The following is a 57,102-nucleotide window of genomic DNA, read 5'->3' on the forward strand; positions in this document are numbered from 1 at the left end:
GACGGCGCGGCCCTTTCCGCACATGAAGGACAAGATATGTTCAATCAACACAAAGTGGAAATCGAATGGGGCGGCCGTCCGCTCATCCTGGAAACCGGCAAGATCGCTCGCCAGGCTGACGGCGCGGTGCTCGCCACCTACGGCGAGACCGTGGTTCTCGCCACCGTCGTTTCGATGAAGGAGCCGAAGCCCGGCCTCGATTTCTTCCCGCTCACCGTCAATTACCAGGAAAAGACCTATGCCGCCGGCAAAATTCCGGGCGGCTACTTCAAGCGCGAGGGCCGTCCGAGCGAGAAGGAAACGCTGGTTTCCCGTCTGATCGACCGCCCGATCCGCCCGCTGTTTGCTGACGGCTACAAGAACGACACCCAGATCGTCGTCACCGTCGTCCAGCACGATCTCGAGAACGATCCGGACATCCTGTCGATCGTCGCTACCTCGGCCGCGCTCACGCTGTCCGGCGTGCCCTTCATGGGCCCGATCGGCGGCGCCCGCGTCGGCTACATCAACGGCGAGTATGTGCTCAATCCGCATATTGACGAGATGGAGGAATCGAAGCTCGACCTCGTCGTCGCCGGCACCGCCGACGCCGTGCTGATGGTCGAATCCGAGGCCAAGGAGCTCAGCGAGGAGCTCATGCTCGGCGCCGTCGTGTTCGGTCACAAGAGCTTCCAGCCGGTGATCGACGCCATCATCAAGCTGGCCGAGGTCGCCGCCAAGGATCCGCGCGACTTCACCGCGCCGGACCATTCGCAGCTCGAAGGCGAGATGCTGAAGGTTGTCGGCGACGAGCTTCGCGACGCCTACAAGATCACCGAGAAGCAGTCCCGCTACGCGGCCGTCGACGCCGTCAAGGCGAAGGTCAAGGCCGCGTTCACGCCGGCCGAAGGCGAGGATCCGAAATACTCCTCCGAGCAGATCGCAAGCGTCTTCAAGGAGCTCCAGGCCAAGGTCGTACGCTGGAACATCCTGGACACCGGCTCGCGCATCGACGGCCGCGACCTGAAGACCGTGCGCAAGATCGTCGCCGAAGTCGGCGTCCTGCCGCGTACCCATGGTTCGGCGCTGTTCACCCGCGGCGAGACTCAGGCGCTGGTTGTCGCCACGCTCGGCACCGGTGAGGATGAGCAGTTCGTCGATTCGCTGACCGGCATGTACAAGGAGAAGTTCCTCCTCCACTACAACTTCCCGCCCTATTCGGTTGGCGAAACCGGCCGCATGGGCTCGCCGGGCCGCCGCGAGATCGGCCACGGCAAGCTTGCCTGGCGCGCGATCCACCCGATGCTGCCTTCGGCGGACCAGTTCCCGTACACGCTGCGCGTCGTCTCGGAGATCACCGAGTCGAACGGCTCGTCCTCGATGGCGACGGTCTGCGGCACCTCGCTGGCGCTGATGGATGCCGGCGTGCCGATCGCCAAGCCCGTGGCCGGCATCGCCATGGGCCTGATCAAGGAAGGCGAGCGCTTCGCGGTGCTCTCCGACATCCTTGGCGACGAGGATCATCTCGGCGACATGGACTTCAAGGTCGCCGGCACCGCCAACGGCGTCACCTCGCTGCAGATGGACATCAAGATCGATGGCATCACCGAGGAGATCATGGGCATCGCGCTCGGCCAAGCCAAGGAAGGCCGGCTGCACATCCTGGGCGAGATGGCGCATGCCATATCTTCCTCGCGCGCCGAGCTCGGCGAATTTGCGCCGCGCATCGAGGTCATGCACATCCCGACCGACAAGATCCGCGACGTCATCGGCTCCGGCGGCAAGGTCATCCGCGAGATCGTCGAGAAGACCGGCGCCAAGATCAACATCGAGGATGACGGCACGGTCAAGATCGCGTCGGCCAACGCCAAGGAGATCGAGGCGGCGAAGAAGTGGATCCACACCATCGTCGCCGAGCCGGAAGTCGGCGAGATCTACGAAGGTACCGTCGTTAAGACGGCCGACTTCGGCGCCTTCGTCAACTTCTTCGGCCCGCGCGACGGCCTCGTCCACATCTCGCAGCTCGCCAATGAGCGCGTCGCCAAGACCTCCGACGTCGTCAAGGAAGGCGACAAGGTTTGGGTCAAGCTGATGGGCTTCGACGAGCGCGGCAAGGTGCGCCTGTCGATGAAGGTCGTCGACCAGGCGACCGGCAAGGAAATCGTTCACGAAAAGAAGAAGCCGGAAGGCGAGGAAGACGCCGCCTGATTGGCCTGACCGCATGATTGAAACGGGCGCGCTGCAAGGTCGCGCCCGTTTCTATTTCAAGCGCCCTTCAAGGGTAGGTGAATGGCCGCTGAGCCGCTGAAGACGCTGTTCTATCCGTTCGAGGCCGAAGCGCTGCCTTGGCCGCGAAGCGATGCCCGCATCCTGTTTCTTGGCGCTGAGCCTGGTTTCCGTTTGCCCGGCGGCGTCGCTGCGGCGCTGCATCTCGTGCAAGGTTTTCGGCCGCATTTTCGTGCTCTGCAGGCAGCCGGCTATTCGGTCACGCCGCAGGCGGAAGGCTCGGCCTTCGATGCTGCCCTTGTGCTGGCCGGCCGGCATCGCGGCCAGAACGAGCTGCGCATCGCCGAAGCCATCGAGCGCGTCGCGCCCGGCGGGTTGATCGTCGTCGCCGGCGGCAAGGAAGACGGCATCGATAGCCTGCGCAAGCGCGTGGGCGCGCTGGCGCCGCTCGAAGCCCACCTGCCGAAGCATCACGGCGTCGCCTTCTGGTTCCGCCGGGCCGGCATGGATGCGGCCCGGGCGCTTCGCGCCGCCAATCCCGATCTGGTCGTCGAAGGCCGCTTCCGCACCGCGCCCGGCATGTTCTCCTTCGATCGGGTCGACGCAGGGTCGAAGCTTCTGCTGGACAGCCTGCCGCAGGAACTTGCGGGCAATGTAGCCGATTTCTGTGCCGGCTGGGGCTATCTGGCGGCCGGAGTGATGGAACGCTCGACAGGGCTTTCCGGTCTCGACCTCTACGAAGCGGATTTCGAGGCCCTGGAGGCGGCAAAGGTCAATATCCGCGCAACCGCAGTCGAGCCCCGCTTCTTCTGGACCGATCTGCTGACCGAAACGGTCGAGCGAGGTTACGACGCGATCGTCATGAACCCGCCCTTCCACAGCGGCAGGGCTGCCGACCCGGGCATCGGCGCTGGCATGATCCGTGCGGCGTCGAAGGCACTGAAACCAGGCGGACGCCTGTTCATGGTGGCGAACCGGCAGTTGCCCTACGAACAGGTGCTGGCGGGAGCCTTCTCCAGTCACGCCGAGGTCGCGCGCGATGGCATGTTCAAGGTGTTTTCGGCGCGGCGTTAAAAGCAATTCCAGGTAAAGCGTGAGACGGTTTTCCGTCCCCGTGATTGCTCCAGGAAAAGAACGCAGCGCCCTACTGCAGGCTGACGAGGCGTGCCGGCTCGCGCCTGGCATGAACAGGGCGCAACGCGCCGAGCTCGATCTCGAGCGGCGCGGGGCGGCCGAACAGATAACCCTGCACGACCTCGCAACCGGCGGCTCTCAGCAGCGTCGCCTGGTTCTCGGTCTCGACGCCTTCGGCGATGATGCCGACGCCGAGCGCCCGCGATAGCCCGACGATGGTCGAGACGACAGCGCCCGAGCTGGAATCGGTATCGATGCGGCTGACGAAGGAGCGGTCGATCTTCAGCTTGCCGAACGAGAAGTCGATCAGATAGCTCAGGTTGGAATAGCCGGTGCCGAAATCGTCGACGGCGACCGAGATGCCCATCTCGGCGAGTTGCCGCAGGATGACGGCCGCGCGGTCGCGGTCCTGCATCATCGCCGTTTCGGTGACTTCGAGTTCCAGCCGCGACGGCTTGATGCCGGTCGATGCCATGGTCTGGCGCACGATGCCGACGAAGTCCCTGGTCATGAACTGGACCGGCGAGATGTTGACGGCGACGAAACAATCCTCCGGCAGGTACTGGGCGTCGCTGCAAGCCTTGCGCAGCACCCATTCGCCGATCGGGTTGATCATGCCGGTTTCCTCGGCGATCGGAATGAATTCCATCGGCGGGATCATGCCGCGTTCCGGATGCTTCCACCGGATCAGCGCTTCATAGCCGACGACACGGCCGCCCTGCAGGTCGAATTGCGGCTGGTAGTGGAGGCTGAAGTCGCCGCGGTCGAAGGCGGTTTTCAGCTCCGATTCAATCCATTGCCGGTGGTCCGCAACGCGGCCCATGTCGGCGTGGAAGACCGACCAGTTGCCGATGCCGCTTGCGCGCGCATTCTGCAGCGCCAGGTTCGAACGGCGAAGGATGAGCACTGGATCGACGCCGTCCTTCGGCATCGCCACGATACCGACGGACATGCTGACCGACTGCAGATGCGTCTGGAGCTGGTAGGGCTCCATCATGCGGTTGATGAATGTTTCGAGGAACCGTTCGAGATATCCCCGGATCTCGCGGTCCGGCAAGAGTACGGCGAATTCGCCGGCGCCGAGCCGTCCGATCACCGCATCCTCCGGCATGCTCTCCTTCAGCCTTTTGGTGAAGGCGCGGATCAGCTCGTCGCCGTGACTGTAGCCGATGGCATCGTTGATCTGCTTGAAGCGGTCGATGTCGATATCGATCAAGTAGACCGGTTCGCCGGTCTCCAGCGTTTCCGCTGCCGCCGCCGCGACCTTTCCGACGATCGCCTGGCGCGTCAGCAGGCCGGTCATCTTGTCGAAATGGGTTTCCTTGAAGACGTATTCGGCCGATTCATCGATGCCTGCGAAGAAGGACATCGCGGCGCCGCCGGCGGAAAGGGCACAGAGCGCGGCGATGATAGCCGCCATCGTCCCGGCAGACATGCCGGCCAGGCCGTCGCCGAAGCCGAAGCGCAACCCCCAGAGTCCGAGGATAAAACTGCCCATGGCCGAGCTGGCGATGGTGATCAGCCGGAACAGCGGTGTTCGCTTCGGGTTGCTGACTGCAGACATGCAAGGTCCCTGAACTACAGGGCCGTTTAGCGGATACCTCCTTAAAATGGGTTTCCGCCAATGCCTCCAATTTTACTGGAAGGTGCTTTTTTCGTTAGCGAATTATTCGCGGGGGCCGTCGTTCTGCTTCAGTTCCTCTAGCGTCGGCATGGAGACAATGTGATAGCCGGAATCGACATAGTGGATCTCGCCTGTGACTCCCGAAGATAGATCGGACAGCAGGTAGAGCGCCGAGCCGCCAACCTCGTCGATGGTGACGGTGCGCCGTAGCGGCGAATTGCGCTGCTGATAGGAGAACATGTGGCGTGCGTCGGATACGCCTGAGCCGGCGAGCGTCCGCACCGGTCCTGCCGAGATGCCGTTCACCCGAATGCCGCGCGGGCCGTAATCGTTGGCGAGATAGCGCACGCTCGCCTCCAGTCCGGCCTTGGCGACGCCCATGACATTGTAGTTCGGCATGACCCGCACCGACCCGGCATAGGTCAGCGTGATCATCGAGCCGCCATTGGTCATCAGCGCGGCGGCATTGCGGGCGATCTCGGTAAAGGAATAGCAGGAGATCACCATGGTGCGGACGAAGTTGTCGCGGCTGGTGTCGGCGTAGAGGCCCTTGAGCTCGTTCTTGTCGGAGAAGCCGATGGCGTGAACGACGAAATCCAGGCCGCCCCAGGCTTCGCGAAGCGTCTGGAAGGTTGCGGTGACCGAGGCGCTGTCCTCGACGTCGCAAGGCACGACCAGCGAGGCCCCGAGCTTCTCGGCCAGCGGCTTGACCCGCCGCCCGAAGGCGTCGCCCTGATAGGTGAAGGCGAGTTCCGCCCCGTGTTCGGACAGTTTCCTGGCGATGCCCCAGGCGATCGAATGATCGTTGGCGACCCCCATGACAAGCCCGCGCTTGCCCTTCATCAACCCTTCCATAAAAGGCAATCCTTATGCGGAATAGCGCTGGAAAATCAGCGTTGCGTTGGTGCCACCGAAACCGAAGGAATTGGACAGGACGGTGTCGATCTTGGCATTGTCGATGCGCTTGCGCACGATCGGCATGCCCTCGAATTCGGGATCGAGCTCCTCGATATGGGCGCTCTCGCCGATGAAGCCGCCCTGCATCATCAGGATCGAGTAGATCGATTCCTGGACGCCGGCGGCGCCGAGCGAATGGCCGGTCAGCGACTTGGTCGAGGTGATATACGGCATCTGGTCGCCGAACACCTCGCGGATGGCGCCCATTTCCTTGGAATCGCCGACCGGCGTCGACGTGCCGTGCGTGTTGATGTAGTCGACCGGCGTCGAGACGGTTGCAAGCGCTTGCCGCATGCAGCGCACGGCGCCTTCGCCGGACGGCGCCACCATGTCGTAGCCGTCGGAGGTCGCGCCGTAGCCGACGATCTCTGCATAGATCTTGGCGCCGCGTGCCTTGGCGTGCTCCAGCTCTTCCAGCACCAGAACGCCCGCGCCGCCGGCGATGACGAAGCCGTCGCGGTTGACATCATAGGCGCGCGAAGCGGCCGATGCTTTGTCGTTGAATTTCGACGACATGGCGCCCATGGCGTCGAACAGGTCCGACATCGTCCAGTCGAGATCCTCGTGGCCGCCGGCGAACATCATGTCCTGCTTGCCCCACTGGATCAGCTCACAGGCATTGCCGATGCAGTGCGCGGAGGTCGAGCAGGCGGACGAGATCGAGTAATTCACGCCGTGGATCTTGAACCAGGTGGCCAAGGTGGCCGAAGCGGTCGACGACATCGCCTTCGGCACCGCGAACGGACCGATCCGCTTCGGGCTGCTGTTCTTGAGCGTCGTTTCGGCGGCTTCCACGATGGTCCTGGTAGACGGTCCGCCGGAGCCCATCACGATGCCGGTCCGCTCATTGGTGATGTCGCTCTCGCCGAGCCCGGCGTCCGCGATCGCCTGATCCATGGCGACATGGTTCCAGGCAGCGCCTTGGCTCAGGAAACGCATTGCGCGGCGGTCGATCATCGCCGACGGGTCGAGCGTCGGCGCGCCCCATACCTGGCAGCGAAAACCGTGCTCGGCGAAGGAATTGGAAAAGCTGATGCCGGACTTGGCATCGTAAAGCGAGGCCTGCACCTCATTGGCGTTGTTGCCGATCGACGACACAATGCCGAGGCCTGTCACTACGACGCGTCTCATTCGCAACTCCTTCCGGCGTAGTTTGACGAAAAACCTAATTGGTTTCCGCCTTCGATCATACGCAAAATAAAACCGCGGCGTCCTTGCGCATCCGCCGGACACGCCAGGGCCCGTGGCGATGGCGATCAGGCGGCGGACTGCTTGGACAGGCCCACCTTCAGATCCGTTGCCGCGTATATGGGTTCGCCATCCGCCTTGAGCCAGCCGTCGGCGATGCCGAGCACGAGGCGGCCACGCATCACGCGCTTGAAGTCGACGCCATATTCGACCTTCTTGACCGATGGCGTCACCATGCCCTTGAACTTCACCTCGCCGGTCGACAGCGCCATGCCTTTGCCGGGTTCGCCGAGCCAGCCGAGATAGAAGCCGGTCAATTGCCACATGGCGTCGAGGCCGAGGCAACCCGGCATGATCGGATTGCCGATGAAATGGCAGGCGAAGAACCAAAGATCCGGCTTGATGTCGAACTCGGCACGGATGAAGCCCTTGTCGAAGGCGCCGCCGGTCTCGCTGATCTCGGTGATCCGGTCGAACATCAGCATCGGCGGGTAGGGCAGCTGGGCGTTTCCCGGTCCGAACAGCTCGCCGCGGGCGCAGGCAAGCAGTTCCTCGTAGTCGTAGCTGGACTTTTGACCCGCCATTAATTCCGTCCCCGTTCTCGTTCCGGGCGGCAGGGCGCCCATGTCGTTGGTTTCCTAACACACTCTGTTTGTGGCCGGAAACCGGCGTTTGCGCTTAACCCGTGCGCCTGCCTGGGTCAATGCGCGCTATTGATCGCATTTGGGCGACAGAATATATGTCGGGTGGTGTCCAGTTTTTGGCATTGACCTCTTTTTGCCATTCTGGACCGGTCTATGGGGCTTGCAAGCTTAGACGGGATAGATGGATTCGGGCTGCCGGAAGGAAAATGTCGCTGTGGACAAGCGGGTTCGCGAAGCCGGCCTGAGGCCGACGCGCCAGCGCATTGCGCTGGCCGACCTGCTTTTCGCCAAGGGCGACCGTCACCTTTCGGCCGAAGAATTGCATGAAGAGGCGATCGCCGCCGGTGTGCCGGTTTCGCTGGCCACCGTCTACAATGCCCTTCATCAATTCACCCAGGCCGGCATGCTGCGCATCCTCGCCGTCGAAGGGTCGAAGACGTATTTCGACACCAACACTTCCGATCACCACCACTTCTATGTCGAGGGCGAGAACCGGATCTTCGATATCGCCAGCGGCCCGGTGAGCGTCTCCAACCTGCCGGAGCCTCCGGAAGGCATGGAGATCGCCAACGTCGATATCGTGGTGAGGCTGCGCCCCAAGCGCCGCGACTGATCTGCCCGCGATGAGGCCTGTCGATCTGGCGATGCGGCTCGAAGACCATGATCGCGAAAAGTCGGAACCGGTTTTGCTACGCTGACCTACGGTTTGGATCAGATCATGGTCCAGATCAGTTCTTGACCTTTTCTCCCGGGTAGGCGCCCCAGACCTGCGACTGGGCGACCCAGCCGGTATGGCCGTCGAAGGTCATCTCGCACCACTGACCGTCGCACTTCTTGATCGAGCCCATCACGCCTGGCTCAAGGATGGCGACAACGCCGGCGTCCTTGTCGGGATCGTCGAGCAGATTGATTCGGCCGCCCTTGCCGCGCTGCCAGGGGGCGACGATCGCGGTGCGGCGGCCCGAAAGCAGCGACTGGTTGATCCAGCCTTCGGAGCCGTCGGCGTCACGCACGCGGCGCCAGGTGTCGAATTCCTGGATGATTTCCATCGGCAGTCCGGCCTTCATGTACATCCAGTCGACGGAATAGTTGGCGCCCGGACCGACGCGCGAGTTGACGCGTCCGGATTTCAGGCTGACGAAGCGCGGCAGCGGCAGGCCGCTCGGCCCCAGCGTCACGGTCTGCGCCGACGTGGCCGCGCCTTGCGCGGATGTCTGCGGCGCCCAAAGCAGAGTGCCGAGAACGGCTGCGCTGAAAGCCAGGCGGAGCGAGGCGAAACCAGACACGTTCATTCCTTTCGGCGCCGGTCCGTGGGAGGAGCGCCCCTTTTTCTTTGTCTTCGGCGGCACCGCTTGTTACAGGAGTGGGCTGATACCGCGACTGGCTTCAAGTTTCGCTTGTCTTGGTTAAAGAGGTCTCAACGAGATCGGTTTCGAGGAAGCTTCGGGGAAACAATGGCAGGTAAAAAACGGCCCCTCGTCGTCATCACGCGCAAGCTGCCCGATCCGGTGGAGACCCGCATGCGCGAACTGTTCGACGCGCGCCTCAACGTCGAGGACCGGCCGATGACCCAGCCTGAGCTGGTTGCGGCGGTCAAGGAAGCCGACGTGCTGGTCCCGACCATCACCGACCACATCGATGCCGCGCTGATCGCTCAGGCCGGCGAGAACCTCAAGCTGATCGCCAATTTCGGCAACGGCGTCGACAAGATTGACGTCTCGGCGGCGGCCAAGAAAGGCATCACCGTCACCAACACGCCGAACGTGCTCACCGAAGACACCGCCGACATGACCATGGCGCTGATGCTCGCCGTGCCGCGCAGGCTGGCCGAAGGCGCCAACGTGCTCACCGGCGAGAAGAAATGGGCCGGCTGGTCCCCGACCTGGATGCTCGGCCGCCGCATCTGGGGCAAGCGCCTGGGCATTGTCGGCATGGGCCGTATCGGCACGGCGGTCGCCAGGCGCGCCAAGGCGTTCGGCCTGTCCATCCACTACCACAACCGCCACCGCGTGCTGCCGGCGGTCGAGGACGAATTGGAAGCGACCTATTGGGAAAGCCTCGACCAGATGCTCGCCCGGATGGATATCATCTCGGTCAACTGCCCGTCGACGCCGGCGACCTTTCATCTGCTGTCGGCCCGGCGGCTGGCGCTGATGCAGCCGGCGGCCTACATCGTCAACACAGCGCGGGGCGACATCATCGACGAAGAGTCGATGATCAAACTCATCCAGGACGGCAAGATCGCCGGCGCCGGCCTCGACGTCTACGAGCACGAGCCGGCGCTGAACAGCAAGCTGTTGAAGCTCGCCCACAAGGGCAAGGTCGTTCTGTTGCCGCATATGGGCTCGGCGACGCTCGAAGGCCGCATCGACATGGGCGAGAAGGTGATCATCAACATTCGCGCCTTCTTCGACGGCCATCGCCCGCCGGACCGTGTGTTGCCGCTCAGGACCTGAAAAACCACGGGTTGTTCAGGCGGCGACGCTCACGGCGCCGTCGTCGTCGACTTTGACGGTGCTTCCGCGATAGGCGTCGAACACACCGCGTCCGAGCCGCACCGCCATAGGCGTTTCCCAGCCCATTTCGCGCGCGACGATCAGGCCGAGCAGAAGAATGGCGTCCGGCTCGTGCAGGATAAGGGCTGCCGGCCCGCGGCCGTTGTGGACCAGTTCCATCAGCACTGCCGAAGCCGACGAGGAGCCGATGGTGCCCGGCAGGAACAGCACCCGGCCGGAAATCACCTCGCCATGCTGCGGGTGGCGGACATCGGCGATGCGGCCTGTCTTCGGGTCGACGCCGCCCCAGAAGCTGATCGGCGCCGTCAGCACCAGCGCTTCGCCTTTACCGGCCTTGCCCCGTACCAATATCTCCGTGGCGGCGCTCATGCGGCGAGGTCCGTGAAGCGCGGCTTGCCGGCGACCGCGCTTTCGACGCAATCGGCGAGCGAGGCATAGAGCACCGCATAGCCGGTGTTGCCCGGAGCGTAATGCGCGAACTTGCCCGAATTGGTCATAAGCACGCCGCCGGCAAGTTCCGGCATGATCGGCGTCACCACCACGCATGTGTCGGCAACGATGACGACCCCGCTCGCTTCGAGCCTCTTCCGCCGGCCGTCCTGCTCCAGGAAGGCAAGCACATGACGGCCGGTGCAGGCATAGATCGGCACGGCGAGCCGTCTTCCGGCAATCAGCCGCTCCAGCATCTCGAACTCGGCAAAGGACAGATGCGGGCTGCCAATGGCGACCGCATCGATGGTTTTCGGCACCGCCGCCGTCGACAGGCCGGCGCGAGCCTTCGCCGCCATCTGCGGCGTGACGTGGATCACCGCCTCCGGTTCCGGCTCGGCCAGAATGGTTTCGACGTTCGGCGCCTCTGGCGTGACGCCTGCAATGTGGAACAGCCCGACCGCGCCGGAGGAAGCGGCAGCGGCGCCGAAGGCCTTTAGCGCGTCGTCGCCGGGATGATTGGCGATGCCGGCGACGACGCCGATCGTATCCCCGACCTCGCGGCCATAGAGGCTGCCCAGCACCGGCCAGGCGATCTCGGAAGCGAGGAAGGAAGGCAATAGGCCCGAGACGTCGAACACCAGCCGCGCCCGGCGGTTCTCGGCCCGGTGCAGGCCATAATCCGGTGCGCGGCCGGTGATGGCGCAGGCGATGTCGAGGAAATCGCCGTAACGGTTGGTGCGGGCGCCCAGCACCGAATTGCAGAACACCACCGCATTGGACTCGCCCCAGGCGACATCGCTGCCCTGTGCCGGCCTGTGCCCGGCCTGATAGGGCGCGCAGGTCCAGCTTTGTTCGCAGCCGAGCTTGCGATAGGCATCCATCATCCGCCGCGCCATGCCGCGCTGCGGCTCTTCCAGGCGGATGCGCGAGCAGCCCGTCAGGTCGAGCGCCCCGACATTGAGCGTCGAGCGCACGGCAACACTGGCGCCGCCTTCGACCAGCCGCTCGGCGAACAGCGTGCCGGAATCGCCATGATAGAGCGCGCCGTCGATATGCGCCGAACAGATCGGGATCAGCCCCGGCGCGCCGAGCAGGCGCGCGCTCTCGGCGACGATGCGCATCGCCATTCCCGCGCCGTCCTTACCGGCGGCGGTTGCCTGTTCCTCCGGGCTGAGCGCGAGGCTCAAGACAGCACCTTGCGCATGGTGATCGAGGTCGGCCTGTCGTAACCCGCATGCGCGGTGCGCCCGGTCTCGCGAAAGCCGAGCCGGGCGAAGGCCGCGTGGTTCGCCGTAAGCTCGATACGCGTCTGCAGCTCGAGGGCCTGCTTGCCGCGTCGGTGGGCAAGATCGTCGACGGCCTGCATCAGCCGTCCGCCTATGCCTTGCCCCTGGAGGCTGGGCTCGACGGCAAGCTTGCCGACATAGAAATCGTCTGCCCGCTCCAACGCAAAGACGCAGCCGACGATCCGGCCGTTCTCCATGGCCAGGAACGCCGTTTCTTGCCCCGCCTTGCTCTTGAGGTTTTCGGGTGTGAGATGATGCGCCGAGGATGGCGGGTCGATGACGCGGTCCATATAGGCGAAGGCGCGCCGGATCAGCGCCAGCAATTCGTCCCACTGCGCGAAGTCCGGCGGAAGCTCGCTGACGAGGAGAGTAACCGACTGATCCATGCGCTCAGACCGCCTTGTAGCGGACGGTGTCGAAACGTGCGGTCAGCCCGTCGTAAAGCAGCAGCCGGCCGACCAGCGGCTCGCCGATGCCGGCGATCAGCTTGATCGCCTCCATCGCCTCCAGCGTGCCGATGACGCCCGTCAGCGCGCCGACGATGCCGGCAACGGCGCAGGATGGCACCAGCCCTTCGGGCGGCGCTTCCGGAAAAAGGTCGCGGTAGCCTGGATTGCGCTGGCCATCGGCGCCCGTTTCAAATGGCTTCAGCACCGTCACCGAGCCGTCGAAGCGGCCAACGGCGGCAGTGACCAGGGGCTTCTTTTCCTGCGCGCAGGCATCGGCCAGAGCATAGCGTGTCTCGAAATTGTCGGAGCCGTCGACCACGATATCGTATTGGGCGACGAGGGCAGGGGCATTTTGCTCGGTCAGTCTGAGGCGATGCAGTTCCACCCTGACATTGGGGTTGATGCGCATGATCGCCGCTGAAGCGCTGTCGGTCTTCGCCATGCCGATCGTATCGCTGCCATGGATCACCTGCCGCTGCAGGTTGGACAAGGAGACATCATCGTCGTCGACGATGCCGAGCGTGCCGACGCCGGCCGCCGCGAGATATTCGAGCACAGGGGCCCCAAGCCCGCCGGCGCCGATCACCAGCACCCGCGCCCGCTTCAGCTTCTGCTGGCCGGGGCCGCCGATTTCGGGCAGCACGATGTGGCGGGCATAGCGCTCAAGCTCTTCGTCGGTGAGTGCAGCATTCGTCATGGCCGGACCATATAGCGGGCAGGAAACCTTGTCATGCACATGCAAGGCGAAGCCTTGTCCCGCAGGACAAATCGTCGTGCAAGGCGCTTTCAACTCTTCGACAGTTCAGCCGGTCGGGCCGACGCTGCCGTGATCGACCGTCAGGAATTGCGCCCGCCCGGCAAGGCTGGTAAACAGCGCCGCGTCGGTGCCGGTCATGAAGGCCTGGCAGTTGAGCTCTTCGAGGATGGAAAACAGCGCAGCGCGCCGGCCGCTGTCGAGATGCGCGGCGATCTCGTCGAGCAACAGGATCGGCGTCAGGCCCGACATCTCGCCGGTCAGCCGCGCATGCGACAGCACGATGCCGACAAGCAGCGCCTTCTGCTCGCCGGTCGAGCACAATTCGGCCGGCATCGACTTCGGCCGGTGACGGACCGTGAGGTCGGAGCGGTGCGGACCGTCGAGCGTGCGGCCGGCGGCGCGGTCGCGCTCGCGGCCATTGGCGAGTATGGCGCGGAATCGCTCCTCGACGTCGACTGCCGGTGTGACCGCGATTTCGCTTTCCAGTTCGCCGGCGAGGCTGATGTCGGCCTGCGGAAACGGGCCGCTGCCCGGCAGCTTGTCGATCATGGCCGCAAGCAGTCGCACCAGCTCGGCCCTGGCCGCCGCGATCGCCACCCCGGTTTCGGCCATCTGCATCTCGATCGCGTCGAACCAGCCGGTGTCGCGCGAGCCTTCCGTAAGCAAACGGTTACGGCCACGCATCGCCTTCTCGTAATCGAGCGCGCGCTGCCCGTGGCCGGGGTCGATCGCCAGCACCAGCCGGTCGAGGAAGCGGCGGCGGTCGGCGGCCGGCCCTGGAAACAGCCCGTCCATCGCCGGCGTCAGCCAGACGACCCGCAGCCATTCGAGCATATCCTCGGCCGATTTTGCCGGCGCGCCGTTGATGCGCACGCGCCTGCCGCCTTCCGCGGCACCATCGCCGCCGGCAATGCCGGTGCCGATTTCGACCTGACCTTCCGGTCCTTCGATGCGCGCATGCAAGGCAAAGCCGCCATCGCCGCCCTCGCGGGCGACATCGGCGTAAGGCGCGCGGCGCAGCCCGCGCCCCGGCGTCAGCAGCGAGACTGCTTCGAGCAGATTGGTCTTGCCGGCGCCATTGTCGCCGGACAGCACGACAGCGCCAGGGCCGAGATCAAGCGAAAGTCCCGCATAGTTGCGAAAATTTGTAAGTGTAAGCTTACTTATATAGCTCTGCTGCCGAAGCTGTTTGGCGTCCGAGGTCACGGCGACATGTGAGGCCTGCTAGAGCAATTCCAGGAAAAGTGCATAGCGGTTTTCCGTCCGGAATTGCGTCAACAAAAGAGACAAAGCCTAGACCCGCATCGGCATCAGCACGTAGAGCGCGGTCTCGTCGGCCATGTCGTGGATCAGCGTCGGAGACCCGGCATCCGCCAGCATGAACTTGGCTTCCGAACCGGTGAGCTGGGCGGCGACGTCGAGCAGATATTTGGCGTTGAAGCCGATCTCGATCGGGTCGGACGAGTATTCGGCCGCCAGCTCCTCGGTTGCGCTGCCGGAATCCGGATTGTTGACGGCGAGCGTGAGCTGGCCGTCATTGATCGACAGTTTCACGGCTCGGCCGCGCTCGGACGAAATGGTCGAGACGCGGTCGACGGCGGCGGCAAAGCTCTGGCGGTCGATAACCAGCTTCTTGTCATTGCCGGTCGGGATGACGCGCTGATAATCGGGGAAGGTGCCGTCGATCAGCTTCGAGGTCAGGATGACGCTGCCGATGGTGAAGCGGATCTTGGTATCCGACAGTTCCGTCGTCACCGCGATATCAGGGTCGTCGACCAGCTTCTGCAGCTCGCTCACCGTCTTGCGCGGGATGATGATGCCGGGCATGCCTTCGGAGCCTGCCGGCGCGTCGATCTCGGCGCGCGCCAGTCGGTGCCCGTCGGTCGCGACCGAGCGCAGCTTCAGCTTGCCGCCCGCCTCATGCGTGTGCAGGAAGATGCCGTTGAGATAGTAGCGCGTCTCTTCGGTCGAGATCGCGAACTGCGTCTTCTCGATCAGGCCCTTGAGCGCCACCGAATCGAGCCGGAAGATGTGCGAGAAGGAGCCGGCTGAAAGCTCCGGGAAATCGGACTGCGGCAAGCACTGCAGGCGGAAGCTGGAGCGCCCGGACGTGACGGTCATCGCGTTGCCGTCCTCGTCGGTCTTCAGCATCACCTCGGCGCCGTCGGCCAGCTTGCGCACGATGTCGTAGAGCAGATGCGCCGGAACCGTCGTCGCGCCGCCGCGCTCGACCTTGGCCGGCGTGGCTTCGGTCACTTCAAGGTCGAGGTCGGTGGCCTTCATTTCCAGGCTGGCGCCCTCGGCGCTGAGCAGCACATTCGACAGAATCGGGATGGTGTTGCGCCGCTCCACCACGCGATGGACGTGGTTGAGGGACTTCAGAAGATTGGATCGTTCCAGGATAACACGCATGACGAAACAGGCTCGCTTCAATGAATGAGCGGGTCACCGGGCAGCGGCGTCCCGCAAAAGCTCCGAAAAGCTCAGAATCTATGTAAGCTGACAGTAAAAACCCTGCAAACGCAAGCCCGCGGCACCGGTTCCAGCCGGTTGCGCGGGCTTTCTGGGGATAAAGCGGGCTAAGCGCTCAGGCCTGCTCGTTGATCAGCCTTCTGAGCAGTTCGAGTTCCTGTGCCAGCGTGTTGTCGGCGCCGGAAAGATCCTCGATCTTGCGCACGGCGTGCAGAACCGTCGTGTGATCGCGGCCGCCGAAACGGCGTCCGATCTCCGGCAGCGAGCGCGGCGTCATCACCTTGGAGAGATACATCGCTACCTGCCGCGGTTTGACGATGGTGCGCGTGCGACGGTTTGAGAGCAGTTCCGTCTTCGAAACGTTATAGTGGCGCGCCACGATGCGCTGGATGTCCTCGATACGCACCCGCTTCGGCTCGCCCGAGCGGTAGATATGGCCGAGGATCTCGTCGATGCGGTCGATAGTGATCTGCGGCTCGAAGGACTGGCGAAACAGAAGCTGGTTGAAGGCGCCTTCGAGCTCGCGCCCGCTGCCCGTCACCGTTCTGGCGACGTGATCGAGGATCTCATCCGAAATGTCGAGCGAGGTATCGTCGATCTTGGCAGTGGCAAGGCGCAGCTTCAGCATGCCGAGGCGCATGCCGAAATCCGGTGCCGACATTTCGAGCGCCACGCCGCCGTTGAGGCGCGAGCGCACCCGCGGCTCCAGCGACTCCAGTTCAGACGGCGGCCGGTCGGCGGCGACCACCACCTGCTTGGCGCTGTCGAGCAGCATGTTGATGAGATGGCAGAACTCGTGCTGGATCGACTTGCCCTGCAGGAACTGCATGTCGTCGATTATCAGCAGATCGATGTCGCGCAGCTGCTCCTTGAGCGTCAGCGCATTGTTGTCACGGATCGCGGTGGCGAAGCGCCACATGAAATATTCCGCCGTCAGGTAGACCACGCGCGATTTCGGATTGTGCCGCAGCGATTCCGCCGCGATCGCCTGCAACAGATGCGTCTTGCCCAGGCCGACGGTCGCATGGAGAAAGAGCGGGTTGAAGCGCACCGCGCTCGACTGCGATTCCGCCACCGCCTTGGCCGCCGCGAAAGCAACACGGTTCGAAGGGCCTTCGATGAACGAAGTGAAAGTGTAGCGCGGGTCGAGCGGCGACCCCAGCACATTGTGGCGGAACTCGGTCTCCACTGGCACGCCCTGGCGGGGCGCCGGCGCCCGTTCCACCCGACCGGCGCTCGCGGTGCCGGCGGCAAGCGCGGTCTGGGCCTGCTTGGTCATCTTGCGCGCCGGCGCGATCTCCGGCTCGACATTGTTGCGGCCCTGCCGCGTGGCGGTCCGCACGACGATCTCGATCTTGAGAAGGTCGGGATCCTCGTGCCTCCACAGTTCGGCGATAAGATCAAGGTAATGGCCGTTGATCCATGATCGCAGGAAGGCCGTCGGTACCGAGATGCGGACCATGCCGCGAGACGCCTCGGCAACCTTCATGCGGCCAAACCAGCTCGAATAGACCTCGGCTCCCAGACGCGCCTTCAATTGGGCCTTGACCCGCTCGAACTTCTGTTCAGCGTCGCTGGATGCCGCCATGTCGTCCCCTCCGACGATAGTTGCTGGGAATGGGAGTTCGCCCGCAATCTCCCCTTCGATGCCGCTCTGCATGATCAAGTTCCTTGTCTCTCGTACCCTTTTCCGCCGGGAGTGCGCCTCCTGCACCCTGGGTCCGGCGACGTTTTTCGCTGCGCCTCTATCGCCGCCGCCGGCGATATCGTTGCAACGTTGCGCAAGGGACCTCTGCCGGCTCTCGCAAGCCGGCTTGATCATGCCAAGACAATACAACACCGCCCGGCGAAAATGCCGGCCCAACGTCGACTGCCATGTACAATTACGCCAGTCCCCTACCCGCACCGAAGAGACAAACCAAGCCGCACGCGGAATTGCTCCGCGTCATGAATTCCGCCATTTTTTGCTGGCCGATTCAGGCTGGGTTAAGGGCAGGTGCCCGTCCCTTCGATGGATGGACATTACCGAAATCGCTGTGGATAGGGCAAGGCCACGTCTAACGGATTTTTAACGAATCTGGTTACCGGAGACGTGTTCAAAGCAGGTGCCACTGCGGCCCATTTTCATAAAGCCATTGTGATTCAAACCCTTTTCCGTGGAATGTGAAAAAGGCCACACCTTCGGAAATTTTCTGAAATAATTCTCTTGACAGCTACTTGTCCCCCGCCGCTCCTCCGCGAGTTGAACAAGCTGTGGATGACCGTCTGTAAGCTTTTGAAAAATATATCGATTTTGTGGCAGGCTCATCTGTGGCCGTGCCCGCATCCAGCGGTCGTCGACATGAGCGATTATGTATATGCCGGCAAAACATTGGCTACTTTGAAATTCGGCCCAATCGTAGTTGTCCGACCGTTCTTTTTAAGTACTTGCCGGCAAACGAAAAAACCCGGCCTGTGCGGCCGGGTTCAAGGATAACGGTTCTAAAGGGAAGTCGGTCAGGCCGACAGCACCTTGACCCGCTGGGCCAGCCGCGAAACCTTGCGGGAAGCCGTGTTCTTGTGGAGGACACCCTTGGTTGCGGCGCGCATCAATTCCGGCTCCGCGGCCTTGAACGCTTCGAGCGCAGCAACCTTGTCGCCGGCGGCGAGCGCCTCTTCGACCTGGCGAACATAGGTGCGGACGCGCGACCGACGGTTCTTGTTGATCGCCGCGCGGCGGGCGATCTTGCGCGTTGCCTTTTTGGCCGAGGACGTATTGGCCATGATGCCTCTCTTCTGATCTGGTGGGCGCCAGCGGGTCGCAGGGCGCAAAAAACAAACGGGCAGCCACGGGCCGCCTCGGTTGGTGCGGCTTATAGTTCAGCTTTTCCGGCGCGTCAACGCCGCTTCGCGGTCTTTTTGGGGCTTGAAGCCGTACCGCGCTGAAACGGGTCCGCACGCCTAAAGCCGTTGTCTTGGTGCATGCCCGGCTTTCTGCCGAAATCGCGGCACGCATTAGGCCGACATGCCCTAGCTGTTGCTGAAATCCGGCTTCCGCTTCTCGACGAAGGCGGCCATACCCTCCTTTTGGTCATCGAGCGCAAACAGCGAGTGGAAAAGGCGGCGCTCGAAGCGCAGCCCCTCGGCAAGCGTCGTCTCGAAAGCGCGGTTGACGGCTTCCTTCGTCATCATCACCGACGGCAGGGAAAACTCGGCGATCTTCGCTGCCGCTTTCAGCGCCTCCTCGACCAGCTCGGCCGCCGGCACCACTCGCGACACCAGTCCGCAGCGCTCGGCCTCGGCAGCGTCCATCATCCGCCCGGTCAGGCACATGTCCATCGCCTTCGACTTGCCGACGAAGCGGGTCAATCGCTGCGATCCTCCCATGCCCGGCATGACGCCGAGCGTGATCTCGGGTTGGCCGAACTTTGCGTTGTCGGCTGCGATGATGAAATCGCACATCATGGCCAGCTCGCAGCCGCCGCCAAGCGCATAGCCGGCGACCGCGGCGATGATCGGCTTGCGCGCCCGGGTGAGCTCCTCCCACCCGACAAAGAAGTCTCCAGTATAGGCGTCGACAAAGGAGATCGCCTGCATTTCCTTGATGTCGGCGCCGGCCGCGAAGGCTTTTTCCGAACCCGTGAGCACCATTGCGCCGATGCCGGCATCGGCGCCGAACGCATTCACCGCCGCCACGATCTCGGCCAGCACCTGCGAATTCAGGGCATTGAGCGCCTTCGGCCGGTTCAGCGTGATCAGCCCGACCTTGCCGCGTGTCTCCACGAGAATGGTTTCATAGGCCATGGCATCGTCTCCTCGCTTCGATTGAGGAGACCGGTCTAGCTCACCGCTGACAGGTCCGGCAATAGAAGGTCGATCGGCCGCTCTGCACGATGCGTTCGATATGGCCGCTGCAGCCCGGTTTCGGACATGGCTCGTCTTCGCGGTCATAGACCGCGAAGGAATGCTGGAAATAGCCAAGCGACCCGTCTGCCTGGACATAGTCGCGCAGCGAGGAACCGCCGGCGGCGATCGCGTCGGCGATGACCGAGCGGATGGCCGCGGCAAGGCGTTCGCATTGCTCTTTCGCTCTCTTGCCGGAGCCGGCTATGGTGCCGGCTTCGCGCAGCGGCGACAGGCCGGCGCGCCACAGCGCTTCCGACACATATATGTTGCCGAGCCCGGCGATCAGCCGCTGGTCGAGCAACGCGGCCTTGAGCGGCGATCTGCGGCCTTCGAGCAGCGAGGCGAGCAGGGGACCGTCGAGCGCGTTGCCGGTCGGCTCGATGCCCAGCCCAGCCAGCATTGGATGCGTGTCCGGCGCGCCTTCGGCAAACAGCATGAAGCCGAAACGGCGCGGATCGTTGAAGATGACGCGGGACCGCTCGCCCTTCGGGGAGTCGACATCGAATACGACGTGGTCATGCGCCTCGCTCTTCGAGCGCTCGTGATGGAAGCTGCCGGGAATGCGGCCGTTGCCAGCGGTTTCGACGCGGAACGATCCCGACATGCCGAGATGGCAGATCAGCACCGGACCGTTTTCGATGTGCATCGTCAGATATTTGGCGCGCCTGCCAAGCGCCGTCACGGACTTGCCGGCAAGCCGCTCCGAGAACCGTTCGGGAAAGGGAAAGCGAAGGTCTGGCCGTCGCGCATCGACATTGACGAGCCGCGCCCCTTCCAGGACCGGCTGCAGCCCCCGCCGCACCGTTTCGACTTCAGGCAGTTCCGGCATGGCCGCCTATCGTCGCGAGGAAAGAGGTGCCGTGGCGGCCACGCGCAAGCCCGAGATGATCCGCGATGGTTTCGCCGATATCGGCGAAGGTCGGCCTGAGCCCGATGTCGCCGCCCTTCAGTCCCGGCCCTATCCCGATCACCGGAACGCGTTCGCGGGTATGATCGGTGCCGCGCCAGGTCGGATCGTTGCCGTGGTCGGCGGTGAGGATGAGAAGGTCACCCGACTTGATGCGCGACAGCGCTTCCGGCAGCCGGCGATCGAAGGCCTCGAGCGCTCCGGCATAGCCGGCCACATCGCGCCGATGGCCGAACTCGGTATCGAAATCGACGAAATTGGCAAAGACCAGATCGCCTTCGCCGGCGTCGTCCATGGCGGAGAGCGCCTTGTCGAACATCGCCATGTTGCCGCCCGCCTTGCGCACCTCCGCGATGCCGCGATGGGCGAAGATGTCGCCGATCTTGCCGACGGCGATGACCTTGCTGCCGCGCTCGGTCAGCCGGTCGAGCAAGGTCGGCTCCGGCGGCGGCACGGCATAGTCGCGGCGGTTGTGGGTGCGCTGGAAGGTGGCGCTTGTCTCGCCGACGAAGGGCCGCGCGATCACCCGCCCGATGTTGAGCGGATCGACCAGCCGGCGCACCGTCAGGCAAAGCTCGCAGAGCCGCTCCAGGCCGAAATGCGTCTCGTGCGCGGCGATTTGCAATACGGAGTCGACCGATGTGTAACAGATGGGCTTGCCGGTCCGGATGTGTTCCTCGCCGAAGCGCTCGATGATCTCGGTTCCTGGCGCATGGCAATCGCCGAGGATGCCCGGCACCTTGCCTTCGCGGATGATCGCGCCGGTCAGCTCGGCCGGGAAGGCGGGCACGGTGTCGGGAAAATAACCCCAGTCGAAACGCACGGGCAGGCCGGCAATCTCCCAATGGCCCGACGGCGTGTCCTTGCCGCTAGAGACCTCCTGGGCAGCGCCATGGAACGACGCGGCAAGCAGCGGCGCGTCGAGGTCGACCGTCAGCCCGGTTGCCGTCTTGGCCGCGCGGGCAAGCCCGAGCGATATCATGTTGGGGACGGCGAGCGGTCCGCGGCGCAGGCCTCCACGATCCGCGCGGCCCTCGGCGCAAGTCTGCGCGATGTGTCCGAATGTGTCGGCGCCGGCATCGCCGTAGCGTTCGGCATCGGCCGCTCCGCCGATGCCGAAAGAATCGAGAACGAATAGGAAAGCCCGCGCCATAGGGGTGCCATCGTGCCAATCTAACCAGCCAGACATAGAGTTCCGCAGCGGCGTTGGCAAATCGGATACCAGACCGCAACGGCTTGGTGCAAAGTGGTGCGGATCGAGCGAATGCGGCAAGGATGGGTATGGGCGCAAAATCGACGGCAAGCCAGGCATTGAGGACCTGCGCGGCGGCTCTCGCGGTGCTCTCCGCGGCCCCGCCGGCGCATGCCGACTGGCGCGACGACATCGGCACGTTTCGCATAGGAATCGTCGCCGAGCCTGGAGGCGGCAACACGGTACCTGGTCTGGCGCGCTTGACGGATGCCTATACGAACGCTCTCGGCATGAAGGTCGAGTTCGTGGTTGCTCGCGACTATGCGGCATTGATCGAGGCTCAGGCGAGCGGCCGCATACAGTATGCGGTCTATTCGGCGCTCGCCTATGCTACGGCTTCGGAGCGCTGCGGCTGTGTCGAGCCGCTGGTGGCGCCGGTCGATGCCGATGGAGCCGCCGGCGTCCGTTCCGTGCTGGTGACGCGCGACGGCAAAGTGCCGGGCCTCACAGCGATCGCCTCGCATCGGATCGCCATCGCGCCCGCCGACAATGTCGCCGGTTCTCTCCTGCCGCTGACCGGACTGGCCGGCGAAGGTGTGCAGATCGCGCAGGATTCACCTTTTCTGGCGCGCGCCTCGTCGGCCACCGCGGCCGAGGCGATGCTCGGCGACGGCGAAGCCGACGGCCTGTTCGGCTGGGAGCCTGTCGGCGCCGACGGCCAGCCTACCGACACGGGCGGCACCATCCTGCGGCTTGCGGCCGCCGGCGTCCCGAAGACGTCGCTTCGGGTGCTGTGGAGCTCGGCTCCGCTGCGATATGGGCCTCATGCGGTGCGCAGCGATCTCGACGCCGAAGCCAAGCGCCGGCTGGCCGTGTTTCTGACCAATCTCAAGTCGCTGACTCCGGACGTCTACGATCTTCTGGAGCCGACGCACTCCGGCGGCTTCGAACTGGCCGTATCAAAGGACTACGCAACGGCCCTGGCCATCGTGCGGCGGGAAACTCGCGGGGATTAGTCCGTCAGCAGTCGGTGCAAGGAACCGTAGGACCGCGGCGCGGCCTCAGATAGTACGTTTCGCCCATCGATATGTTGTTGAAGGCCGAGGTCAATCCAAGCGTCGACGAACTGTCGGCTGACCAGGTGATGATCGGCTTATAGCCGAGGTCGCTTTCCACCCGGACAAGGAAGGTGTTGCGGATATTCAGCGTTGGCGGAACGGTGGTGGGACTGGTCTTCGCCGCGTCGGCGCTATAGGTGGTGCCCACGAGCTTGCGCGACCAGGCCACCGTCGCCTTGGGCGATGCCTCGTCGGAGATCTGGATCCCGGTGATGATGATCGTCGGCGTGGAGCGGTTGTAGGGCTGCAGCGTCGAGGTGCCGATCTTCATGATCGCGTCGAGATCGGCTTTCGTGACGCTGGTCTGCTGCGTGACGAGATCCGCCACCATGCTGCCGATGCGGCTGACCTTCTTGCTGGTTTCGATGGCCTGCGAGGCTTCCATCGTGATGAAGTACATGATGAGCAGCACCGGCACGATGAACGCGAACTCGATTGCCGCGACGCCGCGGCGATCGAGGCAAAACCGTGCCGCCTTCGTCACGAAAGCCGAAATTCGCCGCTGTGCCCCCGCACGGTACATATCCTACCCCCACACCGCCGTAAGTCTCGGCCGGCCGCAATCTTGAAGCATGTCTCCCGAAGTGGACCCGGTTTCGGGAGACATGCCGAAAATCAAAAAGCCAAAGCAGGTCGCCTCACGCGACCTGCTTCAGTCGTCGAATGGTTCGTTCTGCCAGGTCACCGATGCGAAGTGCAGCGTCTTGCCGCCATTCAGATTGGCCATTTGTTTGGCCAGGAAATCGGTGATCACCGGCCATTTGTAGAAAACCCGCAGCATGTTCTTCGATTCCGCCAGCCCGGGCGACACCGTGAAAGTCGTCGAGCTCGTGCCGGTCAGCACGATTTCGCCGTTCTGGATTTTGAAGCCCGCCGCCGCGGCGTCGGCGAAGGTCGGATATTCGCGCAGGTCCACCAGAAGTGAAGCATCTGACCCCGACCCAGGGCAGTTCGTGGCGACCATGATCTCCAGCCTGTCGCAGATCAGCGTCTTGATCGAGGCGTCGGTGACGTTGGCCTTCTTGAGCTGGCCGGTTCGCAGCTGGCGCGCGATATCGTCGGTGGCGTTGGCCATCACTTCCTGGCCGGCGAACGAGATGCAGCTCTCCAGGATGGCGAAAACGAGCAAGGCGAACGGCATGGCCAGCATCGCGAATTCCAATGCCGTGCTGCCGCGCCTATCGCTCAAGAAACCGAGGCGTGCCTTTGCCTCGGCCTTGCCGTCCATGTCACCCTTGGGCGCCCTGCTCATGTTCCGTTCCTGCCGATCCTTGCAATGTCGGCTGCAACCTATCGACCACCCATTGAGGTCCGGTTTGGATCAGCGTTAAACTCGGTGGACTGCCCTTAACCCGCTGTTAACCTGCGGGCGCTTGCGTCCTTAAGCTCAGCGGGCTGCGTTCATTTCCGTTTCGGACGTTTTCTCAGCCTCGCTCTTGTACGAGCTTTCGCAATAGGGCGTGCAGGACATGGTCTGGACTTCGGCGCGTCGATAGATGCGCACCGAGGACGCGGCTTGTCGGACGACCGTCACCTGCTCATCTATGATCGGGCTGCCATCGGAATCGAGCACGACCAGATTGGTCACGCCGAAACCCTTGCCGGTGAGAACGACCGTCGAGGCATCCTGCACGGCGGCATCGGCGATTGCCGGATTGCCGACGACGATCGTATCGGCCGCGCGCGACAACTTGACGATCTTTGCTTGATTCATGGTGACCTCGATGCCGGCGCCGGCGCTGGCCGGCATGACGGATGCGGCGACAGCCAGCAGCGCGACGACTGAAAATGGCGATCTCGACGAGGTCATTGAAGCGCTCCGGAGGGGCAGACTGTTCAACGGAACATGAACGAAATTGGTGAACCGACGGTTAAGCGCCGCATGGCCGCGATAAGGATTGGCCGGCTCGGCGGTCATAAGCCGGAGAGCATACGCTGTTTTAGCGAAATCGCGGATGGGCCGGATCTCCGCGCTTTTCTTGCCCGCCACTCCGCCTCTGGAGGTTTAGGCCACGGTTAACCAAGCAACGGGATCGCCTCCGGAAAGGAATCGGTAAGGGTATTTATTAAGCCGATCGAAAGGGCTTCCCCCTAGATTTGGCACATCCGATCAACCGGCAAGAGAAGTTGACGGAAGTGCTGTAACACGTGGAGTAGGAGCTCTCGAATGTCTAACCTCATCGCACGTTTCGTAAAGGACGAATCCGGCGCGACCGCCATCGAATACGGTCTGATCGCCGCCCTCATCGCGCTCGCCATCATGGTCGGCGCCGGCCAGCTCGGCACTGCCCTGAACACCAAGTTCAAGGCAATTGCCAGCGCGGTCCAAAACTCCAACTAACAACAACCCGAGGACGACGAAGTCGCTCTCGACGAGAAGGGCCGCCTCGAGGCGGCCCTTGTTCGTTGCAGCATCTGGTTGCGCGCGAATTTGATCGTCGGCACTCACCGACCGTTAATGGCGTGTGGCTAGACTGGGCGTGTTACTTTTCTCACGGCATTGTGTTGTCTCATGCTTGAAGCTGTAATCTTCGTCGTCTTTCCATTCTGCATGCTGTTTGCGGCGATCTCCGACATGCTTTCGATGACGATCGCCAACCGCGTGCCGGTGCTGCTCGTGGCGACGTTCGCTCTGGTCGCTCCTTTGACCGGGATGGACTGGGCCATTTATGGCGGGCATTTCGCGGCAGGTGCCCTGGTGCTGGCCGCGACGTTCGGACTGTTCGCGCTCGGCGGCATGGGCGGCGGCGATGCCAAGCTGCTGGCCGCGACCGCCGTATGGATGGGGCTCAACATCAATCTCATCGGCTACTTGGTGACCTCGACATTGATCGGCGGCCTGCTGACGGTTGCCATTCTGGCCTACCGGAAATCGCCATTTGCGGTTTACACCGGCCACAACCGTTTTCTCCGCCATTTCGCCGACGAGACCGCAGGCATTCCCTATGGCGTCGCGCTTGGTCTTGGCGGGCTCCTCACCTTTCCGGATTCTTCGTTGATGGTCTGGGCGCTGGATAGGCTCACGACCTAAAGCATATCGCCATCTTCAGATGCGCTCGGTGCGCTTCGGAGTCTGGCTTTACGCCTACCAAACAGCTTGTTGCCTTCGGAAAATCAGTTTCTGTGACAAGGGTTCTCGCGGCACTTGGCCGCCTTTTTTGTTAACGGCAAGGCGGTTCGGTCCAATTTGAGTAAACGTTAAATTAATCACGATCGTAAGCATTGCATTAACCTTGTTTTGACGATTGCGGCTGCAAAGTCCGGCTTGGCGAGGTGGTTTGCCTTGAGGCGAAGGGTCCGGACGAATGCCAGCATCCCGACTGATTATTCTGAGCGTGGCCGTGGCCGCGGCGGGTGGCGCGGGTTATGTCGCGAAGAACATGGTAGTGGCGCCGCCGGCTCAAGTCGTCGTCAACGCTCCCAAGCAGCCGGCGATCGCGCTGCAGGACGTGCTGGCGCTTTCCGGCGATGTCGCAATGGGCAGCCAGCTCGGTGACAACATCAGGTGGGAGCAGTGGCCGGCGAGCGGCATCAACGCTAATTTCATCACCCGTGCGGCCGAACCGGACGCAGTCGAAAAGCTGAAGGGCTCGGTGGCGCGTGTAGCCATGTATGCCGGTGAGCCGTTGCGGCGCTCCAAGCTGGTCGGCGAGGGGCAGAGCTTCATGTCCTCGATCCTGCCGTCCGGCATGCGCGCGGTCGCGACCGCCATATCGGCCGATACGTCCGCCGGCGGCTTCATCCTGCCCAATGACTTCGTCGACGTTATCATGACCCGGCGGGCCGACGCCAGCAATGGCGGCAGCGGCTTCAATACCGAGACCATCCTGAAGAACATCCGTGTCCTGGCCATCGACCAGACCATCCAGGAGGACGAGGAAGGCAAGAAGACCAGGGTCGGCCAGACCGCGACGCTGGAGCTCACGCCGCAGCAGGCGGAGATCATCACGGTGGCGCAGCAGATGGCGGACCGCCTGACCCTGGCGCTGCGTTCGATCACCGACACGAATGAGAAGAACCTGGGCGAGGCCGACTACCTGGTGAACGGCAATGGCCGGCGCGGCACGGTGCGATTGATCAAGTCGGGCCAGGTTTCCGAAGTGGGAGCAAGGAAATGAGGCTAATCGGCAAACTGCCCGTCATCGCGGCGGCCGCAATCGGCCTGTTCCTGATCGGCACCAATGCGCCTGGGCTCGTCGAGGCAAAGGCCGCGAACAGGGCGGCGGGTGTGACGGCCTCGGTTGCCTCGCAGCGCGTCAAGCTCGGCCTCAATAAGTCGGTGGTGATCGACCTGCCGAGCGACGCTTACGACATACTCGTCGCCAATCCCGCGGTCGCCGACGCAGTGACGCGCACGGCGCGCCGCATCTATCTGTTCGGCAAGGCGGTCGGCGAAACCAACATCTTCGTCTTCGGTCCCAACGGCGAGCAGATCGCCAGTCTCGACCTGGCGGTCGAACGCGACGTGGCCGGGCTGGAAGACTATCTCAAGCGCTTCCTCCCGACGTCGCAGATCAAGGTCGAACTGCTGAACGACAACGTGATTCTCACGGGAAATGTCGATACACCGCTCGACGCCAAGCGCGCCGTCGACCTGGCCACCATCTTCGTCTCGGGCGGTGAAGCGACGACTGGCCAATATTCACAGACGGCCGCCGGCGGGTCCGCCAATGGCGGCGTCGACATCAACAATCCCGACCAGGAGCGCCGCGTCTCCAAGATCGTCAATCTGCTGCAGATCATCGGCGACGATCAGGTGACGCTGAAGGTGACGGTTGCGGAAGTCAGCCGCTCGGTGATGAAGCAGCTCGGCGTCAATATGATCGGCAACGGCGGCAGCAACGGCATTTCCTGGGGCGCTCTCAGCGACAATTTCACCGGCCTCGGCAAGCAGCTGTCCAACTCGAGCTTCAATGTCGGGACGTCCTCGATCCAGGCCTACATCAATGCCATGGAATCGGCCGGCGTTATGAAGACACTGGCAGAACCGACGCTCACTGCGGTGTCCGGCGAGAAGGCGACCTTCAAGGTCGGCGGCGAATACAACATGGTGAACAGCGTTTCGGCCAACGTCTCCACCGACAACCAGACGGGTCTGAAGACCTATTCCATCGAGAAAATCGAATACGGCATCGGATTGGAGTTCCAGCCGGTGGTCCTGTCACCCGGCCGCATCAGCCTGAAGGTGCGGACTGCCGTTTCCGAGCCGACAACCGAGGGATCGGTTTCGCTGTCCGACGGCGGGACAAGCCCCGGTATGAACGCTTTGTCGCTGCGTAAGCGCCTGGCCGATACGACGGTGGAACTGCCTTCCGGCGGTTCGATGATGATCGCAGGCCTTGTCCGCGACGACGTCAGGCAGGCCGTCAATGGATTGCCCGGACTGACCAAGATTCCGGTCCTCGGCGCGCTCTTCCGCAGCCGCGACTTCGTGCGCAACGAGAGCGAGCTCGTCATCATCATCACGCCCTATCTGGCGCGGCCAGTGGCGCGCAACGAATTGGCCAAGCCCGACGATAATTTCAATGCGCCGAGCGACGGCGCCGGCATGTTCCTCGGTCGCGTCAATCGCGTCTACGGCACCATGCAGACCGATAGGCCACCTGGCCGTTACCACGGCGTCGTCGGCTTCATCTACAAGTGAGCGGGAAAGCGGACATGTCGAACTCAACAACGAAGGCGATGACGATCGCAGCGGCACAATCCGGCCGCGGACGATTCCGCGGGGCGTCTCCGGTCCTGGCGATCGCCCTTGCGGCGTCGCTCACCGGATGCGCCAACTTCCATCGCGACAGTGTGACGGTGGGCTCCATTCCGGACGACTACCGCACCAATCATCCGATCGTTATCGCCGAGAAGAACCAGAAGATCGACCTCCCGGTCGGCGCCGGTGATCGCGGCATGACGGCTTCGCAGCGCGACACTCTGCTCGGCTTCCTCGACGGCTACGACAGGAGCGCCGCGCCGGCGCTGACGATCGCGGCCCCGGTTGGTTCCGCGAACCAGGCCGCCGCTCAGGCCGCGAGCCGCGATTTCGCCAGGCTTGCGATGGCCGCAGGCGTCAAGCGCAACAATATCATCATGACCTCCTATCAGTCGGCCGTGCCCGAGGCTTCGGCGCCGGTCCGCGTGGCCTTCGTGGCGGTGAGGGCACAGACCGACAAATGCGGGCGTTGGCCCGAGGATCTGACCCAGACTTCCGAGAACAAGCACTACGCCGATTTCGGGTGCTCCTATCAGAACAACCTCGCCGCCCAGATGGCCAATCCCAACGATCTGCTCGGGCCACGCAAGCAGTCCGACATCGATGCCGAAAATCGCGGCGCGGTGATCGACGTCTACCGGGCGAGAGGCATTTCGGATGAGTTCCTCGGCAATTCGGAAGTGACTTACTGAGCCCGCGCCGGATCACGGAAAGAGCATGACGATGAGCAACCTTGCCTACGACACGCCTGCGGATCCCGGCGATCTTTCGCAACAGGACATCGCCGCCATGCAGGCGCTGCGCCCGGTGCCGCGCATCTCGATCCAGGCTTTCTGCGAGACCGAAGGCGTCGCAAATCCGATCGGGCGCGCCGGCGAGGATCGTCGCATGGCCAAGGCCCATCTCAAGGTCCATATGGGCGGCATCGCCACCGCGATCGAATTCTACCAGTCGGCGCCGACGCCAAACCTGATCCTGCTGGAATCGCGCAGCGAGCCGAAACAGCTGCTGGAGCAGCTCGCTCAGCTCGCCGAATATTGCGATCCGACCTCGAAGGTCGTGGTCATCGGCCATTACAATGATGTCGGACTCTACCGGGAGCTTATCCGTTCGGGCATTTCCGAATATGTCATCGCGCCGGTCTCGATGACCGATATCGTCAGCGTCGTCTCGTCGATATTCGTCGATCCCGAGTCCGATCCGATCGGCCGCTCCATCGCCTTCATCGGCGCCAAGGGCGGCGTCGGCTCCTCGACGATCGCCCACAACGTCGCCTGGGCGATGTCGTCCTTGTTCAAGTCCGAAGTCGTCGTCGCCGATCTCGATCTCGCCTTCGGCACCGCCAATATCAACTTCGACCGGGACCCCGCGCAGGGCATCGCCGAGGCGGTGTTTTCGCCCGAGCGCGTCGATGAGGTCTATCTCGACCGGCTGCTCGCGCAATGCGCCGAGCATTTGTCGCTGCTGGCGGCACCGTCCACGCTCGAGCGCGTCTATGATTTCGATCCGGACGCCTTCTCCCAGGTCATCGAAACGGCGCAGCGCAGCGCGCCCTTGCTCGTGCTCGACGTCCCTCACGTCTGGAGCGGTTGGACCAAGAGCACGCTGATCAAGGCCGACGAGATCGTCATCACGGCCACGCCAGAACTCGCCAATCTGCGCAACACCAAGAATATGGTCGACATGCTGAAGCGGCTGCGTCCGAACGACCCGCCGCCGAAGCTGATCATCAACCAGGCGGGCGTTCCGAAACGCCCGGAGATCGCGGCATCGGATTTTTCCGAACCGCTCGGCATCACACCCATGGCGGTGATCAATTTCGAGCCGCTGCTGTTCGGCAACGCGGCCAACAACGGCCGCATGCTCGGCGAAATGGACGCCAAGAGTCCGATCGTCGGCACGATCAACGAAATAGCGCATGTGCTGACAGGGCGCAGCGAGATCAAGGCGAAGAAGAAGGCAAGCCTTGGAGCCATCCTCGGCAAGCTTTCACGTAGCAAGAAGTGACGCTCGCTGAGCGGCATCGGGTAGTCGATCATGTTTGGTAAAAGAGGCACAGACGAAGGCAGCCGGGCAGCTCCCGAATTCCGTCCGCCAGCACCTCCTCCGGCCGCTCCCGCTCCGGCTGGGACGATCGCTGTCGATCGGCCGGCCGCGCCCGCGCCGAGCACGCCCGCCGCGTCCCCCGTTCGCCGTCCGGTGGAGGCGCCGCCGATGGCGCCCGAGCCGCCGAAAAGGGTCCAGCGCGAGCGCAGCGAAACCTACTATGACACCAAGAGCCAGGTGTTTTCCGCGCTCATCGACACGATCGATCTTTCGCAGCTCGCCAAGCTCGATCCGGAAAGCGCGCGCGAGGAAATCCGCGACATCGTCAACGACATCATCGCGATCAAGAATTTCGCGATGTCGATCTCCGAGCAGGAAGAGCTGCTCGAGGATATCTGCAACGACGTGCTCGGCTATGGGCCGCTGGAGCCGCTGCTCGCGCGCGACGACATCGCCGACATCATGGTCAACGGTTCAAAGAACGTCTACATCGAAGTCAACGGCAAGGTCGAACCGACCAGCATTCGCTTCCGCGACAACCAGCAACTGCTCAACATCTGCCAGCGCATCGTCAGCCAGGTCGGCCGCCGCGTCGACGAATCGAGCCCGATCTGCGACGCGCGCCTTCCCGACGGCTCGCGCGTCAACGTGATCGCGCCGCCGCTGTCGCTTGACGGCACCGCGCTCACCATCCGCAAGTTCAAGAAGGACAAGCTGACGCTCGACCAGCTGGTCAAGTTCGGCGCCATCTCGCCGCAAGGCGCGGAGATCCTGAAGATCATCGGCCGCGTCCGCTGCAACGTCGTCATCTCGGGCGGTACCGGCTCGGGCAAAACGACGCTGCTCAACTGCCTGACCAACTACATCGATCGCGAGGAGCGGGTCATCACCTGCGAGGACTCGGCCGAGCTGCAGCTGCAGCAGCCGCACGTGGTGCGTCTCGAAACCAGGCCGCCCAATCTCGAAGGCGAGGGCGAGGTGACCATGCGCGATCTCGTCAAGAACTGCCTGCGCATGCGGCCCGAACGGATCATCGTCGGCGAGGTGCGCGGACCGGAAGTGTTCGACCTTCTGCAGGCGATGAACACCGGCCATGACGGCTCGATGGGAACGATCCACTCCAACAGCCCGCGCGAATGCCTGAACCGTATTGAATCGATGATCGCCATGGGCGGTTATTCACTGCCGCAGAGGACGGTGCGCGAGATCGTCGTCGGCTCGGTGGACGTGATCATCCAGGCGGCTCGTCTGCGCGACGGCTCGCGCCGCATCACCCACATCACCGAGGTGATCGGCATGGAAGGCGACGTCATCATCACCCAGGACCTCGTCCTCTACAACATCAAGGGCGAGGACGCGAGCGGCCGTCTGATCGGCGAGCATGTCTCCACCGGCATCGGCCGGCCGCATTTCTGGGATCGTGCCCGCTACTATGGCGAGGAGCAGCGCCTCGCCAACGCGCTCGAGGCCATGGAGAAACGCGCTGACTAGAGCAATTCCAGGAAAAGTGCGTAGCGGTTTTCCGTCCGGAATTGCGTAAAAACAAATACTTAGAGCGGGTCAGCGCTTTTGTAAAAAGCTGAACCGCTCTGGTGCATCTGGAGGTGTAGGGGCCCCGGTCGATGTTCGGAATTGACACCACGGTTCTGGCTTTCGTCGTGCTCGCGGGCCTCAGCGCCGGCGCGATAGCCTATGCCTTCCTGTTCAAGCGCATCGATAACGAGAAGCAGGCCGGCAAGCGCCTTGAAACGATCAAGACGGCCGAGACCGACCGATCGGTGGTGAAGGCTACGCGCGACCGCGCCGCGGAAGCGGTCAGACGGCGCAAGACGCTTCAGGATTCGCTCAAGCAGCTCGACGAAAAGCAGAAAACCAATGACCGCAACGTCAAGAAACCGCCGCTGAGGGCCCAGATCCGCCAGGCCGGCATGACCGTCTCCCTCGAGCGCTTCTATATCTACTCGGTGATCTGCGGCATCGTGCTTACGATCCTCGCCTTTCTTGCCGGCGCGCCGTTGCTGGTCCTGCCCGGCGCTCTCTTGGCCGGAGCCCTCGGCCTGCCGCGCTGGTTCGTCTCGTTTCGTCGCGCGCGCCGGGTGAAGGCCTTCCTGGAGGAATTCCCGAATGCCCTCGACATCATCGTGCGTGCGGTGAAGTCTGGTCTGCCGCTCAACGACGCGATCCGCCTGATCGCCAATGAATCCCCGGAGCCGGTCCGCTCCGAATTCCGCCGTATCGTCGATTCCCAGCAGATGGGTATGTCGATCCCCGATGCCACGATGCGCATGTCCGAGACCATGCCATGCACCGAGGCCGGCTTCTTCGGCATCGTCATCCAGATCCAGTCGCAGGCCGGCGGCAATCTCTCCGAAGCGCTGGGCAACCTTTCGCGCGTGCTGCGCGACCGCAAGAAGATGAAGGCCAAGGTACAGGCGCTGTCGATGGAAGCAAAGGCATCCGCCGTCATCATCGGCGCCCTGCCGTTCGTCGTCGCCTTTCTCGTCTATCTGACAAGTCCGAACTACATCATGCCGCTATTCACCACCAGCGTCGGCAATCTGATCCTCGGCTGCTCCGGCGTCTGGATGTCGATCGGCATCCTGGTGATGCGCAAGATGATGAACTTCGAAGTGTAGGGACGCGGATCCAATGACAGACCAGGTCGTCAAGACGCTAACCGATCCTTCGTTTCTTATCGCGCTCCTGGTCGGCATCGCGGTTTTTGCGACCGTCTTCACGCTCATGCCTGCGCTTGGCGGCAATCAGCTCAAGGCGCGCATGAAAACCGTGGCGCTCGAGCGTGATGAGCTGCGCGCCAAGCAGCGTCAGCGGCTCGCCAATGAAGCCGATCGCCGCCGCAAGGGTTTGCGCGAGGAACAGTCGATCGGCATGCGCAACATCGTCGAACGGCTGGATCTCAAGCGCGCACTTGCCGACGAAGGCACGCTGCAGAAGTTGAAAGTTGCAGGCTTCCGCGGCCAGAATCCGCTGACGCGCTTCCTGTTCTTTCGTCTGATCCTGCCCTTTGTCGGATTCGCGCTCGCGGCGATCTACCTGTTCCTTCTCGGCGGTCTGGCGCAGCAGCCTGCCTTCATCAAGCTGTTCGTCTGCATTCTTGTAGCCTATGGCGGCTTCTATGCGCCGATCCTCTACGTCAACAACCGCGCCACCAAGCGCAAGCAGTCGATCCAACTGGCGTGGCCGGACGCGCTCGACCTGATGCTGATCTGCGTCGAATCCGGCATGTCGGTGGAAGCAGCGCTTCGCAAGGTCGCCGACGAGATCGGTACTCAGTCCGTCGCCCTCGCCGAGGAATTCGTGCTCACCAATGCCGAGCTCTCCTATCTGCAGGACCGCAGGGTCGCTTACGAGAACCTGGCAAGCCGCACCGGCCTGGATTCCGTGAAGGCGGTGACCCAGGCCCTGGTCCAGGCGGAGCGCTACGGCACGCCGGTGGCGCATGCGCTGCGCGTGCTCGCCTCAGAAAGCCGCGACATGCGTATGAATGCGGCCGAAAAGAAGGCCGCAGCACTGCCGCCGAAGCTCACCGTGCCGATGATCCTCTTCTTCCTGCCGGTTCTGTTCGCCATCATTCTAGGGCCGGCCGGCATCCAGGTCAGCCAGCGCGGCATCTTTGGCGATCAGCACAATTCCAGCAGCCAATAGGCGAAGCCATCGAAGTCATGACAGAAGCCGCGTGGCAGGCGCCGCGCGGCTTTGCTGTCTGGCCCAGCCTTGAAGCAATTCCAGGAAAAGTGTGTAACGGTTTTCCGTCCGGAATTGCGGAAAAAACAAACAGCTAGAGCAACTCGCGGTTTCCGTAGAACGATGACCTCTGTAGGTGCCGGGCAGTCAGTTGGTCGCGACCTTCGCCTTGCCCTTGTCCTGATCCTTGAGTTGGCTCCAGGCATTCTGCTGCGCAAGCATCTGACGCAGATAGGCGATATTGGCCTGCGCCTGCTCCGGCGAAAGCTCCTGCGAGGCGATCTTTTCGGCCTCGTCGAAACGACCCTGCAGGCCGACGACCAGCGCCAGGTTCTGCCGCACCCGGCTGTCGGCGTTGGGTTGCTGCGCGGCCGAGCGCATATAGGTCTCGGCGGTGCGCAGATCCCCCTCCAGCACATAGGACATGCCGAGATTGGAAAGGATCGAGGGTTCGTTCGGCTTGAGCTCGAGCGCCTTCCGGTAGTCCTGACGTGCCTCGTCCCGCTGCCCCATCTGGTCAAGGATGGCGGCTTCAGCCGAAACCAGGCGCCAGTCCGGATATTCCGGCGTCTGCGCGCGGCGCACCGCATCGAGCGCCTGCTCGAACTGCCCGTTGGCGGCAAGCGCCTTGCCGTAGGCGGCGAGCACGTCGCGGTCCTTGGGGTAGGCTATCGCGAGCTTGCGCATCACCGCCAGCGACTGGTCGGCGTCGCCATCCATCTGCAGCGCCGCGGCATAGTTGGTGGCGATGCGTTTGTCATTCGGGTTCCGGGCGTAGGATTCGCCGAGCCTGGTCGTGGCACTGTGCAGTTCGCTGGCCGACATCGTTTCCAGGGGCCGGTTGTCGGAGCGGGAAATGGAGCCGGTCGTGAACTTGCTGGTACTGCCGCAGCCGGCCACGCTGGCCGCCAGCACCGCCATCAATGCCGTGGTGACCAGACGCTTGCTTGTGAAGGTCAACGCTTTGATCGGCATCGGCGCCTATCTCCATTCCTGCGCGGCCATTAAGCTGGCCGTCTTCCCTCCCACAGAAATATTCTGTTAACCCTAACGGATCGTTAAGAAGCCGACTCGCCGTGCCGGCCGGAGACCATCGAATGCCTGTCGAACTTATTGACCAGAAACCGGAAGCAGCCTTGCCAGTCTACCTGGTGGGAAAGGATGGCCTCGACGGCACTGGCCTTTCCCCTTCCGTCATCGCTTGGGCACGGGCCAACGGCTTTTCCGGCGAGGCGGGCCGCACGCTCGTTCTGCCGGCCGAAGGTGGAGGTCTCGCCGGCGCGCTGTTCGGCACCGGCGACGGCGAGAGCCAGCTTGCCGTGGGCGCCCTGGCGCGGGCGCTGCCCGAGGGTGAATGGCATTTCGCCCAGGATCTGCCAGCGCCCGATCTTGCGGCGCTGGCCGTCGTCCTCGGCGGCTACGCCTTCACCCGCTACGGCAAGAAACCCGGCAGGGCGTTGCGCTTCGCGCTGCCGTCGGGCGCCGACGGCGCGCATGTGCGCCGCACCGCCGAGGCTATTTTCCTGACGCGCGATCTCGTCAACACGCCGACGAGCGACATGGGGCCGGATGAGTTCGAGGAGGCTGTCCGGGCATTGGCAGCCGGGCACGGCGCCGACGTCTCCGTCGTCAAGGGTGACGATCTCCTGGCGCGGAATTTTCCGATGATCCATGCCGTCGGCCGCGCCTCGGCCGGCGCGCCGAGGCTGATTGACATGACCTGGGGCCCGAGCGACGCGCCGAAGGTGACGCTGGTCGGCAAGGGCGTCTGCTTCGACACCGGCGGCCTCGACATCAAGCCGTCGTCGGGCATGCTGCTGATGAAGAAGGACATGGGCGGCGCCGCCAACGTGCTGGGTCTCGCCTCGATGATCATGGCGGCGAAACGGAATGTGCGGCTGCGCGTGCTGATCCCTGCGGTCGAGAATTCGATCGCCGGCAATGCCTTCCGGCCTGGCGACGTGCTGAGAAGTCGCAAGGGGATAACGGTGGAGATCGGCAACACCGATGCTGAAGGCCGGCTAGTGCTGGCCGACGCTCTGGCGCTTGCCGACGAGGAAAGGCCGGCCCTGCTGTTCGACATGGCGACCTTGACCGGAGCGGCCCGTGTTGCGCTCGGCCCCGATCTGCCGCCCTTCTATACCGGCGACGAGGCACTGGCGTCCGACCTGGCTGCGGCTTCGCTTGCTGTCGAGGATCCGCTGTGGCGCATGCCGCTGTGGCGTCCCTATGACGCGAAGCTTTCCTCGAAGATCGCCGACGTCAACAATGTCACGACGGACGGCTTCGCCGGATCGATCACGGCGGCGCTCTTCCTCAAGCGCTTTGTCGAGAAGACGCCCGGATGGGCGCATTTCGACATTTTTGCCTGGAACCCGAATGACCGCCCGCACGGCCTGACCGGGGGCGAGGCGCAAGGCATTCGCGCGCTGGAGCGAGTGATCTCGAAGCGCTTCGGGCGAGTGTGACGAGAAAACTGGCAAAAGCCGCCGCGGACTGAAACGGAAGCGAAACAATTTGCCGTCATGCTTGGCAAATGTCGATCTCGATGCGCCCGAGCCAGGCCTTGCGACTGTGGCAGCAGGTATTGCTGTCGCAGGTGCGCGACGACGCGCCCGACCTCACCATGCGCCAGACCGCCATCCTGCTCACCATCTACCTCGATCCGCCGCCGCATACGGTGCGCGGGCTGGCCGCGAGGCTCAACGTCACCAAGCCGGTCATTACCCGCGCGCTCGACACGATGGGCGCGCTGAAGCTGGTTTCGCGCCACCGCGACGAGCTCGACAAGCGCAATGTGCTGATCCGGCGCACGGTGGAGGGCGCGCTCTTTGTCGAGCGCTTCGGCGATGGTATCGTCGCAAAGGCGCATGAGCTGCCCATCTGACCGACAACTCGTCTGTCTGACCGATAAACTCATTTGACTGGACTACCGATTTGACCGCCAGGGATGCCCGCCTTCACGCCTTTCGTTCCGATCTCGCCGATGCCAGGCTGAAGGGGGAAGTCGCCGCCGATCGCTTTGTCGCCGGCCGCCCGGCGCGGATCACTACCGCCGTCGCCGACCTGCGCAAGGCGCCGCGCCCCGATGCCGGCATCAACACGCAGGCGCTGTTCGGCGACGACGTGCTGGTCTTCGAGGTTGCGGAAGGCTGGGCCTGGGTGCAGGCCGAGCGCGACGGCTATGTCGGCTATGCCGCCGACAATGTACTCGGCGCACGTGAGCATGCGCCCACCCACATCGTCTCCGTGCCGCGCACCTTCCTCTATCCCGGACCGGACCTGCGCTTCCCGATCGGCGGGCAACTGTCGATGGGCTCCGCGGTGACGGTGACGGGTTCCGCCGAAACGCGCGGCACGCACTACGCGCTGCTGCCATCCGGCCAGGCCGTCATTGCCCGCCATCTGCGGCCGCTCGCCGAGGTTGCAGACGACTTTGTGACGGTCGCCGAAAGCTTCCTCGGCACGCCATACCTCTGGGGCGGCGTCTCCGGCTTCGGCATCGACTGCTCCGGCCTCGTGCAACTGTCGATGCGCATGGCCGGCAAGGATGTGCTGCGCGACTCCGACATGCAGGCGGCATCGATCGGGACGCCGCTCGAGCCAGGCCCTGAGTATTCCGGGCTGCAGCGCGGCGACCTCGTCTTCTGGAAGGGCCACGTCGCGATCATGACCGACGCGAAGGACATGATCCACGCCAATGGCCACACGATGCTGGTCTCGCGCGAAGGGCTGAAGGAGGCCGTCGAGCGGATCGGCTATCTCTATGGCGGCCCGACCGGGTTCCGCAGGCCTTAGCGCGCCCTAATCTCCCCATGGGAGAGAAGTCGGATTGCCCCGATTTGCTCTTCGCAAGTCGGCTGGCAATCTGGATGAGGGGTAAGTAGCGCCAAGCTGGATCACCCTCATTAGTCTCGGCGCCGCGCGCCGGGCCACCTTCTCCCACACGGGGAGAGGGGAAGAATGATCCCCTTTTGTTCCGATTTTCCTTGGCGATCGCTTGCCAGCGCGCTACCTCTTTGCGCGTGACAGAGCAGCCGCGCCTCGCCGAACAGAATGTCGCCGTCCTTCTCCCCGAGCCGTTCGTAAAATGGTTCGCTGCAAAAGGCTGGTCGCCGCGCGCCCACCAGCTCGAACTGCTGGCGAAGGCTCAAGCCGGCCAATCGGCGCTGCTGATCGCGCCGACCGGCGCCGGCAAGACCCTGGCCGGATTCCTGCCCTCGCTTACCGAGCTCGCCAGGCGTCCGCGCCGCAAGCCCGGTGGGGCGCATCGTGGCATCCACACGCTCTACATCTCGCCGCTCAAGGCGCTGGCCGTCGACATCGAGCGCAATCTCGGCAAGCCGGTCGAGGAGATCGGACTGCCGGTGACCATCGAGACCCGTACCGGCGACACGCCCTCGCACAAGCGCCAGCGGCAGAAGCTCGCGCCGCCCGACATCCTGCTCACCACCCCCGAACAGCTCGCGCTTCTGATTGCCTCGGCCGACGCCAGGCGCTTCTTCGAGGATTTGCGTTATGTCGTCCTCGACGAATTGCATTCGCTCGTCACCTCGAAGCGCGGGCATCTTTTGGCGCTAGGCCTGGCGCGGCTGCGCACCTTCGTCCCTGAGCTGCAGACCATCGGCCTGTCGGCTACGGTCGCCGAGCCGGATGAGTTGCGGCGCTGGCTGGTCAGCCAGGCTTCCCCTGAGGCCATGTCCGAGTTGATCGTCGTCACAGGCGGTGCCAAGCCCGACATCTCCATTCTCGATTCCGAAGAGCGGGTGCCATGGGCTGGCCATTCCGCCCGCTACGCCACTCCGGAGATCTATCGCGAGGTCAAGCGGCACAAGACGACGCTGCTCTTTGTCAACACGCGCAGCCAGGCCGAGCTGCTGTTTCAGGAGCTGTGGCGCGTCAACGACGACACGTTGCCGATCGCCTTGCATCACGGCTCGCTCGACGTCGCCCAGCGGCGGCGGGTCGAGAAGGCGATGGGTGAAAACGCCTTGCGCGCTATCGTCGCCACCTCGACATTGGACCTGGGCATCGACTGGGGCGATGTCGATCTGGTCGTGCATGTCGGCGCGCCGAAGGGGGCAAGCCGCCTGGCACAGCGCATCGGCCGCGCCAACCACCGCATGGATGAGCCATCGAAGGCGATCCTGATCCCGGCCAACCGGTTTGAGGTGCTTGAATGCCGTGCCGCGCTCGACGCCAACTATCTCGGCGCGCAGGACACGCCGCCTTTGGTCAATGGCGGGCTCGACGTGCTGGCGCAGCATGTGCTCGGCTGCGCCTGCGGTGCCCCGTTCCACGCCGACGCGCTGTTTGACGAGGTGAGATCGGCTGCGCCCTATGTCAGCCTAGACCGCCCGACATTCGACCGGGTCATCGACTTCGTCGCCACCGGCGGATACGCGCTGAGAAACTACGAGCGCTACGCCCGTATCCGCCAAACCAAGGAAGGCTTGTGGCGAGTATCCAATCCCCGCGTGGCGCAACAGTACCGGCTCAATGTCGGGACCATCATCGAAGTGCCGGCCCTCAACGTTCGTTACGTCCAGGCTGGAAGCAAGGGCGCGGCCTCGCGCGGCGGCAGAGTCTTGGGAAAGATCGAGGAAGCGTTTCTCGAGACCTTGACCTATGGCGACACTTTCATGTTCGCCGGAAGGGTTCTGCGCTTCGAGGGTATCCGCGACAATGAGTGCTTCGTGTCGAATGCTCCCGGAAGCGAAGCAAAGGTCCCCTACTATGGCGGCGGCAAATTCCCGCTTTCGACTTATCTCGCCGAGCAGGTGCGCGCCATGCTCGACGATCCGCAGCGCTGGAAGAAGCTGCCCGAGCAGGTGGCCGATTGGCTGCGGTTTCAGGCCGATAAATCCGTCCTGCCGAAACGGGACGATCTGCTGATCGAGACCTTTCCACGCGGAAACCGGCACTATCTCGTAGCCTATCCATTCGAAGGCAGGCTCGCGCATCAGACGCTGGGCATGCTGCTGACGCGCCGCCTGGATCGAGCGGGCGCCAAACCGGTCGGGTTTGTTGCCACCGACTATGCGTTGGCTATTTGGTCGCTGGCCGACATGGGCTGGATGTTCAAAAACAAAAAACCATCGCTGGCTGCGCTCTTCGATCAGGACATGCTCGGTGACGATCTCGAGGCATGGTTTGCCGACAGTTGGCTGCTCAAGCGCACCTTCCGCAACTGCGCGCTGATCTCCGGACTGATCGAGAAACGTCATCCCGGCAAGGAGAAAAGCGGCCGCCAGGTCACCGTCTCGACAGACCTGATCTATGACGTGCTGCGCAGCCACGAGCCCGACCACATCCTGCTCCAGGCGACGCGTGCCGATGCAGCGACCGGATTGCTCGATGTCAGCAGACTTGCCGAGATGCTCTCGCGCATCCGCGGTCGAATCGTGCATAAGGACCTGGAACAGATATCGCCGCTAGCCGTGCCGATCATGCTCGAAATCGGCAAGATGCCGGTGCATGGCGAGGCGGATGAAACGCTGTTGATGGATGCCGCCACCCTCGTTGAAGAGGCCATGGGGCCGGAGATGGCCGACTGAGAGAAGGCAAGAGGGGATGAATTTTTCGCTGTCGCGCGCAACGCTGATCGCCGAGGCCGACTTTGTCGGCATCGCCGGCGAACGCGCGGTTTGCGACCGGCGCGGCGTGCTCTATTTCCCCGATCTGCGGCTGCTTGCGGTCGCCGACCTGCATCTCGAAAAGGGCTCGTCCTTCGCCAGGCGCGGCGCGCTGATCCCGCCTTATGACACAGGTGCGACCTTGCTGCGCCTGCAGGCCGTGATCGCCGACTACGGTCCGCGGATCGTTGTCAGCCTTGGCGACTCCTTCCACGACGGCGGCGGCGCCGAGCGCATGCATCTAAGCTTCCGCGAGCGGCTGGAGGCGATGATAGCCGGCCGCGACTGGTTCTGGGTTGCCGGCAACCATGATCCGGATGCTCCCGCCGACCTGCCTGGCGAGACGGTGAGGGAACTCGCGATCGGTTCGCTTGTCTTCCGCCATGAACCATCCAAGCTGCGGGTGGAAGGCGAGATCGCCGGCCATCTGCATCCCTGCGCCCGCATCGTCCAGCGCGGCCGCTCGGTCAGGCGGCGCTGCTTCGCCGGTGACGGCGGCCGCATGATCATGCCGGCCTTCGGCGCCTATACCGGCTCGCTCAACGTGCTCGACCGCGCCTATGCCGGACTGTTCCGCCTGGAAACGCTTGTTGCCTACATGCTGGGTGCGGAGCGCATCTTTGCCATTTCCGGCTCGATGCTGCGGCCGGGCTGAAGCGGCTTCATCTGCCGTAATAGAGCGTGACGGTGTGCTTTGCCTCGGCGAAGAACAGCCAGCGTTCGACCAGCATGCCCACGAATTGCATAAGCGCTGCAAGCAGTGATGCGGCTGCTGCGAAAGGCCATGGCAAGGCGAAGGCGATCACGAGCAAGATGGCCGGCACGGCGAAGGCCAGCACCTGCGTGATTCGCCTCAGCTTCGCGCTATGCTTGCGCGCAATGCGAAAACCCATCTCCTTGAGCAGGTAGTTTTCTTCGGTGTGCGGCCATTCGATGGACCGCACAGTGCCGCCGGCGAGGCCGGTCGCCGTGTTGCCCGTGGTCGGGATTTCCAGCTTGTCGTTGTAGTGCCAGGTCGCAAGCTTCCAGCCCCACCCGGCGAGCGTGGCAAGCAGCGCGCCGGCCAGAACCAAGGTTGATCCGGTGCCGAAGCTTCGCAGCAGGCCGTTGAGCAGCAAGCCACCCGTCATTACCGAGAAGATAAGATAAGCCGGCAAAGTATAACGGCTGTGCCACTGCGCGATCGGTTTCAGCGAGGCATAGATCATTCCGGTCGTACAGACTGTCACGACGCCGCCGGCGGCAGCCAGCAGGCCAACGATGGCCACCCAACCGCCGCTTTTGCCCATCAGCACCCAGCCAATGCCGAACAGCCCGGCCGGGATGAAGGTCGCGACCGAGGCGACCCCTTCGCGCGACAGCCAGGAGCTTCGCCATTGAGAGAAGGCGCGCCAGGCGCGTTCAGGGCGGCCGAGATGGCCGGTCGAGGAGAGCAGGCCGGCCACGATCAAGCCAAGCGAAAGCGCCATGCCGACGAGCCCGAGCGAGAAATCGGGTGCGATGAATCCCAGCCCGCCAAGGACGCCGAGCAGCGCCAGCAGGCCGTAGCCAGCCCCGGTGGCGGTGGTGAAGAACACGACGGAATAGGCGGGATGCATGGCTGGGCGAATTCAGTTCGAAAGCATGCGGTCGATCCAGCCGAGGAAGCCTCCGTCGGCCCGGATCGGTTCCAGCGCCGGCGCGTCCACCTTCGCCGCGCGCTCGGTGCGGGCACGCGGGGGCAGGTATTTGTTGGTCGGCTTGTAGCCAAGCTCGGGCATCAACTCGACGCCGCCACGCTCTTCTACCAGGTGCGAGATTGCCGAGGCGGGATCGCCCAGATCGCCGAAATGCCGAGCGCTGGTCGGGCAGGCGGCGACGCAGGCCGGCACGCGGTCCTCTGTCGCCAGATTGTCGTTGTAGATGCGGTCCACACAGAGCGTGCATTTCTTCATCACGCCGACATCCGTATCGAATTCGCGCGCGCCATAGGGACAGGCCCAGCTGCACAGCTTGCAGCCGATGCACTTGTCCTCGTCGACCAGCACGATCCCATCGGAGGCGCGCTTGTAGGAGGCGCCGGTCGGACAGACGGTGACGCAGGCTGGCTGCTCGCAATGCAGGCAGGAGCGCGGGAAGTTCACCGTGCGGCCGCCTTGTTCGGTCGTGTGCTCATAGCTGTGCACGCGGTTGAACCAGACGCCGTCGACACGCCCGCCATACGGATCGATGTCGGTCAGCGGCGCCATGTGTCCGCCGGTGTTCCATTCCTTGCAAGCGGTGACGCAGGCCTGGCAGCCGACGCAGGTGTCGAGGTCGATGACGAGGCCGAGCTTCTTCTCGGTTTGGGCGGGAAGGCAGGTCATTCGGCGGCTTCCCTTTTTATGCGGAATCCATCGCCGAAGCGAAGCACATCCGGTGACGGCTCGAAATTTGGCGGCTGCCGCAAGCGCTCGAATTGCGGCTCGGCGAAGCCGGCCTCTTCCGCCGCGCATTTGGCGATACGCACGCGCACGTCGAACCATGCCGCCTGTCCGGTGACGGGGTCGGAGTTCGAATAGCGCTTGTCGTTGACGGTAGCCGCGGTCTGGTCGCCGATGATGTGATTGAGCAAGAAGCCGCGATTGCTCTCTGCGGCGTCGTCCTTCAGCCCCCAGCTGCCGCGCCGCTTGCCGATAGCGTTCCAGGTCCAGACAGTGTCCGGGTTGACGCCGTCGATCAGCTTGATCTGACCCTTCACGCGGCCGTTGATGCTTTCGATCCACACCCAGTCGTCGTCGGCCAGCCCAAGCCTCGCTGCCGTCCGCCGGTGCACGAACAGCCGGTTCTGGCTGGTGATTTGTCTCAGCCACGCATTCTGCGAGCCCCAGGAATGGTACATATGCATCGGCCGCTGCGTCAGCGCATGCAGCGGATATTTCTGGAGATCGACGGCGTCGTCCTCGAAGGACGCGTACCAGAACGGCAGCGGGTCCATATAGGCTTCGATCCGGTCGCGCTCGGCCTCCGGCGGCTGCACCTTGCCATGACCGCGCGCGGCGAGGCGAAAGCGCTGCATCGGCTCCGAATAGAGCTGGAAGATGATCGGATCGGCCTTGGAGATGAATCCCATCTGCACGGCAAAGTCGAGATAGGCGCGGTTGCCCATCTTGTAATAGCGCTGGTCGTCGGCGAACTCGTGGTGCCAGAAACCGCCATTGTCGATGTAGCGCTGCAACTGGTCCGGGTTCACCTCGCCTTTGCCGATCGCGTCGCCGTTCTTACCGCGCCAGCCGGCAAGCGGGCCGATGCCGGGCGTGCGCTCGTGGTTGACGATGTAGTCGGCATAGTCGCGGTATTTCGCCGAACCGTCTTCGTTGGCGAAACCAGGCAGGCCGAGCCGCGCACCGAGCTCGATCAGCACCGACTGGAACGGCCGGACATCCCGGTCCGGCTGCACCACCGGGTGACGGATGGCATCGCCCGGCCCGTCGGCATGGCTGATCGGCCGGTCGAGCAGGCTGATGCAGTCGTGCCGCTCGAGATAGGTCGTGTCGGGCAGCACCAGGTCGGCGAACGGCACCGTCTCGGAATAATAGGCGTCGGAATAAATGATGAAGGGGATCTTGTAGTCGCCCGCCTCGTCCTTGTCGGTGAGCATACGAACCGTCTCGACGGTATTCATCGAGGAGTTCCAGGCCATGTTCGACATATACATCATCAGCGTGTCGATCGGATAAGGATCGCCGGCCCAGGCATTGCGGATGACGCTGTGCATCAGGCCGTGGGCCGCAAGCGGCGCCTCCCAGGAATAGGCCTTGTCGATGCGGATCGGTGTGCCGACCTCGTCGACGAGCAGATCGTCGGGCCCTGAGACGAAGCCGAGCGGCATACCCTCCAGCGGCGTCATCGGGCGGACGTTCTTGCCTGCGGGCTTTGGCCCCGGCGGCGCGCAACGCGGATAGGGCGGCTTGAAGCGGAAGCCGCCGGGCACGTCCACCGTGCCGAGCAGAACCTGCAGCAGGTGGATGGCGCGGCAAGTATGAAAGCCGTTGGAATGGGCCGAGATGCCGCGCATGGCATGCATCGACACCGGCCGGCCCTTCATCGTCTCGTGCCGACGGCCGGCCCAATCGGTCCAGGCGACCGGCAGCTCGATCGCCTGCTCGAAGGCGATATGCGCCAGCTCCGCCGCGATCCGTCGGATGGTGTCGGCGCCGACCCCGCAGCGCTCCGCCACCGCCTCCGGCGAATGGCTTTCGTGCAGGTATCGGTCGGCGATCAGCTGAAATACCGGTGCGCAGCGGCGGCCATTGACCGTGTAGCTGCCGGTCAGTGCTGGTTTGGCATCCGGATCGGCGGCATTGACGGGCGCCTTCGCCACCCTGTCCCAAGCCAACAGGTTGCCGTCATCATCGCGCATGAACAATCCGTCATCGGCGGAACCGGGCTCCTGTACGACAAGCACCGGCGCGTTGGTGTAGCGCAGCAGATAGTCGAGATCTATGCTGCCGGCCTTGAGCAACTCATGGACGAGCGCCAGCACGAACAGTCCGTCCGTGCCGGGTCGTATGCCGATCCAGTCATCGGCAATCGCGTTGTAGCCGGTGCGGCAAGGGTTGATCGACAGCACCTTGGCGCCGCGCGCCTTGAGCTTGCCGAGGCCGATCTTGATCGGATTGGAATCATGATCCTCGGCGACGCCGAACAGCATGAAGTATTTTGTGTTGTCCCAGTCGGGCTCGCCGAACTCCCAGAACGAGCCGCCGATCGTGTAGAGCCCACCGGCCGCCATGTTGACCGAGCAGAAGCCGCCATGGGCGGCGAAGTTGGGCGTACCGAACTGGCTCGCCCACCAGCCGGTCAGCGACTGCGACTGGTCGCGCCCGGTGAAAAAGGCAAGCTTTCTCGGATCGGTGCGGCGGACCGCCGACAGCCGCTCGGTGGCGATGGTGAGCGCTTCGTCCCATTCGATCTCGCGAAACTCGCCGGAGTCACGAGGCCCTGTGCGCAGCAGCGGCTTCCTCAGCCGCGCCGGGCTGTAATGCTGCATGATGCCGGCGCTGCCCTTGCCGCAGATCACACCCCGGTTCACCGGGTGGTCTTTGTTGCCGTTGATGTAGCGCACCTTGCCGTCCTTGATGTGGACGTCGATGCCGCAGCGGCAGGCGCACATGTAGCAGGTGGTTTTGGCGATGCGGTCGGACACGCTCGGCGAGGTCTCGACGCCGTCGCCTTCGTCAGGCGCCTGGCTGTCGGCCAGCGGCCGCTGCGAGGGCGCGGAGTTTGCGCCGCGTGGTTCAGCTAGGCTCATGATCCGCGAACGCTCTTGCCGCTTGCCATCTTGGCCTTCGTCTTCGGACCGGGCCCGCGCATATAATGCAGCTCAGGATGGTAGCGGTCGCCGGCGAGCTGCCGCTTCAGCTGGCGGCTCCAATGCGCGAAAAGGGATTTGAAGCGCCCGATCATTTCCAACCTTGGCGGCAGAACGGCCAATTTTTTCCAAGCTCGGGTAAAAAGTTAGAACAAAGCGATTGATCTGTCTAACAAGCCGCTCTTGTAATTCCGATCGATTTTCCTTCTTAGTTGGCCATGACCCTCGATCAGCTTCGCATCTTCGTCGCCGTCGCCGAGCATGGCCACATGACCAAGGCGGCCGACCTGCTCGGCATCTCGCAATCGGCCGCCTCTGCCGCCATCCGCGCGCTCGAAAGCCATCATGGCGTGCGGCTGTTCAACCGGGTCGGCCGCAACATCGAGCTCGCGCAGACCGGCCACCGCTTCCTGCCCGAAGCCAAGGCTGTTCTGGAACGGGCAGCGGCTGCCCACGACGTGCTGGAGCATGTTTCCCAGACCATCACCGGCAGCCTGTCGATATCGGCCAGCCAGACCATCGCCAGCTACTGGCTGCCGAGGCGCCTGGCATCCTTCCACGAAGCCTATCCGGCGGTGCGCCTGAGCGTCACCATCGGCAACACGCGGCAGGTCGAGACCAATGTGCTGGACGGCCGGGCCGATTTCGGGCTGGTCGAGGGCCGCACCGAGTCCGACATATTGCGGCGCGCCACGGTCGATGAGGATCGCCCCATGCTGGTCGTGGCGGGCTCACATCCCGAGCTTCCGACGACGCCGGCTGGAAACCTCGACATCAGGTCGTTGCGCTGGATCATCAGGGAGGGCGGGTCGGGCACGCGCGAGGCGCTGGAGGATTTTGCGCGCAGTGAAGGGGTTCCGCCGGCGGAGTTGCAGATCTTTCTTGTTCTGCCCAGCAACGAGGCTGTGCGTCAGGCGGTGGAGGCTGGTGCCGGCGCGACTATAATTTCCGAGCTCGTCATTGCGCGTTCGCTGGCGGAAGGCAGCTTGCGATCCGTGCCGGTCATTCTGCCGAAACGCGATTTCGCCATGATTACCCATCGCGACCGGCAGGCGAGCCTCGCGCAAATGGCGCTCAAGGCGCATCTCACCGGCAAGCAGAACGCGTCGTCAACGGGGAGGGGCTAGAGCAAGGAAGCGTCAGGCGAATTTGCGCCGCGCATCAAGCGCGAGCCCAAGCCCGACCGAGCCGAACATATCGCCTTCGATAACCGAGGCCTGCGGCACCAGCGAAAGGATCCGCCGCTTTGCCAGCGGGATCGCCGTCGAACCGCCGGTGAGGAACACAGCGGTGATGGCCGAAGCGGGAACGCCTGCGTCGGCAATCGTTTGCCTGACCGTCGCGGCCACCCGTTCGATATCGCCGCCGATCGTCTCTTCCAGGCCGGCGCGCGTGATCCCGGCCGCGAAGCGTACGCCGGGCAGCGACACCTTCACCTCGGCCCAGGAATGTTCTGTCAGCGCGATCTTGGCCCGTTCGACCAGGCCGGCCATCGCATGGCCGTAACGATGCTCGACAATGTGGATGAAGCGGTCGACGAGATCGGCGCGCTCGGCTTCGAAGCGGATCTGCTTCAAATCCGACATCGCCTTCGCGGTGTAAATGAGATTGATGCGCTGCCAGGTGGCGAGGTCGATGAAATAACTTGCCGGCAGATTGCGCTTGCCGTCCTTGGTCGGGGTCAGATAGCCGAGCTCGGGCATGATATGGGCGATGCTAAGCAGCCGGTCGAAATCCGTGCCGCCGATATGGATGCCGCGATTGGCCAATATGTCGCCCTTGCGGTCGTCCGAGCGGGCGCGCTCCGGCGAGACGCGCACGATCGAGAAGTCGGAGGTGCCGCCGCCCATGTCGACGATCAGCGCCAGCTCTTCGCGGGCGACATTCTGTTCGTAGTCGAGTGCGGCCGCGATCGGCTCGAACTGGAAGGCGATGTGCTTGAAGCCCTGCGCGCGCGCTGCCTTTTCAAGCTCGCTTTGCGCTTTGGCGTCGGCGTCGGCATCGTCATCGACGAACTGCACGGGGCGGCCGAGCACGACGCGTTCGACCGGGCCGCCGGCATCCTCTTCCAGCCGCTTCTTCAAATGGCTGATGAATAAACCGATGATGTCGGTGAAGCCGATCAGGCGCGCCTTGATGCGCGTCTTCTCGTTGGCGAGCGAGCTGCCGAGAACGCTTTTCAGCGAGCGCATCAGCCGGCCCTCCACGCTGTCGGTGTAGTCGGCGATTGCGCGGCGGCCGAAATAGGTGTGGCCGTCCTCGAAGTTGAAGAAGACGGCGCTCGGCAAAGTGGGCTGTTCGCCCTCCAGCGCCACCAGTTGCGCCCGGCCGTTGCGGATCACGCCCACTGTGGAATTGGACGTGCCGAAATCGATGCCGCCGAATGCTGGATGCATAGCAGCCTCCTGTCATTGGTTTCGTCGCAGCGCATCGCCGGCGTCGAAAAACGCGCCGTCACCCGGTCGCCGGACCGCTCTGCCGAATTGAATGTGTGCTTGTCCCCGAGTTGGGAGGCGGCGACTTATCCCAAATCCGGGAACAGGGGAACCCTCATTCGCGCGAAAAACGTCAATCCTTGCGGAAAACGATGCGTCCGAGCCAGCCGGTGAGCATGGCAAGGGACACGGCGAACACGCCGTAGAGGAAGGAATAGTCGTGCGCGACGCGGAAGATCGACTGTTCGAAACCGGACTTGCGGATTTCGAGCTGGGCCGAGCTCTCCTTCACGAACATGCCGCTCTTGAACAGGAAGGCGCGTGCCTTATGGGTGCCGACCGGGATGTTGGGCGCGAGCCGGACGGTGGCGCGGAACAGGTTCTGCGACAGGAACTGGACGCCCCCGACATTCTCGCTGTAAAGGCCGGTCGCCGTCTTGCGCTCGCGAAGTGCCGAGGTGAATTCCTCGATCGTGATCGGGCTGTCGCTGGGCTCGGCCGGTTGCATGTAGAGGTTCGAAGCGCCGAGCGACAGCTGCTTGTAGCTGTTCGGCTCGGTGATGTCCTGCAGCGGGCGGGTCGTCGCCACCGAGTAGGATACCGGCACGTTCTCGAAAGTCTCCGATTCCAGATTGATCCAGACGCCGAGCACCCTGTCCTTGCGGCGCACGACGACGGGGCGGGCGGGACCCTCCAGCACGACGATGACATCGTAGCGTCCCTGGCGCGCGATCAGCGGATCGGGATTTTCGAGCGAGCCGAAAATGGTGAGGTCAGCGCCGGAAAACCCGGCGGTAATCGAAATGGCGTCGGTCGACAGGCCGATCTGGATGCTTTCCGTCGCCGGCGTCTGTGCCGCCGCCGGCAGTGCTGCGGCAGCGAGCGACAGGATGGCGGCTGCGAACGCTCTCAACGGCCCCATCAGGTCAGGCCCGCGAGCGAATAGCGATTGGGAGGCGTCACGAAGAGGTCGATGGCCAGACGGATGGCGACGGCCAGAACCAACAGCGCCAGAAGCGCCCGCAACTGCTCGCCCCGCAGCCGCTGGCCCGCCTTGGCGCCATATTGCGCGCCGGCAACGCCGCCCGCCATCAGCAGGAAGGCCAGGATCACGTCGACCGTCTGGTTCGTCGTGGCATGCACCAGCGTGGTGTAGGCCGAGGTGAAGATGATCTGGAACAGCGAGGTGCCGATAACGACGTTGGTCGGCACCTTGAGCAGGTAGATCAGCGCCGGCACCATGATGAAGCCGCCGCCGACGCCCATGATCGACGACAGGAAGCCGATTGCCGCGCCGAGGCCGAGCACCGGGATGATACTGACGAACAGCTTCGAGGCGCGGAAGCGCATCTTGAACGGCAGCCGGTGGATCCAGTTGTGCTGGCCGGATTTCTTCAGCACCGGCGCCGCGCCGCTGCGCGAGGCGCGCAGCGCGTTGACGCTCTCGACCAGCATCAGCCCGCCAACGGTGCCGAGCAGCGCGACGTAGAGCAGCGAAATGAAGAGGTCCAATTGGCCGAGCCGGCGCAGCAGCGCAAAGACATAGATGCCGGCGGTCGAGCCGACAATGCCGCCGGCCAGAAGCACTCCGCCGAGCTTGAAGTCGAGCGTGCCGCGCTTGAAGTGCGACAGCGCGCCGGAGAAGGAGGAGGCTATGACCTGGTTGGCCCCCGTGGCCACCGCGATCGCCGGGGGGATGTTGTAGAAGATCAGGAGCGGCGTGATCAGGAAGCCGCCGCCGACCCCGAACATGCCCGACAGGAAACCCACCGCCGCGCCGAAACGAAAACCGTCTCAATCAGTTAACAGGCAAATCTGTGGCAAGCCGTCGCGGAAGCGACGCGCCTGCCGTTATTTGTGCGCAAGCAGCGCCTTGACGAGCGGCGCATCGATCTCGCCGGTCGGCTTCATCTTGTTGTCGGTCTGAAAGGCAATGATCGCGTTCTTGGTCTTGTCGCCCATCACGCCGTCGGCGCCGCCGGCATCATAACCGTTCTTATTGAGGATCAGCTGGATGTTCTTCACCGCCTTCTTCATGTCGATGCCGGCGGTGGTCTGCGGCGTGCTGTCCTGCCAGGATTCCGGAATGTCGGCCGAGTTGCTGGCTGCGTTGAGCGGCTTTGCCTTCCACAGGTCCGTGGCGGCGCGCGCCCGCTCGAGCTGCTCGGGCCTGAGCGCATTGGCGATCTCGTCGCGTTTGGCCGCAGCGTCCTTGTCGCCGGTCTTGGCGACGAGAGCGAACCATTTGTAGGATTCCTCCAGGTTCTGCTTCATGCCGACGCCCTTGGCCGAAAGGATGCCGAGATTGAACTGGCTGTCCTTGACGCCGAGGTCGGCCGCCTCCTGGAACCAGTGCGCCGCCGACTCATTGTCGGTCACGCCGTCCGCCGCCATGGCGAACAGAACCGCCAGATTGTGCATGGCGCTGGCGTTGCCCTGTTCCGCCGCGAGTTGGTAATAGGTCTTGGCTTTCTTGATGTCGCGCGCGACGCCGATGCCCTTCTCGTAAAAATTGCCGATGCGGTATTCGGCCGGTGCGAAGCCCAGTTCGGCGGATTTCTCATACCATTTGGCGGCCGCCGCCATGTCTTCCTTGACGCCGCGCGATTCCGCGTAGCGCGAGCCGATCTCGAACAGCGCCTTGGCGTCACCGCCTGCGGCCGCGTCGTGCAGCGCCACCGGACCGATATCGGCCGGGACATCGATCTTGGCGGCCGAACTTGCCGTCTGGCCGCCGCCCGGCGGGACGGTGCCCGTGGTATCGGCGGACGTGGTTGCCGGTGTGCCGGCCGAGGAAGCACCGGCTGCGGCGGCACCGGGCATTGCTGTGCTCGCCGGCGCGCCGATGGTGGGCTGCGCGTCGCCGTCCGTGTCCATGGCAGGCCCGTTCGCAGCCGGAGAGACTGGCTCCGAGGGTGTCGCCGAAGCCATCGGCGCGGGCCGGGCTGGCGCGGACGGAGTCGCCGGAGCAGGCGCCGGTTCGGCTGGCGCCGCGGCCGCGGGCATTTCGGGTGCGGATGGCTGAAAGTCGGCCTGTGGCGTTGGATCGTCCTTCGACGGCTCGGCCTGCCTGACGGCACGCGCCGGCGCGCTCTCGGGCTTCGCAGTGCCCGTGTCGGGCTTGGGCGTGCTGACATCGAGCGAGGCGGTTTCGACCGATTGGGTGGAGACGATCGGCGCGACGTCGTTGCTGGCGACCGGCGCGGGGTCGGAGAAGAATGCCTTGCCGAGCTGCAGGCCGGCCAGTGCCATCATGATCGCGGCCGCCGCCATCAGGATCGGCTTGCGCCGCGCCTTGAGCAGATCGCCGATTCTGAGCGCCTTCACCGGGCCGGTCATCGTCGACTGCCGCTTCAGCGCGTCGGCTTCCGCGGCGGCGGCCTGCGCCGCGCGGCGGGCGGCCGCGATGAAATCGGATTTGGCGGCATCTGTCTCGCTGCGCTTGGCCGGCTGACCGCCGCGCTCGTCGCGCACGCGCTTCATGATGGCGTTGAGGTCCGGCGCGCCGGAACCAGGTTCGAGCGGCCGGTTGGCGGCTCTCGGATCGAGCGGTTCGTCGATGTCGACGGTCGGAACGTCGCCGGCCGGTGCCGAGCCGGCAAGCGGCGGCGTGTCCTCGTTCTTCTTGCCCTTGAAGGCACGCGCCAGTCCGCTGAACATCGACTTCTTGCGGCCGGTGGTCTCAGCCTTCTCGCCAATTTCGTCTGATCCGAGCGCAGCCATTGCGGCGGCGGCCGCGGCCTCGGCGGGCGTGCGAGCGGCAGCTTCGCCGCGCATTACAGGTTCGCCACGCGTAACAGATTCGCCACGCGTAACAGGTTCGCTACGCGTAACAGGTTCGCCCGGTGCAGCCGGCTCGTTTCGCGAAACCGGATCGTGGCGCAGGATGGAGGCGGCGCGCGCATCGAGATCGGCGATGTCTCCGGTCAGTGGCAGCGGCTGGTCGATATCCATCGACGGCGCGTCCTGGACGGCGATCTTGCCGGTGCGGGCGGCCCGCTTGCCGCCCGGCTGCGGGTCGATCAGTTCGCTGACCGCTTCACTGGGACCTTCGGCCTCCAGCGAGCCGAGCCGGTCGACGATCTTGAGCAGCGTGTCGTGGATCGCCTCGAACGTGCGCGAATTGCGCTCGTCGGAACGGCGGGTGAGCGCTTCGAGCGTCTTCAGGTCCTGCGCGAGCCCGCTCACGGCGGCTGCGTTGGAAGCAGCCGTGCCGGAACTCGATTCGCCCAGCGACCGCACGGCGTTCTCCGCAGCCTCGCGCGCGACGGTGAGGATGGAATCGCGCGTGCCGGCCAGCGACTTCTCGATCTCGTCGAGGCGGGGGCTGATGTCCTCGAAATCGGGAAGCGGTGCGCTCGGCTTCGAAAGATGCGCCGAAAGGGCGGTCACCTGCGACTCAAGGCTGCGGATCAGTGCCGGATCAATGCCGGCGACCTGCGCGGCGGAGGATTCCAGCCGGCTGGAGATGTCCTCGAGCCGGCTTTCCAGGCCACGGATCGCCATCTCGTTGGCGGGATCGGGCGCGCGCGTCTCGATGCGCTTGGCAAGCGCGGTGAAGCGGGCGTCGATCGCCTCCATGATGCCAGCGCCGTCGTCCTGCCGCATGCGCTGGTCGAGCCTGTCGGCGACTTCGTCCAGCCGCCGCTCGAGGTCGCGGAACAGCAGGTTGCTCTGCTCGATGGCATCGCCCTGGCGGCGCTCGAGCAGCGTGGACAGCGCGTCGAAGCGCTGCTCCAGGCCCTGGAAGATGTGGTCGGCGTCGGGCATCGCCGGCGCGCGGTCTATCTTGTCGGTGATCAAAGCAATCTGCTTGCCGAGACGCTCCATCGCCTGCTCCGGCAGATGGGCGCGCCCGGCGAGCTCGTCCACACGGCTGGACAGAAGGTTGAGGCGGTCGATGACCTCGGCGCCGGGACGCGACTGCGCGACCTCCTCGATCTGCTCCGCCAGCGAGGCGATCCGTTTCTCGATTCGCCCGAAGGTTTCCGGATCGAAGGCATTGGCCTGCGCGGCCACCGTCGAGGCGACGATGGCGCGCGAGATCTCGTCCAGCCGCTCGTCGATCATGGCAAGCGTCTCGCCGCCGCGCATCGTTTGCTGGCTGGCGAAACGGTCGACCGCTCCGGCGAGGGTGCGCACCTTTTCCTCCAGCGAGGCGAGCGACAGCGATTGCGGCAGGTTGTTGACCGCGCTGCTGATCTGTTCGAGGCGGTCGGTCAGCGCCGAAAGGTTGGGACCCTCGGCGCGCTGGCGCTGGTCGGCGTCGACGCGATCCTCGAAGGCGCTCCAGCGGCGATCGAAATCGTCCCAGCGGCGGTCGACGGCCTGCACGCTTTGGTCGACGGCCCGCACGCTTTCCTCGCGCGCCAGCGTGTCGAGCGCCGCCTTGACCTGCTCCAACTCCAGCCGCAGCAGGTTGACGCTGCGATCGTCGCTTTTTTCGGCAAGCGTGTGGATGGCGCCGGAAAGCCGTTCGAACTCGAGGCCGAGCTCGGCGCTGTTCTTGTCGGCGGGGGCACCATGCTGGCTCGCCGCCTGCATGGCGCGATCGATATCCTGACGCAGCGCGTCGAATTCGCGCTGCAGGCCGGCGGTCATCTGATGGCGCAACTCCTCGCGCAGTCCGCGCAATTCGACCGCGATCTTGCCAACCATCGCGACGCCGTCTTCCTGTCCGCGCACCCGGTCGATGTCGCGGGCAATGGCCTGATAATTGGGGCCGAAGTCGGAAGCTGCGGCCGCCGGGTTCTGCGGCCCGCGGTTTTGCGGTCCGCGATTTTGGTCCCTCTGCGTGGTGTAGGGTTCCTCGTACCAGCGGGGCGAACCATAAGGTTGCGCGGCCGCATAGCGCGGCTCGGGGGCCGGCCGCCGCGGATCGGGGCGCTCGGGCGTGTCGCTGCGCGTCCGCTCCAGCCGCTGCTCCAGCGTTTCGAGCGAGCGGCTCAGATCCTCCAGCGAGGTCTGCGACCGGCGCTGCCTACCGGCGTTGAGTGTATCGAGATAGGACCGCTTGCTGTTCATCGATGCGCCCGTGTTCAGAATGACCGGCTGAGACCGGTTTCCCAGAGTCTGCCGGGACGAAGGCGTCCGCGCGGTTTTGCTGCGGAGGAAGACGGGCTTCCCGGGTTTCTCACCCACGCTTCGAAAACCGTGAAAAATTCGCTACAGGATAAACACGGGTGACCGACATGCGCACATTTCGCCCAACGTGGTAAACAAGGCGTTAACCAAGCTTAAGAAGTGGCGCATAATCCTAACCCGCCCGCCCCAATGGCATCCGAGTGCGGCATAAAGGAGTGTTTCCGACAACGCCCTTGCGTCAGGTGCCGGCTGTCGGTATAGAATTGACGTAAACGTAAAAGGTGCGAAGCCGTGCCTCTTGCGATTGAATTGTCGAAACCACGATTGGAAGCACGCCCCCGCTTCCACTCAGGCGACGTTTGGTCCGTGACCGCGACGCCATCAGGGGAAAGCCAGTGACCATGAAACTTGTTTCGCCCGGCGAAGCCGCGGCCAATAGCAATCACATATCGGTCGAGACCGACGAAGAATTCGTCCGTATCGGCGAGATGGCCAAGAAGTACGGCGTGACCTTGCGCACGCTGCGATTCTACGAGGACAAGGGCCTGCTCAATCCGAAGCGCGACGGCTCGACCCGTCTCTACACGCGCCGCGACAAGGCCCGGCTGAAGCTGATCCTGCTCGGCCGCAAGGTCGGTTTCTCGCTGCGGGACGTCAAGCAGATGATGGATCTTTACGATCCGACCGGATCCAACACCAAGCAGTTGCGGCTGGCGCTCGACAAGTCCGAGAAGCAGCTTGCCCGCTTGCAGAAGCAGCGCGCGCTGATCGATGAGGCTATCAGCGACCTGAGCAATTCGATGGCGATCGTTCGCCAGATGCTGGCCGAGCGGGCCGCGCCGCAGGCAAGCGCCGCCGGCTGATCTCACGCTAACGGCATAGCCTAGGATAGAGAAAGCCGCGTGGCTGCAGCCGCGCGGCTTTTTTGTTGCCTTGGAGCGAGCGCTAATCAAAAATTTCGGGCTGCGACGAAGTTGACGTTTACGCAAACGTCAATATTTGCTATCGGGGGCATCGACATTGGCTCGGCCTCCCATCCACATCCGGATCGGAAACTTGCTGGCCGGCCGGGACCGCAAGGGTGGAGGAAGGCATGACGATCTACAGGGCGCCCGTCCAGGACACGCTGTTCGTGCTCAACGACGTGCTCGGCTACCAGCGCTATTCTAATCTTCCGGGCTTCTCGGACGCTACGCCGGACGTCGTCGAGGCGATCCTTGCCGAAGGCGCCAAGCTAGCCGAAAACGTCATGCATCCGCTGAACCGGGTCGGCGATATGGAAGGCTGCGTGCGCCATGAAGACGGTAGCGTGACCACGCCCAAGGGATTCAAGGACGCTTTCAGCCAGTATCGCGAGGGCGGCTGGATGGGCCTAGCGGCACCGGCCGAGTTCGGTGGCCAGGGTCTGCCCTATACAGTCCACACCGCGGTCTCCGAATACATGGTGTCCGCCAATATGGCGCTGATGATGTATCCCGGCCTCACGCAGGGCGCGATCGCGGCCATTGTCACCCATGGCACGGACGAGCAGAAGGCCACCTGGTTGCCCAGGCTGATCGAGGGCGCCTGGACCGGCACCATGAATCTCACCGAGCCGCATTGCGGCACCGATCTCGGCCTGCTGCGCACCAAGGCGGTGCCCAATGGCGACGGCACCTACAGGATTTCCGGCCAGAAGATATTCATCTCCGCCGGCGAGCACGACATGGCCGACAACATCGTCCATCTGGTGCTGGCCCGCGTCGAAGGGGCGCCGGAAGGCGTCAAAGGCATCTCGCTGTTCATCGTGCCGAAGTTCAAGCTCGACGACTCGGGCAATGTCAGCGCGCGCAACGCGCTCTCCTGCGGCTCGATCGAGGAGAAGATGGGCATCCACGGCAACTCGACCTGCGTCATGAACTATGACGAGGCCGAAGGCACTTTGCTCGGCGAGTTGAACGGTGGCCTGAAGGCCATGTTCACGATGATGAACGAGGCCCGCCTGGGCGTTGGTCTGCAAGGGCTCTCGGTCTCGGAGATCGCCTATCAGAACGCGGTGTCTTACGCCAAGGACCGCCTCCAGGGGCGCTCGCTGTCGGGCATCAAGGCACCGGACAAGAAGGCCGACCCGATCATCGTCCATCCCGATATCCGCCGCTCGCTGATGACCATGAAGGCGTTCAACGAGGGCGGCCGAGCGCTGGCGCTGTGGACGGCGATCAAGTCGGACGTCGCGCACCGCTCCGGTGACGAAAGGGACCGCCAGTCGGCCGACGACTACACCGGTCTGCTGACGCCGGTGGTCAAGGGCGTGCTGACTGACAAGGGCTTCGATCACGCCGTGATGGCGCAGCAGGTGTTCGGCGGCCACGGCTACATCGAAGAACACGGCATGAGCCAGTTCGTCCGCGATGCC

At 63.9% G+C, this 57,102-nt stretch carries 50 protein-coding genes (1 of these 50 running past the window's edge); 23 read left to right on the top strand and 27 right to left on the bottom strand.

All coding sequences use genetic code 11. The features are described from left to right. The first annotated feature begins 36 nt into the window (after window positions 1-36). Window positions 37-2,187, top strand: a complete 2,151-nt coding sequence (gene pnp, locus CK222_RS03000) for a polyribonucleotide nucleotidyltransferase (RefSeq protein WP_095799329.1) — start codon at window positions 37-39, stop codon at window positions 2,185-2,187. Between the two features lie 81 nt (window positions 2,188-2,268). Next, window positions 2,269-3,279, top strand: coding sequence for a class I SAM-dependent methyltransferase (locus CK222_RS03005; RefSeq protein WP_095799330.1), 1,011 nt, complete (start codon window positions 2,269-2,271; stop codon window positions 3,277-3,279). Between the two features lie 70 nt (window positions 3,280-3,349). Here CK222_RS03005 and CK222_RS03010 read toward each other — a convergent pair whose 3' ends face one another. The 4 genes from CK222_RS03010 to fabA form a co-directional block, all read right to left on the bottom strand. Then, window positions 3,350-4,903: a bifunctional diguanylate cyclase/phosphodiesterase gene (locus tag CK222_RS03010; protein ID WP_067324539.1), complete on the bottom strand. Its 1,554-nt coding sequence runs from the start codon at window positions 4,901-4,903 to the stop codon at window positions 3,350-3,352. 102 nt (window positions 4,904-5,005) lie between these two features. After that, a complete protein-coding gene (gene fabI, locus CK222_RS03015) occupies window positions 5,006-5,818 on the bottom strand; it encodes an enoyl-ACP reductase FabI (RefSeq protein WP_095799331.1) in 813 nt (270 codons plus the stop codon). A 12-nt stretch (window positions 5,819-5,830) separates the two neighbouring features. Further along, window positions 5,831-7,051, bottom strand: a complete 1,221-nt coding sequence (fabB, locus tag CK222_RS03020) for a beta-ketoacyl-ACP synthase I (protein ID WP_066996374.1) — start codon at window positions 7,049-7,051, stop codon at window positions 5,831-5,833. 125 nt (window positions 7,052-7,176) lie between these two features. Continuing rightward, window positions 7,177-7,692 (bottom strand): 3-hydroxyacyl-[acyl-carrier-protein] dehydratase FabA, encoded by a 516-nt coding sequence (gene fabA, locus CK222_RS03025; protein WP_027165888.1) that lies wholly within the window; start codon window positions 7,690-7,692, stop codon window positions 7,177-7,179. 241 nt (window positions 7,693-7,933) lie between these two features. Between fabA and irrA the strand changes: the two genes are divergently transcribed. After that, window positions 7,934-8,365 (top strand): iron response transcriptional regulator IrrA, encoded by a 432-nt coding sequence (gene irrA, locus CK222_RS03030; protein ID WP_066996377.1) that lies wholly within the window; start codon window positions 7,934-7,936, stop codon window positions 8,363-8,365. Between the two features lie 115 nt (window positions 8,366-8,480). On the opposite strand, the gene CK222_RS03035 is transcribed toward irrA, so the two are convergent. Then, window positions 8,481-9,038: an SH3 domain-containing protein gene (locus CK222_RS03035; RefSeq protein WP_067324770.1), complete on the bottom strand. Its 558-nt coding sequence runs from the start codon at window positions 9,036-9,038 to the stop codon at window positions 8,481-8,483. Window positions 9,039-9,206: 168 nt separating this feature from the next. On the opposite strand from CK222_RS03035, the gene CK222_RS03040 reads away from it, so the two are divergent. Further along, entirely contained in the window at window positions 9,207-10,208 is a 1,002-nt protein-coding gene (locus CK222_RS03040) for a D-glycerate dehydrogenase (protein ID WP_066996380.1), read from the top strand. 15 nt (window positions 10,209-10,223) lie between these two features. On the opposite strand, the gene CK222_RS03045 is transcribed toward CK222_RS03040, so the two are convergent. From CK222_RS03045 to CK222_RS03095, 11 genes are all read right to left on the bottom strand, one after another. Further along, window positions 10,224-10,637, bottom strand: a complete 414-nt coding sequence (locus CK222_RS03045; RefSeq protein ID WP_095799332.1) for a DUF126 domain-containing protein — start codon at window positions 10,635-10,637, stop codon at window positions 10,224-10,226. Next, a complete protein-coding gene (locus tag CK222_RS03050) occupies window positions 10,634-11,887 on the bottom strand; it encodes an aconitase X catalytic domain-containing protein (protein WP_095799333.1) in 1,254 nt (417 codons plus the stop codon). The genes CK222_RS03045 and CK222_RS03050 overlap by 4 nt, the downstream gene beginning before the upstream one ends. Next, window positions 11,884-12,372 (bottom strand): GNAT family N-acetyltransferase, encoded by a 489-nt coding sequence (locus CK222_RS03055; protein WP_067324546.1) that lies wholly within the window; start codon window positions 12,370-12,372, stop codon window positions 11,884-11,886. Before CK222_RS03055 ends, CK222_RS03050 begins: the two co-directional genes overlap by 4 nt. 4 nt (window positions 12,373-12,376) lie before the next feature. Further along, window positions 12,377-13,132 (bottom strand): molybdopterin-synthase adenylyltransferase MoeB, encoded by a 756-nt coding sequence (locus tag CK222_RS03060; RefSeq protein WP_066996389.1) that lies wholly within the window; start codon window positions 13,130-13,132, stop codon window positions 12,377-12,379. A 105-nt stretch (window positions 13,133-13,237) separates the two neighbouring features. Further along, window positions 13,238-14,398 carry a DNA replication/repair protein RecF gene (recF, locus tag CK222_RS03065; RefSeq protein ID WP_095799334.1) on the bottom strand — a complete coding sequence of 387 codons (1,161 nt, stop codon included), beginning with the start codon at window positions 14,396-14,398 and terminating at the stop codon, window positions 13,238-13,240. Between the two features lie 87 nt (window positions 14,399-14,485). Continuing rightward, complete coding sequence (gene dnaN, locus CK222_RS03070) at window positions 14,486-15,604, bottom strand: DNA polymerase III subunit beta (protein WP_066996395.1); 1,119 nt, start codon at window positions 15,602-15,604, stop codon at window positions 14,486-14,488. 175 nt (window positions 15,605-15,779) lie between these two features. Beyond that, window positions 15,780-17,252, bottom strand: a complete 1,473-nt coding sequence (gene dnaA, locus CK222_RS03075) for a chromosomal replication initiator protein DnaA (protein WP_245432952.1) — start codon at window positions 17,250-17,252, stop codon at window positions 15,780-15,782. 908 nt (window positions 17,253-18,160) lie between these two features. Continuing rightward, a complete protein-coding gene (rpsT, locus tag CK222_RS03080; protein ID WP_067324554.1) occupies window positions 18,161-18,427 on the bottom strand; it encodes a 30S ribosomal protein S20 in 267 nt (88 codons plus the stop codon). A 246-nt stretch (window positions 18,428-18,673) separates the two neighbouring features. Then, the gene (locus CK222_RS03085; RefSeq protein WP_095799336.1) at window positions 18,674-19,447 is read right to left on the bottom strand and encodes an enoyl-CoA hydratase; all 774 of its coding nucleotides are present in this window, start codon (window positions 19,445-19,447) and stop codon (window positions 18,674-18,676) included. Window positions 19,448-19,487: 40 nt separating this feature from the next. Continuing rightward, a complete protein-coding gene (gene mutM / locus CK222_RS03090; RefSeq protein WP_095799337.1) occupies window positions 19,488-20,378 on the bottom strand; it encodes a bifunctional DNA-formamidopyrimidine glycosylase/DNA-(apurinic or apyrimidinic site) lyase in 891 nt (296 codons plus the stop codon). Further along, window positions 20,362-21,609, bottom strand: a complete 1,248-nt coding sequence (locus CK222_RS03095; RefSeq protein WP_095799338.1) for a phosphopentomutase — start codon at window positions 21,607-21,609, stop codon at window positions 20,362-20,364. The genes mutM and CK222_RS03095 overlap by 17 nt, the downstream gene beginning before the upstream one ends. A 128-nt stretch (window positions 21,610-21,737) precedes the next feature. On the opposite strand from CK222_RS03095, the gene CK222_RS03100 reads away from it, so the two are divergent. Continuing rightward, the gene (locus CK222_RS03100) at window positions 21,738-22,664 is read left to right on the top strand and encodes a PhnD/SsuA/transferrin family substrate-binding protein (RefSeq protein ID WP_095799339.1); all 927 of its coding nucleotides are present in this window, start codon (window positions 21,738-21,740) and stop codon (window positions 22,662-22,664) included. A 4-nt stretch (window positions 22,665-22,668) separates the two neighbouring features. Here the strand turns inward: CK222_RS03100 and CK222_RS03105 are convergent, their stop codons facing one another. The 3 genes from CK222_RS03105 to CK222_RS03115 form a co-directional block, all read right to left on the bottom strand. After that, window positions 22,669-23,289: a TadE/TadG family type IV pilus assembly protein gene (locus CK222_RS03105; protein WP_095799340.1), complete on the bottom strand. Its 621-nt coding sequence runs from the start codon at window positions 23,287-23,289 to the stop codon at window positions 22,669-22,671. Window positions 23,290-23,418: 129 nt separating this feature from the next. Then, entirely contained in the window at window positions 23,419-24,018 is a 600-nt protein-coding gene (locus tag CK222_RS03110; RefSeq protein ID WP_095799341.1) for a TadE/TadG family type IV pilus assembly protein, read from the bottom strand. Between the two features lie 135 nt (window positions 24,019-24,153). Further along, on the bottom strand, window positions 24,154-24,576 hold the full coding sequence (locus CK222_RS03115) for a pilus assembly protein N-terminal domain-containing protein (RefSeq protein ID WP_066996418.1): 423 nt from the start codon (window positions 24,574-24,576) through the stop codon (window positions 24,154-24,156). A 357-nt stretch (window positions 24,577-24,933) separates the two neighbouring features. Here CK222_RS03115 and CK222_RS03120 point away from each other — a divergent pair, with 357 nt between their 5' ends. The 9 genes from CK222_RS03120 (at window position 24,934) to CK222_RS03160 (ending at window position 34,182) form a co-directional block, all read left to right on the top strand. Then, window positions 24,934-25,107, top strand: a complete 174-nt coding sequence (locus CK222_RS03120; protein ID WP_067324571.1) for a Flp family type IVb pilin — start codon at window positions 24,934-24,936, stop codon at window positions 25,105-25,107. Window positions 25,108-25,278: 171 nt separating this feature from the next. Beyond that, window positions 25,279-25,797, top strand: coding sequence for a prepilin peptidase (locus tag CK222_RS03125; RefSeq protein WP_095799342.1), 519 nt, complete (start codon window positions 25,279-25,281; stop codon window positions 25,795-25,797). A gap of 274 nt (window positions 25,798-26,071) precedes the next feature. Continuing rightward, window positions 26,072-26,884 carry a Flp pilus assembly protein CpaB gene (cpaB, locus tag CK222_RS03130; RefSeq protein ID WP_067324575.1) on the top strand — a complete coding sequence of 271 codons (813 nt, stop codon included), beginning with the start codon at window positions 26,072-26,074 and terminating at the stop codon, window positions 26,882-26,884. Next, window positions 26,881-28,410: a type II and III secretion system protein family protein gene (locus CK222_RS03135; RefSeq protein WP_095799343.1), complete on the top strand. Its 1,530-nt coding sequence runs from the start codon at window positions 26,881-26,883 to the stop codon at window positions 28,408-28,410. Before cpaB ends, CK222_RS03135 begins: the two co-directional genes overlap by 4 nt. A 14-nt stretch (window positions 28,411-28,424) precedes the next feature. Beyond that, window positions 28,425-29,162, top strand: coding sequence for a CpaD family pilus assembly protein (locus CK222_RS03140; RefSeq protein WP_095799344.1), 738 nt, complete (start codon window positions 28,425-28,427; stop codon window positions 29,160-29,162). A gap of 31 nt (window positions 29,163-29,193) precedes the next feature. Next, a complete protein-coding gene (locus CK222_RS03145) occupies window positions 29,194-30,477 on the top strand; it encodes a CpaE family protein (protein ID WP_176477565.1) in 1,284 nt (427 codons plus the stop codon). Window positions 30,478-30,507: 30 nt separating this feature from the next. Next, window positions 30,508-32,007 carry a CpaF family protein gene (locus CK222_RS03150; protein ID WP_095799346.1) on the top strand — a complete coding sequence of 500 codons (1,500 nt, stop codon included), beginning with the start codon at window positions 30,508-30,510 and terminating at the stop codon, window positions 32,005-32,007. A gap of 131 nt (window positions 32,008-32,138) precedes the next feature. Next, the gene (locus tag CK222_RS03155) at window positions 32,139-33,152 is read left to right on the top strand and encodes a type II secretion system F family protein (RefSeq protein WP_066996441.1); all 1,014 of its coding nucleotides are present in this window, start codon (window positions 32,139-32,141) and stop codon (window positions 33,150-33,152) included. Window positions 33,153-33,165: 13 nt separating this feature from the next. Further along, entirely contained in the window at window positions 33,166-34,182 is a 1,017-nt protein-coding gene (locus CK222_RS03160) for a type II secretion system F family protein (RefSeq protein WP_066996444.1), read from the top strand. 186 nt (window positions 34,183-34,368) lie between these two features. Here CK222_RS03160 and CK222_RS03165 read toward each other — a convergent pair whose 3' ends face one another. Continuing rightward, a complete protein-coding gene (locus tag CK222_RS03165) occupies window positions 34,369-35,196 on the bottom strand; it encodes a tetratricopeptide repeat protein (protein ID WP_095799347.1) in 828 nt (275 codons plus the stop codon). 122 nt (window positions 35,197-35,318) lie between these two features. On the opposite strand from CK222_RS03165, the gene CK222_RS03170 reads away from it, so the two are divergent. From CK222_RS03170 to pdeM, 5 genes are all read left to right on the top strand, one after another. Beyond that, entirely contained in the window at window positions 35,319-36,689 is a 1,371-nt protein-coding gene (locus CK222_RS03170) for a leucyl aminopeptidase family protein (RefSeq protein WP_095799348.1), read from the top strand. A gap of 68 nt (window positions 36,690-36,757) precedes the next feature. Beyond that, window positions 36,758-37,108, top strand: coding sequence for a MarR family winged helix-turn-helix transcriptional regulator (locus CK222_RS03175; protein WP_066996450.1), 351 nt, complete (start codon window positions 36,758-36,760; stop codon window positions 37,106-37,108). 50 nt (window positions 37,109-37,158) lie between these two features. After that, window positions 37,159-38,019, top strand: coding sequence for an NlpC/P60 family protein (locus CK222_RS03180; protein ID WP_095799349.1), 861 nt, complete (start codon window positions 37,159-37,161; stop codon window positions 38,017-38,019). 227 nt (window positions 38,020-38,246) lie between these two features. Beyond that, a complete protein-coding gene (locus tag CK222_RS03185; RefSeq protein WP_095799485.1) occupies window positions 38,247-40,778 on the top strand; it encodes a ligase-associated DNA damage response DEXH box helicase in 2,532 nt (843 codons plus the stop codon). Window positions 40,779-40,794: 16 nt separating this feature from the next. Beyond that, window positions 40,795-41,511: a ligase-associated DNA damage response endonuclease PdeM gene (gene pdeM / locus CK222_RS03190; protein WP_095799350.1), complete on the top strand. Its 717-nt coding sequence runs from the start codon at window positions 40,795-40,797 to the stop codon at window positions 41,509-41,511. 7 nt (window positions 41,512-41,518) lie between these two features. Here pdeM and CK222_RS03195 read toward each other — a convergent pair whose 3' ends face one another. From CK222_RS03195 to CK222_RS03205, 3 genes are read right to left on the bottom strand one after another with little or no spacing between them, the layout of a single operon-like run. Continuing rightward, complete coding sequence (locus tag CK222_RS03195; RefSeq protein ID WP_095799351.1) at window positions 41,519-42,454, bottom strand: DmsC/YnfH family molybdoenzyme membrane anchor subunit; 936 nt, start codon at window positions 42,452-42,454, stop codon at window positions 41,519-41,521. A gap of 12 nt (window positions 42,455-42,466) precedes the next feature. Next, window positions 42,467-43,201 (bottom strand): 4Fe-4S dicluster domain-containing protein, encoded by a 735-nt coding sequence (locus CK222_RS03200; RefSeq protein ID WP_095799352.1) that lies wholly within the window; start codon window positions 43,199-43,201, stop codon window positions 42,467-42,469. After that, a complete protein-coding gene (locus tag CK222_RS03205) occupies window positions 43,198-46,128 on the bottom strand; it encodes a molybdopterin oxidoreductase family protein (protein WP_095799353.1) in 2,931 nt (976 codons plus the stop codon). Before CK222_RS03205 ends, CK222_RS03200 begins: the two co-directional genes overlap by 4 nt. 77 nt (window positions 46,129-46,205) lie before the next feature. Between CK222_RS03205 and CK222_RS32150 the strand changes: the two genes are divergently transcribed. Next, on the top strand, window positions 46,206-46,352 hold the full coding sequence (locus CK222_RS32150; RefSeq protein WP_156751064.1) for a hypothetical protein: 147 nt from the start codon (window positions 46,206-46,208) through the stop codon (window positions 46,350-46,352). 54 nt (window positions 46,353-46,406) lie between these two features. Then, entirely contained in the window at window positions 46,407-47,315 is a 909-nt protein-coding gene (locus tag CK222_RS03210) for a LysR substrate-binding domain-containing protein (RefSeq protein ID WP_095799354.1), read from the top strand. Window positions 47,316-47,327: 12 nt separating this feature from the next. Here the strand turns inward: CK222_RS03210 and CK222_RS03215 are convergent, their stop codons facing one another. From CK222_RS03215 to CK222_RS03230, 4 genes are all read right to left on the bottom strand, one after another. Continuing rightward, a complete protein-coding gene (locus tag CK222_RS03215) occupies window positions 47,328-48,584 on the bottom strand; it encodes an Hsp70 family protein (RefSeq protein ID WP_095799355.1) in 1,257 nt (418 codons plus the stop codon). Window positions 48,585-48,756: 172 nt separating this feature from the next. Beyond that, entirely contained in the window at window positions 48,757-49,545 is a 789-nt protein-coding gene (locus CK222_RS03220) for a TIGR02186 family protein (RefSeq protein ID WP_067322676.1), read from the bottom strand. Then, window positions 49,545-50,393: a sulfite exporter TauE/SafE family protein gene (locus CK222_RS03225; protein WP_278052572.1), complete on the bottom strand. Its 849-nt coding sequence runs from the start codon at window positions 50,391-50,393 to the stop codon at window positions 49,545-49,547. The genes CK222_RS03220 and CK222_RS03225 overlap by 1 nt, the downstream gene beginning before the upstream one ends. Before the next feature lie 81 nt (window positions 50,394-50,474). After that, window positions 50,475-54,647, bottom strand: a complete 4,173-nt coding sequence (locus CK222_RS03230; RefSeq protein WP_095799356.1) for a peptidoglycan-binding protein — start codon at window positions 54,645-54,647, stop codon at window positions 50,475-50,477. A 461-nt stretch (window positions 54,648-55,108) separates the two neighbouring features. Between CK222_RS03230 and CK222_RS03235 the strand changes: the two genes are divergently transcribed. Both CK222_RS03235 and CK222_RS03240 read left to right on the top strand, forming a co-directional pair. Then, entirely contained in the window at window positions 55,109-55,570 is a 462-nt protein-coding gene (locus CK222_RS03235) for a MerR family DNA-binding transcriptional regulator (RefSeq protein ID WP_082980529.1), read from the top strand. 230 nt (window positions 55,571-55,800) lie between these two features. Beyond that, on the top strand, window positions 55,801-57,102 hold the 5' portion of the coding sequence (locus CK222_RS03240) for an acyl-CoA dehydrogenase (RefSeq protein WP_095799486.1). It continues 495 nt past the right edge of the window; only the first 1,302 of its 1,797 coding nucleotides appear in the window; its start codon is at window positions 55,801-55,803; its stop codon lies off the right edge, out of view.

The sequence above is a fragment of the Mesorhizobium sp. WSM3866 genome (genome assembly GCF_002294795.1).
Taxonomy (GTDB): Bacteria; Pseudomonadota; Alphaproteobacteria; order Rhizobiales; family Rhizobiaceae; genus Mesorhizobium.

What these genes read in the sequence shown, in the direction of transcription:
- CK222_RS03235 (WP_082980529.1), top strand. Translation starts at nt 55,109, where the DNA reads ATGAAACTTGTTTCGCCCGGCGAAGCCGCGGCCAATAGCAATCACATA.
- CK222_RS03105 (WP_095799340.1), bottom strand. Translation starts at nt 23,289, where the DNA reads ATGTACCGTGCGGGGGCACAGCGGCGAATTTCGGCTTTCGTGACGAAG.
- CK222_RS03040 (WP_066996380.1), top strand. Translation starts at nt 9,207, where the DNA reads ATGGCAGGTAAAAAACGGCCCCTCGTCGTCATCACGCGCAAGCTGCCC.
- fabB (WP_066996374.1), bottom strand. Translation starts at nt 7,051, where the DNA reads ATGAGACGCGTCGTAGTGACAGGCCTCGGCATTGTGTCGTCGATCGGC.
- CK222_RS03200 (WP_095799352.1), bottom strand. Translation starts at nt 43,201, where the DNA reads ATGACCTGCCTTCCCGCCCAAACCGAGAAGAAGCTCGGCCTCGTCATC.
- CK222_RS03005 (WP_095799330.1), top strand. Translation starts at nt 2,269, where the DNA reads ATGGCCGCTGAGCCGCTGAAGACGCTGTTCTATCCGTTCGAGGCCGAA.
- CK222_RS03205 (WP_095799353.1), bottom strand. Translation starts at nt 46,128, where the DNA reads ATGAGCCTAGCTGAACCACGCGGCGCAAACTCCGCGCCCTCGCAGCGG.
- dnaA (WP_245432952.1), bottom strand. Translation starts at nt 17,252, where the DNA reads ATGGCGGCATCCAGCGACGCTGAACAGAAGTTCGAGCGGGTCAAGGCC.
- CK222_RS03215 (WP_095799355.1), bottom strand. Translation starts at nt 48,584, where the DNA reads ATGCATCCAGCATTCGGCGGCATCGATTTCGGCACGTCCAATTCCACA.
- pdeM (WP_095799350.1), top strand. Translation starts at nt 40,795, where the DNA reads ATGAATTTTTCGCTGTCGCGCGCAACGCTGATCGCCGAGGCCGACTTT.
- irrA (WP_066996377.1), top strand. Translation starts at nt 7,934, where the DNA reads ATGGATTCGGGCTGCCGGAAGGAAAATGTCGCTGTGGACAAGCGGGTT.
- CK222_RS03125 (WP_095799342.1), top strand. Translation starts at nt 25,279, where the DNA reads ATGCTTGAAGCTGTAATCTTCGTCGTCTTTCCATTCTGCATGCTGTTT.
- dnaN (WP_066996395.1), bottom strand. Translation starts at nt 15,604, where the DNA reads ATGCGTGTTATCCTGGAACGATCCAATCTTCTGAAGTCCCTCAACCAC.
- CK222_RS32150 (WP_156751064.1), top strand. Translation starts at nt 46,206, where the DNA reads ATGGTAGCGGTCGCCGGCGAGCTGCCGCTTCAGCTGGCGGCTCCAATG.
- CK222_RS03045 (WP_095799332.1), bottom strand. Translation starts at nt 10,637, where the DNA reads ATGAGCGCCGCCACGGAGATATTGGTACGGGGCAAGGCCGGTAAAGGC.
- CK222_RS03165 (WP_095799347.1), bottom strand. Translation starts at nt 35,196, where the DNA reads ATGCCGATCAAAGCGTTGACCTTCACAAGCAAGCGTCTGGTCACCACG.
- CK222_RS03220 (WP_067322676.1), bottom strand. Translation starts at nt 49,545, where the DNA reads ATGGGGCCGTTGAGAGCGTTCGCAGCCGCCATCCTGTCGCTCGCTGCC.
- CK222_RS03100 (WP_095799339.1), top strand. Translation starts at nt 21,738, where the DNA reads ATGGGCGCAAAATCGACGGCAAGCCAGGCATTGAGGACCTGCGCGGCG.
- CK222_RS03010 (WP_067324539.1), bottom strand. Translation starts at nt 4,903, where the DNA reads ATGTCTGCAGTCAGCAACCCGAAGCGAACACCGCTGTTCCGGCTGATC.
- CK222_RS03160 (WP_066996444.1), top strand. Translation starts at nt 33,166, where the DNA reads ATGACAGACCAGGTCGTCAAGACGCTAACCGATCCTTCGTTTCTTATC.
- fabA (WP_027165888.1), bottom strand. Translation starts at nt 7,692, where the DNA reads ATGGCGGGTCAAAAGTCCAGCTACGACTACGAGGAACTGCTTGCCTGC.
- pnp (WP_095799329.1), top strand. Translation starts at nt 37, where the DNA reads ATGTTCAATCAACACAAAGTGGAAATCGAATGGGGCGGCCGTCCGCTC.
- CK222_RS03195 (WP_095799351.1), bottom strand. Translation starts at nt 42,454, where the DNA reads ATGCATCCCGCCTATTCCGTCGTGTTCTTCACCACCGCCACCGGGGCT.
- CK222_RS03120 (WP_067324571.1), top strand. Translation starts at nt 24,934, where the DNA reads ATGTCTAACCTCATCGCACGTTTCGTAAAGGACGAATCCGGCGCGACC.
- mutM (WP_095799337.1), bottom strand. Translation starts at nt 20,378, where the DNA reads ATGCCGGAACTGCCTGAAGTCGAAACGGTGCGGCGGGGGCTGCAGCCG.
- CK222_RS03230 (WP_095799356.1), bottom strand. Translation starts at nt 54,647, where the DNA reads ATGAACAGCAAGCGGTCCTATCTCGATACACTCAACGCCGGTAGGCAG.
- CK222_RS03155 (WP_066996441.1), top strand. Translation starts at nt 32,139, where the DNA reads ATGTTCGGAATTGACACCACGGTTCTGGCTTTCGTCGTGCTCGCGGGC.
- CK222_RS03210 (WP_095799354.1), top strand. Translation starts at nt 46,407, where the DNA reads ATGACCCTCGATCAGCTTCGCATCTTCGTCGCCGTCGCCGAGCATGGC.
- fabI (WP_095799331.1), bottom strand. Translation starts at nt 5,818, where the DNA reads ATGGAAGGGTTGATGAAGGGCAAGCGCGGGCTTGTCATGGGGGTCGCC.
- cpaB (WP_067324575.1), top strand. Translation starts at nt 26,072, where the DNA reads ATGCCAGCATCCCGACTGATTATTCTGAGCGTGGCCGTGGCCGCGGCG.
- CK222_RS03055 (WP_067324546.1), bottom strand. Translation starts at nt 12,372, where the DNA reads ATGGATCAGTCGGTTACTCTCCTCGTCAGCGAGCTTCCGCCGGACTTC.
- CK222_RS03175 (WP_066996450.1), top strand. Translation starts at nt 36,758, where the DNA reads ATGTCGATCTCGATGCGCCCGAGCCAGGCCTTGCGACTGTGGCAGCAG.
- CK222_RS03060 (WP_066996389.1), bottom strand. Translation starts at nt 13,132, where the DNA reads ATGACGAATGCTGCACTCACCGACGAAGAGCTTGAGCGCTATGCCCGC.
- CK222_RS03135 (WP_095799343.1), top strand. Translation starts at nt 26,881, where the DNA reads ATGAGGCTAATCGGCAAACTGCCCGTCATCGCGGCGGCCGCAATCGGC.
- CK222_RS03150 (WP_095799346.1), top strand. Translation starts at nt 30,508, where the DNA reads ATGTTTGGTAAAAGAGGCACAGACGAAGGCAGCCGGGCAGCTCCCGAA.
- CK222_RS03110 (WP_095799341.1), bottom strand. Translation starts at nt 24,018, where the DNA reads ATGAGCAGGGCGCCCAAGGGTGACATGGACGGCAAGGCCGAGGCAAAG.
- CK222_RS03095 (WP_095799338.1), bottom strand. Translation starts at nt 21,609, where the DNA reads ATGGCGCGGGCTTTCCTATTCGTTCTCGATTCTTTCGGCATCGGCGGA.
- CK222_RS03140 (WP_095799344.1), top strand. Translation starts at nt 28,425, where the DNA reads ATGTCGAACTCAACAACGAAGGCGATGACGATCGCAGCGGCACAATCC.
- CK222_RS03085 (WP_095799336.1), bottom strand. Translation starts at nt 19,447, where the DNA reads ATGGCCTATGAAACCATTCTCGTGGAGACACGCGGCAAGGTCGGGCTG.
- CK222_RS03145 (WP_176477565.1), top strand. Translation starts at nt 29,194, where the DNA reads ATGAGCAACCTTGCCTACGACACGCCTGCGGATCCCGGCGATCTTTCG.
- rpsT (WP_067324554.1), bottom strand. Translation starts at nt 18,427, where the DNA reads ATGGCCAATACGTCCTCGGCCAAAAAGGCAACGCGCAAGATCGCCCGC.
- CK222_RS03115 (WP_066996418.1), bottom strand. Translation starts at nt 24,576, where the DNA reads ATGACCTCGTCGAGATCGCCATTTTCAGTCGTCGCGCTGCTGGCTGTC.
- CK222_RS03170 (WP_095799348.1), top strand. Translation starts at nt 35,319, where the DNA reads ATGCCTGTCGAACTTATTGACCAGAAACCGGAAGCAGCCTTGCCAGTC.